This window comes from uncultured Kordia sp., assembly GCF_947489565.1.
GTDB lineage: Bacteria > Bacteroidota > Bacteroidia > Flavobacteriales > Flavobacteriaceae > Kordia.
This window is the reverse complement of sequence record NZ_CANLEA010000024.1, coordinates 1-57,371: the sequence shown is the minus strand read 5'-3', so window position 1 is coordinate 57,371 and position 57,371 is coordinate 1. Positions and strand designations below refer to the sequence as shown.

Genomic DNA, 57,371 nt, shown 5'->3' with positions numbered 1-57,371 from the left:
TCCATAGTTACTGTACCAGTCTTTGGGTTTGGCATTAATCCTCTTGGCCCTAATATTCTACCTAAAGGCCCTAATTTACCCATTACACTTGGCATAGTGATGATTACATCAACATCTGTCCATCCTCCTTTAATTTTTTGAAGGAATTCATCTAATCCGACAAAGTCAGCTCCTGCTTCTTGAGCTTCTGCTTCTTTATCTGGAGTTACTAATGCTAAAACTTTAACATCTTTTCCTGTTCCGTGTGGTAATGTTACCACTCCTCTTACCATTTGATTCGCTTTACGAGGGTCAACACCTAATCGTACAGCAAGATCTACAGACGCGTCAAATTTTACATTCGTTATTTCTTTCACTAAGCTTGATGCCTCAGCGACAGAATATAATTTATTCTTATCAACTTTAGCTAAAGCTTCTTTTTGCTTTTTTGTTACTCGTGCCATTTGTTCTTACGATTTAAAAAGGTTTATCACCAGATACTGTTAATCCCATAGATCTTGCAGTCCCTGCAACCATACTCATTGCTGACTCAACTGTAAATGCATTTAAATCTTGCATTTTGTCTTCAGCAATTGCTTTTACTTGTTCCCAAGTAACGCTTGCTACCTTTTTTCGGTTAGGTTCTCCTGATCCTTTTTTAATCTTTGCCGCTTCCAAAAGCTGAACTGCCGCTGGCGCTGTTTTCACTACAAAGTCAAAAGACTTGTCTTTGTATACAGAAATAACAACTGGAACTACCTTACCTTGTTTATCTTGTGTTCTTGCATTAAACTGCTTACAGAACTCCATGATATTAACACCGGCAGCACCTAAAGCGGGTCCAACCGGTGGCGACGGATTCGCTGCACCTCCCCTAACTTGTAGCTTAACTACTTTACTTAATTCTTTTGCCATTTTCTTGTTTTTGGTTTCGCAACACTTTTTTGTTTGGAAGCTAAAAAGTGTTACTTATATATATAATGTGTAACAATTATATTTTCTCTACTTGCATGTAACTTAGCTCTAATGGAGTTTTTCTTCCGAAAATTTTCACCATTACTTCCAACTTACGTTTTTCTTCATTAATCTTTTCAACAGTTCCATTGAATCCGTTGAAAGGACCATCAATTACTTTTACAGTCTCACCTAATGTAAATGGAATAGCTACATTATCAGTTTTCACTGCCAACTCATCTACTTTCCCTAACATTCTATTTACTTCAGATTGTCTTAAAGGAACAGGATCTCCTCCTTTTACTTCCCCTAGAAAACCTATTACATTGGTAACTGATTTTATAACGTGTGTAACTTCTCCAGCTAGATTAGCTTTAATCATGATATACCCTGGAAAGTACACTCTTTCTTTATTAATTTTTTTTCCGTTACGGATTTGAATTACTTTTTCCGTTGGAACTAAAACTTCCTCAACATAATCCTCTAAGCCAAGCCTAGTGATTTCACTTTCTATATAAGTTTTAACTTTATTTTCCTGCCCACTGACAGCTCTCACAACATACCATTTCTTCACATTAGAATCGGCCATAATTAACTTTAGTTTTTGAGGTGATTAAATATTTCCTAATACGAGATCATAGATATAACCCAATATCTTTGCAAAGAAAGTATCAACTCCCCAAATAGCTAATGAGAAAATTATAGAAAAAACAGCCACTACAATTGTTAGACGCTGTGCTTCAGCCCAAGGTGTCCATGTAACGTTTGTTCTTAATTCTTCGAAAGATTCTTTTACGTAATTTACTATACCAGCCATATTGCGATTTTATTAGCACGGGTTGAGAGGCTCGAACTCCCGACACCTGGTTTTGGAGACCAGTGCTCTACCAACTGAGCTAAACCCGTATTTCATAAAAAGGCGTCCCGAAAACGGGACACCTCTCATTTTTATATTAATCTAAATGATTATTCAAGAATTTCAGTTACCTGACCTGCACCAACAGTTCTACCACCTTCACGAATCGCGAAACGTAATCCAACGTTCATTGCAATTGCGTTGATAAGATCAACAGTAATTGTTAAGTTATCTCCTGGCATTACCATCTCAACACCTTCTGGTAAGTTGATAGTTCCCGTCACGTCAGTTGTACGTACATAGAACTGAGGACGATAGTTGTTATGGAATGGAGTGTGACGCCCACCTTCTTCTTTTTTCAAAACGTATACCTCAGCTTTGAATTTACTGTGTGGAGTTACAGAACCTGGCTTACAGATTACCATTCCTCTTTTTATCTCAGTTTTCTCAATACCTCTTAATAAGATACCTACGTTATCTCCAGCTTCTCCTCTATCTAAGATTTTACGGAACATCTCAACTCCTGTAATTGTAGAAGTTAATTTTTCAGCACCCATACCAATGATATCTACAGCATCACCTGTGTTAGCTACACCAGTTTCAATACGACCAGTCGCAACAGTACCACGACCTGTAATAGAGAATACATCTTCGATTGGCATTAAGAAGTCTTTTTCAACATCTCTCTTTGGCAATTCAATCCAGTTATCAACAGCTTCCATTAATTCTAAAACTGTATCAACCCATTGCTGCTCACCATTTAAAGCTCCTAAAGCAGATCCTTGGATAACTGGCCCGTTATCACCATCATACTTATAGAAAGAAAGCAAATCTCTTACTTCCATATCAACAAGTTCTAATAATTCCTCATCATCTACCATATCACATTTGTTCAAGAATACTACAATTCTTGGAACTCCAACCTGACGTCCTAATAGGATGTGCTCACGAGTTTGTGGCATTGGCCCATCAGTAGCAGCAACTACCAAGATAGCACCATCCATTTGAGCAGCTCCAGTTACCATGTTCTTTACGTAATCGGCGTGACCTGGACAGTCAACGTGTGCATAGTGACGATTTGCAGTTTGGTATTCTACGTGAGAAGTATTAATTGTAATACCTCTTTCTTTTTCTTCAGGAGCGTTATCGATAGTATCGAAATCTCTTGCTTCAGAAAGACCAGCATCAGCTAATACTTTAGTAATAGCAGCTGTTAAAGTAGTTTTACCGTGATCTACGTGTCCAATAGTACCAATATTTAAGTGCGGTTTGGAACGATCAAAAGTTTCCTTTGCCATGATTTAATAATTTTTTAATCTTAGTTATATATTAGTGTTCAATTTATACATTCTATGAGCCAATGACGGGATTTGAACCCGTGACCTCTTCCTTACCAAGGAAACACTCTACCCCTGAGCTACATCGGCAAGAAATATATAGAGCGAGAGACCGGGTTCGAACCGGCGACATTCAGCTTGGAAGGCTGACGCTCTACCAACTGAGCTACTCTCGCTTTTATTTAGTGGGGAGAGCAGGATTCGAACCTGCGAAGGTAAAAACCAACAGATTTACAGTCTGTCCTCGTTGGCCGCTTGAGTATCTCCCCAATAAATTATCAATATTTCAATGTTCCTTAGCAATTTTACTTGCTTTTTTTGAGCCGATGGAGGGACTCGAACCCACGACCTGCTGATTACAAATCAGCTGCTCTAGCCAGCTGAGCTACATCGGCTTTTGCTCATAAAAAAAGTCCGCTATTTCTAACGGACTGCAAATGTATAGATTATTTTTTTTAATCAAAACTATTTTTAATTTTTTTTTAGTGATCAATGTGCTCGTACTTTTTCTTTTCTTTTTAGTAGTGCTCTTTGTAATGTACTTGTTACTTCATCTATAGCTTCTTCAAAGCTTCTACATTGCTTTTTCACCATTAAATCGTCTCCAGGAATATTCACTCTTACATCGGCGATTTTGTTTTCTTTTGCGCTTGTGTTTTCTACCTTTAAATAGACATCTGCATCTATGATCTTATCATAGTACGTTTCAAGTTTATCCATTTTTCTTTGAATGAAATCTACTAACTTACGATCTACCGTAAAGTTTACGGACTGCATGTTTACTTTCATACGCGGCATTTTTATAGGTTATATTTTAGGTTTGAGCTGCTTGTTTTGAGAATTACTTTTTGTTTCTAGGGTGTGCTTTCGCATATACATTTTTAAGTTCGGCTAAACTATTGTGTGTGTATACTTGTGTTGAAGCGAGGCTAGCGTGACCAAGTAATTCTTTTACAGCATTTAAGTCTGCACCTTGGTTTAGTAAGTGAGTCGCAAAGGTGTGTCTTAGAATATGCGGACTCTTTTTTACTTTAGTAGATGCTATACTAAAATAATCATTTATTAAACGATATACAAGGTTAGAATAGATTTTATTTCCTTTTGATGTTAAAAAAAGTGCTTCTTCTTGATTCACATCTACTTGTTCTCTGTAAGATTGATATTGTTTTAGCTGTATTTCTAATTTTTCTAGCAGCGGAACTATTCGTTCTTTGTTTCTTTTACCTAATATTCGAATTGTTTTAGCGGCATAATCTATGTCTGATTGTTTTATATTGATGAGTTCTGCCCTTCGCATTCCCGTAGCGTAAAACATTTCAATAATAGTTTTGTTACGAATGCCTTCAAAATTGTTTGTAAATTTCATTCCACTTAATACAGTTTCCATTTCTTTTTCAGAGAATGGTACTTGCACTTTTTTAGCCGTTTTTAATGCTTTGTGTTTTGCTAGCGGATTAATTTCGATTTGTTTTGTTTTGAGCAAGAACTTATAATAGGTCTTTAATGAAGATATTTTTCGATTGATCGTTGCATTTTGCAACCCACTTTCTACTAAGGAAACAATCCAATTACGAATTTGCACATAGTGTACATTGATAATATTGTCATCTTCATATTCTTCTTTACAGAAATCAGAAAAGGAATGTAGATCATTTTCATACGCAGTTACTGTATGTACCGAGTAGTTTTTTTCTAATTGTAGATATTCTATGAAAGAAGTGAAGGTCATTTTTTTGGGTTTGGTCGCTTTGCTTTTGTTATTTGTTGATTTGTTTGTTTGTCTTTTTGTTGATTTGTTGCTTACTCTTGCTTTGAGTGTTGTCGGTTGGCCGCTGCGCCCTTGCTATCTATTTTTTGTTGATTTGTCTTTTGTTAATTTGGTTGCTTACTCTTGCTCTTGATTTAACCCTTGTTTGCTGATAGCTATACTCCTGTTCTTTGTTGGTTGTCAATTGTTCGTTAATCACTCTAACTTTTTCTTTTACTGTTGTGCGTTGTTGATTTTTTGTTGATTTATTTTTTTTGCAACTTATTACTTTAAAAACCTAATTTCTGAGGTTTCATAATTTATTAAAGTTAGTGAAGTTGTTTGGGAGATTAAAATTTTGCGCATAAAAAAAGGCTTCCGAAATGGAAACCTTTTTATTTTTTGTTGTGAGCGACCTAGATTTCTTCTTGATCTCTAAGGTGCTGGATATATTGCGCTTTTTGTATTTGCGCTCTACGAGCTACTGATGGCTTTGTGAAATGCTTTCTTGCTCTCAATTGACGCATTCCTCCTGTACGATCAAATTTTCTTTTGAAACGTTTCAGCGCTCTGTCTATATTCTCTCCTTCTTTTACTGGTATAATTAACATAGTACTTAACCTCCTCTCTTTTAGATTTTGTGGCTGCAAATATACAGACATTTTTTTAATTTCAAACTAAGTATGAATTTATTTTTGCATTAGCGACAGCCGCGGCATCCTCACGATTTTCTCGGGAGATATAGCCGAAAGCGCGGCCGCTTTTTTTGCGGTATGCCGTTATTGTCTTTTTGTTGATTTGTTACTTGCTAATTCGTTAATTTGTTGATTTGTTATTTGTTTATTTGGCTGCTTACTCTTGCGGGCTGGTTTGCTTTGTTGTCAGTTGTCTGCTATGGGTTATCTGTTTCTTTGTTAATTCGTCAATTTGTTTTTTTGTTCTTTAGAAACTCACCAATACCTAAAACCAAAGACCCAAGACCTTCTATTTAACAGACCAAACTGTGTAGCTTTTTGGTGGCGCTTGAATTTTAACCCATTTTCCTCCTTGTGTTACAGGTTCCCAACTAGAATGTCCGGTGTAGTCTTTGATTCTAGTATTAGACCAGTTGGTTTCTACCCAACGCTCCTGCCAGTTGTTGGAGTTGTTTATGTATACGACCAATCCATGACCATTGTATCCATTTCTTCTTGCCACATATTCGTCATTGTCCGTATATAGTATGGATGTATTTCCGCTAGCCAAGTTGTTATGAATCCAAATGAGATTGTTCATGCGTTCTTTGTTGAGCCATTCTTCATAATCGCGATAGAAGATTGTTGGATATCCTTCATGCGTTAGAATGTATGCGTATGCTAGTATTTTATTGTTGATGATTTCATCCGTATCATGGTTTGCCACAAATGTTACCGCTTTAGACGCATTGCGTTTCCACAACATATCATCGTTTAATCGGTTTAGATTGTTTCCTTGAAAAGCATCTCGCATTCTGTAGTAGCAAGCAAAGTCAAAAGCACTTACTTCTGCTTGTCCAGACCACCAATCGAGTGTAGCTGCATTTCCGTCCCAATATTCACCAACAGAGAATCCGCCTACTGTGTTTTTCCATTCTTTTACTACCCAAGGAGCAAAACCTTTTACATAATCGAAACGCCAACCGTCAAAACCAACTACATTTTTATAGTATTGTGCGACTGAGTTAGGAGTTCTCCACAACCAATCTTGCACATAAGCTTTTCCATGCGATAAATCGGCAAAACCTCCAAATACACCTTCGTCATTTGCTTGTAGATCATTTGGATGGAAATCATAGTAACTTCTGTTGAATTTACCTGATAACGGCTGATAGTCAGTATATGTATTTGTTCCTTTGAACGGATTGTATTCGCTGTTTCCACCACTGTTGTGATTTAACACGATATCTGCAATGACACTTAATCGATTGTTATGTGCTGTATTGATGAGACTTTGAAGCTCGGCCGTAGAACCGAAACGTGTTTCTACACTTCCCATTTGGTCGTATTCTCCAAAATCGAAGTAGTCAAACGGATCGTATCCCATAGAAAAAGGTCCGTTTTGTGCTTTGGATACTGGCGGAAGCCAAATGGCATCGATTCCTGCATTGCTCCAATCGTCCACTTTTCCTTTTACTACATTCCACCAAGTTCCGCCTGCTGGCACGTCCCAATAGAAGGCTTGCATCATGACTCCAGAACCTATCGGCTTTAAATTGGCTCTGTTTTTTGCGGTGATGGTTTGTTTTGTAGGTTCTTTGCTTTGTTCATTGTCTTGAGTAATTTCATCTGTTGAACAGCTTACAATGAATAGACTAATCAATAAGAAATAAAATATTTGATTTTTTTTCATGGTGTTTTTGGTTTAAAAATTAGTGTTCTTTTTCAATGTAAATATTTATTTCAGTCTGTAATAATTGGTGATATACCGAAAACGTTTTCGTGTTGATAAGTTTGTTATTTATACGGTTTTACCGTAAGAAGAAAGCGTTACTTTAGGGCATAAAAAAAGACCACTTGTACAAGTGGTCTTTTGATGTATAATAGTTTTTTATGTTGTGTTTCGAAGTACTTCTCGATACAACGAATCGTAGATTCGCTACTCGAAGTGACGTTTTATTTTACGTTGCAGGCTTATAATCCTTACCGTCAATAATCATTTTGGCAATGATTTCGCGCAATATCTCCGAAGTTCCACCTCCAATAGGTCCTAAACGACTGTCTCGTAGTAAACGTGCCAATGGATATTCTTCTATGTATCCGTATCCACCTAACATTTGTAAACATTGGTAGATAACATTGTCTGCTACCTTTGTGGATTGTAGTTTAGACATACTTGCCTCTTTTACTACATATTCTTTATTGTTAAGTCTGTATGCAACCGTATAATTGAATGTTTTACAGATTTCTACTTCCGTAGCTAAGTCTGACATTGTATGGCGCAACGCTTGAAATCTATCAATTGTTCTACCAAATGCTTCACGCTCAGACATATATTTAAGCGTGTATTCAATTGCAAATTCAGATCTAGCGTGTGCATTGATTCCCATGATGAGTCTTTCCAATGCAAAATGCTGCATGATGTATGGGAATCCCATATTTTCTTCACCCATTAAGTTTTCTACAGGAATCTCAACATTATCAAAAGCGATTTCTCCCGTATCAGAAGCTCTCCAACCTAGTTTGTCAAGTTTCGTAGCAGAAACGCCTGGCATGTCTCTATCAATGATAAAAATGCTGATTCCTTTGTTTCCTAACTCAGGACTTGTTTTTGCCGCTACCACTAAATAATCACTATATACACCGTTTGTAATAAACGTTTTTGAACCATTGATGATGTACTTATCACCTTTTTTAACAGCTGTTGTGCGCATTCCTGCTACATCCGATCCGCCAAAAGGTTCCGTAATACATAAACATCCAATTTTTTCACCTGTAATACTAGGTGCCAAATAACGTTCTTTAATATCGTGATTTCCTTCTTTATTTACATGTGTCATCGCAAGATATGCATGTGCCCAAATAGCTGCTGCAAAACCTCCAGAGTTGATGCGTTGTAGTTCTTCTAAAAGAATTACTGTATAGAAAAGATCTAAATCCATTCCGCCGTATTCTTCAGGATAGGCTAATCCGAAATATCCCATTTCACCAAATTTCTCCCAAATAAAACGATCAATAGTTCCTGTTTTCTCCCATTTTTCAATGTGCGGAACGACTTCTTTCTTTAAAAAATCTCTCAAACTTTCTCTAAAAAGTTTATGTTCTTCATTAAAGTAAATGCTCTCCATATATAGCAATTTTTAGTTTTTTCTATTCAATATGCAAATATACTTCAATTATCTCTAATTTATCCGATGGAAAGTTTCGAATTTTTGTCAATTCTTCAAAATCTTTAAATCCTTCGCGCAGTGTTCGCTGATTCAAGATTTCATCTGCCAGTTCATAATTTATATATGGAACTTTTTGCAACGCTTCCAAAGTACAGGTATTGAGATTGATTTTTGTGACGATTGGTTTTTCTAGATAGAAACGTTTCCATAGTTTTTGTATGACTTCTGGTTGGAGTCCATATACATCATTCAACTGCGATTCTACCACAAATCCATTGAGTTTTGTTCTATATTTTACGATTCGTGCAGAAAGTTTTTCTCCAATCCCATATACTTTTCTGAGTTCTGCTATTGTTGCTTTATTGATGTCTATCTTTTTAAAAACAATCTCTTCTTTTTTGGAATATTTCTTCTGCTGATAGTTTCGTTTTTTCTTTTTTTTATGTTGAACCCATTCGGGGAATTTGAAATAGGGCTTGATTTCGTTGAGCAGTGAATCTGAAACTTTGGTTATTGTTTGAAATTCCTTTGCTGAATTTACATACTTGTTTTTAGCTCTAAATGTATGCAATCGATCTATTTCTTCTGTAGACATGCCTAATGTAAAGCCTTTGTAATCGGAAATAAAATTCGGATTGAACGGATATCGTTTCGGCTTTGTGTTGAGTGCTAACAGTTTTAAGGAATCAATCTGTTGTTGATAGACTGAAATCTGCGCATTTGAAAATAGATTTGATGTAATTTTTGCGGGATTTGTGTAAAAATAGATTCCTTGCACTATAAAGATTAGGAGTATAATACACAAAATCCCACTACGTTCTGCTTTGAGAAATGTAAAGTGAGATTTGATGTTTTTCATGCTTTCGATGTTTTAATGTATCGTCACATGAATATTTATGTTGGGTGTTTATTATTCTACGATAATCGTGTAGACTATCATTACAAAAATATGAAAAACAATGAATTCATCAAGTTTTCACTCGTCAAATAGACTTTTCAACCGTTTTAGAGATTGTATTTTTGTTTTAATACTTCTATCTGCTCAGGACGACCTAAGACAATTATCTTGGATTCTTTCAGTAATTTTAATTCTGCTCCTGGATTGATAATATATTCTCCATCTGGTGTTTTGTAACCAATTACGGTACATCCCGTTTTTTTTCGCAGGTCTAACTCTTTGAGTGTAATTTCTTTTTCAAAGTTTGTAATGTCTTCCGTTCGGATTTCTTCAACATTGGTCGTGTTTTTTCCACTGATAGAAAGATTATCAATAAATTCTACCAAGTCAGGCACAACGACTAAAGAAGCCATATGTTCGCCGCCAATTTTATCAGGCATAATTACATTATCGGCACCTGCTAATTTTAGTTTTTTATAGGACGATTCTTGCGAAGCTCTGCTAATAATTAGCAGCCTGTCATTTATCTGTCTGGCAGAAAGTACTACATATAAGTTATCTGCATCACTTGGAAGCGCTGTAATTAAACATTTTGCATTATGAATTCCTGCGCGTTCTAATACTTCATCTTCACTGGCATTTCCTTCTACAAACGGAAACTCAGAACTTTCATATCGTTCAATCACAGTTCTGTCTTTTTCAATAATCACAAATTCCTGATTGTGCGTATACAATTTTTCAGCAGCTTGTCTTCCATTGCGTCCAAATCCGCAAATAATGATATGATTTTCCATGCGTCTGATTTTTTTTAAAGTCTTTCGTTGTATGATGTTTCGCATCGTACTTCTGCTCAAAATATATTCGGTTATGACAGAAATCGCATATGCAAATACAAAAACACTTATGATGATTAAGAATACCGTAAATAATTTTCCCTGATCGTCTAAGACTACTACTTCTTTAAAACCTACTGTTGTAATGGTAATGACAGTCATATATATGGAGTCAATCCAATTACTTCCTGATATGGACATAAATCCTACAACACCAATAGTCAAAACTAAGACTAGTAGCGCTAAAGCAATATAAAATTTTGACCGGAAGAATCTAAACATATTTATAAGTCAAATACAGAAGTTCGTTTGGTGTAAATTAAGTCTTTTAATCTTAAAATAAAAGCTAAGGTAAGATATAATGCAAAACTAAAGCCTAGAGTTGCAAAGGTGACATAAATGAAGAACAAACGTACATTTTTGGCGCGCATTCCCAAACGTTCTGCCAATCGAGATAACGCTCCGAAACCATGTTTCTCAAAAAAGTAACGCAATTTAGACATAAACTTTAGCTTCATTTTTCGCTTTTTCTAATAGAACTGCAAGATAACGCTTTTTCGCATAAAAAAAGTCACTAAAACATAGTGACTTTTCATTTTTTGAGCGCTTGTTTTTTTAATAGATTACCTCAAGAGCTGTAATATCGTTTCCGTTGAAATCTATTGCTGGTCCGCATGATTGCATAATTGAAGAAGCGTCTGAACCTGTTGGTGTTCCTGAAATATAGATAGCACCTACTCCTGCACTTCCTTCGTTTACATTTTGCCCACAACTTTCACGTGTTTGATAGTCTGTATGACGCAAACCTATACAGTGTCCTATTTCGTGTGCCATAGTTCCTGCTAATTCACTTACGTTTGGAGCAATTGACAATTCGAACCAACGACTGTTGATTCCAAATCCTCTAGCTGGATCTCCTTTACGTGATGGGAAACCTGCTGCTCTTCCTAATGTAATAAATCCTCCAGATTCTAATTCATAAAACTCGGTTACTTCAATGTCTGCCTTATTTCTTCCTCTTTGTCCAAATGCAACTCTTGTAAAAGTAAGGCGAATTCCTAAATCATTATACATTTGTATGGTTTCATCTAATGCATCTGAACCTAATACTCCTAAGTCTGGATCGACACTAATAGTAATAGCTCTTGGTAATTTGCTAACCAAATTAGAAGTTCGGTAATGTTTTGCTAACGGATCTGCAGGTTCTAGTTCATTAATTTGCTCAAAAGAAAAGAACATGTCTTCAACAGCGACACCATCTTCTCCCATAAAGTTCGTTACAAAGGCAGTTGAAGTATCAAACAAAGCTGCATCTAGCTTCGCTAAAATTTCTGGACTCAGCTTACTTTCTTCTTGTAAAGGTTCCGCTGCTTGATCTGATTGACATGCTGTAAATACCACTGCAAATACAGCAATCATAAGTAGAAGTTTTTTTGTTTTCATAATGAAATTTTTGGTCTTTATTGGGTTAATAATAAACTAAAGCTACCGATAAAATAAGTTTTTTACTACAGAATTATTCACTTTTCGATGAATAAACTATATTTCAAGTTAATGCCAAGAAAAAAAAACAACTGTTACAGATTTTTCTTTCAAATAAAATTAAAAACACCTGATTTGCAAATTACTCGTGTTTTAATATAGCACTTATCATAATAATTTATTTCCAATAGCACATTCCAAACATTGTTGCTTGTCACAATAATTTTTCTTCAATTCTAGCAATGCTTGTGTATGCAATGCGTTTTCAATGGTGATGTTTTTTGTGTTGAATTTTTGAATGATCGAATTGTTTTCTGGTGTGATGGTTCGCAAAAGTGTCAGCAGACTTTCTATATTAGGTTTGCCTAAGTATTTTTCATAACAATATTTAAGCGGCAAAATACTATTGATAAGCAATACGTCAATGAATTTTTTAGAAACTTTTTTAATCCGCTTTGGCGAATGTTTCTCAAAAGTATAATGTGTTTGCCAAAATGTACTTGTTTCTACTTGTAATAAAAGATACAATTCTTCTAGCGAAGTTGTCGCAACTATTTTTGAGAATAAATTACTTTGTTGATGATATAATGTTCCCAATTGAGAAGCGCGAATGGTTGGAAAGTTTGCAGGACGTGTTCGAAAGAATTGCAATGGAATGTGTACTTCTTTTGTGTATTGGAATTTGTGACAGAGATATTTGAATTCTTCTTGCAATTCTTCATAGTATTTTTCTTGAGATGCTTCTTGCGAAAGCAATCCAAAAATTCCAAAGAGAAAAGCTTCCAACGAACCTCTTTTTGAGCTCAATTTCCGAATAACTCCAAAATCAACCGAACAGGCAGCTTCAAAGAATACATCACTATTGAGTTTGAGTCCAAAGCCTTTGGCTAGCAATCTAAATAAAACCGCTTCCCAATCGTAGGCAGTTTTTTCAACTAATTTTGTTATTTCAGCAGCTTTCAATTCCAATCGCTCAATATATACACGTTCCAACCAATTTTCCAATTCAAAATTGTTCAATACTGGAAAATTTGCTTCACAGGAAATCCATTGTTTTGGAGTATCTAATAAGTTTTTATAACGATTTACTAAGGCTGAATCACTATATTTTTTGAGCACTAGTGTAGGAATGACCGAATTGTCTTTGCGATGAATTTCAATATCATGATTCCACACAACATGCAAAATCACATTGTCATAGTTGGCATCATTTTCATGATTGTGGACAAACCAATCTGAGGAATTTACATGCATTTCCACGTTCCCTGCCCAAATTTGATTTGCTATTTTTAATCGCGCATTAAAAAAATCTGGACCTGTATGATGGTTATGTATTCCTAGATTTATAATTTCGATAAGTTCGTCTTTGGCTGTTTGTAATTTTTGTAAATGTAGTTTTCCAAATTTCCACAAATAGTACAAAAAATCTTCTCGTATGGTCATAATTGATAATTATTAAGTTCATAATAATTTCAATGAGAAGGGTGTGGTTTACTATTCCTAACAAGATTAATACTACAAAAATATACTTTTTTACATATTATTTTATAAATTGTCCGACACTAATTAATGGTAAAAGCCATTTTGAGTTGAATATTTTACTAAATGAACTCCCTAAGTAAGTCAATTTTCATTTCTGCATTTCCTGTTTTTGCACTTGTTGCAATGATAGATAGTTTGTGGTATATGTCTCAATCGGGAATCTGCTTGCAACATATGGCTCATTTACTGACGTCCACAAGTATTGTTTTCTTTTTTGTGAGAGTTTTTATAAAACCGCTACCACGTACCGATAGTGTTTTAATAGTGTATACATTTTGTGTGTTTCTAGGTTGTTTGATGAGTTTGTTGGCTGGTTATTTACAGGAAGAAACAAACTCTAGAAGTATTGCGATTGTATACAACCTGATCTTGACAGTTGGCTGGATTTTATATTTGCTTTGGTATTCTTTTTTTCAGAAACGAAATGCTGCAAATAATACCGTTTTGAAAGTAGGTAACACACTTCCATTATTAAAGTTTGAAAATGCTTCGAAAGAAGAAATCACTACAGAAAAATTTGCGGGAACGCCAAGCATTTTTATTTTTTATCGTGGTAATTGGTGTCCGTTTTGCATGGCGCAAATCAAAGAAATGGTTTCCAAACATGAAGAGTTGACCGATAGAAATATCAATACGGTTTTTATTAGTTCGCAACCGCATGGATTCAGTAAGAACTTAACAAAAAAATATCCTTTAGATTTTCAATTCTTGGTAGATGTCGACGGGAAAGTTTCGAAACAGTTAGACATTTTTGCTGAAAACGGTTTGCCGTTTGGCTTCCAGATTTTCGGATTTAAATCGCATACTACCATGCCAACAGTGATTATTACGGATTCTAATGAAAAGATTATCTATACCAATCAAACGGATAATTACCGCATACGTCCTGAACCAACTACCTTATTGAAGATTATAGATCAGCATGTGTGATTTCGACTTCGCTCAATCTACACTGCTATTCCTTTAAAAAGAAAGAAACTACTCTACTTTATACCCTTTGGCTTTCCAGGCATTGATACCACCTTCTACATTGTGGGTTTTTAAATATCCTAACTCTCGTAATTTAATGACTGCTTTTGCACTTCGTGTTCCGCCTTTGCAATACACGTATACATCTTTATCTTTTGGAAGTTGCGCTGTTACTTTTGCAACAAAGTCATTTTCAAAAAAATCTGCTTCCAAAGCATCACTTTTTATTTTTCCTTGTGCTATTTCTTTTGGTGTACGCACATCCAACACAATGACTTCAGGATTGTTTACGACATCGTGAAGCTCTGTGACCGTTACGTTATTCTCCTTTGGGAAATTGTTACATCCAAAAAAAGATAAAATTGAAGACAACATACAAATTACGAGGGTTAGTTTTTTGGTTTTCATACAAACTTAATTTAGTTTGTTTTAGCGCCTTGCCATTCTGAAAATCCGCCCATTAAGTTGTACGTATTTTCAAATCCTACACTATTCATTACAGCGCATGCCTGAGCGCTTCTTCCGCCTGAGCGACAGTATACATAATAGTTTTTAGAAGCATCTAATTTTTTTACCTCATCAATAAAACCTTGCCCTAAAAAGATATCAATATGTTTTGCGTTCGGAATGTGTCCTTCATCCACTTCGTCTTGTGTGCGAACGTCTAGAATTACAGCATTTGCATCGTTTGTAAGTTGCTCTTGCCATTCTTGTTGTGTTAAATCTGCCATAGCTTATTAAATAGTGTTGTTTGTTATTTTATTTCAAAGTTAAACTTTTCAGTAGAAATTATTCAAAAAAAAGCCGAAGTTCTTCACTTCGGCTTTGTGCAGGCAATAGTCATGCCTTTATTTTTTTGTGGTGAATGCTTTTATCTTTTATAGTAAAGTTAGTTAAACATGTCTAACTATCTAAGCAAGTCTAAAAATCTAAGCTAGTCTAAAAGTCTAAGTTGTCTAAAATTAAACTTTAATAGAACAACCAATCGCTTTTGTATTTTTCACCTTTACTTCTTCTCCTGCCAATAATGCATCAACAGCATCTTCAATATAACGCTTTGATACCGCAGAAGCATCTTTGTAGTTATCGTCAATAGCTCCAATGTATTTTACTTGGTGTCCTTTTGGCGTTTTTGCAATTACATACATGTGTGGCGTACGTGTTGCTCCAAATTCTGGATATACTTTTTGTCCAACATCTAACATGTATGGAAATGTAAATCCTTTTTCTTTGGCTCTTACTTGCATTTTTTCAAAACTATCGTCTGGCCTTGCTTCTGGACTGTTTGGATTGATAGCAATTACCGGATAGCCTTTGCTAGCATATTTCTTATCCAATGCAATCAATCTGTCTTCATACGCTACAGAATACGGACACGTATTGCATGTAAACGTAAGAATGAATCCTTTTGCATCTTTAAAATCGCTCATAGAAACCATTTTTCCATCTACGTTTTTCAAAGAAAAGTCTTTGACAATATCACCAACTTTGTAACCATCTGTTACTTCTTTTTTTGGTGTTGAGACATTTTCAGCGATTGCTTTTGTTGACGTTTTTTCTGCTTCTTTCTTTTTCTTTTCAGCACAAGAAACCGTCATGAAAAGTAACGCTAGTACTGCTAATTTTATCGTTTTCATTTTAGTGGGTTTTTAAGTTATAGGTTTATAAAATTTTTTAATTCTTTTTCAAGTTCCGCTTTGGTAAAGGAACGCTCGTAGAATTTTCGTTTTCCTTTTTTATAAATGACCGTTGCCGGAATAGCGCCTGACCATTGTTGAGATACTTTCGGAATCCATGCGTTTTGATCGGGATCGTCTAAAAGTACTTTTTCAGAGTTTAATTCGTGTTTTGCTAAAAATGAATTCAGTTTTTTCAAATTAAAATCTAAACTCACCAACAATACTTTCACGTTTTTATCTTTGTATTCTTCGTTAACAGCTTCAAAGTATGGCAATTCTTTTACACAAGGCGCACACCAAGTTGCCCAAAAGTTGACCACATGAACATTATCATCATCAATATTGAGGTATTTTTCAAACCCTTCAAAATCTAATACTGGAATTTCAGATTCTATAGTAACTTCTGAGCTTACTTCTACTTTTTCCACGTTAGATGCTGTATCAGTAGAAATTTCTGATTTAGTAGATTTTGTTTCGCTTTTACAGGAAATCAACACTGCAAAGCAAAAGATAAATAATACTTTTTTCATGATAGCGTATAATTATCCTTAAAAATACTAAAACTCTATCGGATAGCTTTTTTATTTAACAAATTTTAAGATTTTAAAATCTATAGCTACATTTTAAAATGATTGAAAATACAAATCAAAAATACGGTTTTACCTTACAATTGTTTCAAACTACTTTTCTATATTGTTATGAATTATAAATTTATAAGATCATGAAAAAAATACCTTTAAAGAAAATCAAACTTGTAAAAAATGTAATTTCTAAGTTAGATACAATTAGCGGCGGTTTAGCGGCTGGTGGTTCAGAAATAAGCTATTGTAGTGCTGGAACAAGAATTGAATGTTGCGCTAGAAAGTAAATTAAATTTTAAGTTATGAAAAAAAGAAATATTAAAAATTTTAACCTAAACAAAACATCAATTTCCAATTTGAAAAATACGAAAGGGGGAAAAGAATCTGGTAGAATTGACACATGCATTATATGTTACAATGACACATATGCACCTTCATGTACATGTATTTCTACTTCGCAATCTGGAGAAGTTCCTGTATGCGGAGACATTTAAACAATATTCACGCCAGCAAATGACTTATTAATGACTTTCGAGGCATCTACTTCCAGCCAATTATTTAACACGGACGTATAAATTTCTCGAAAGTCAATATCATATTTTAAATCGCCATTGTTATCTAAATTCGATAAATTTGCCATCGGATTGTAAAAACCCTGCTTTTTCAATTGTTTTCCTATGACAAATACTTGATTCGCTGTTCCATGGTCAGTTCCATTAGCTGCATTTTGTTGCACACGACGTCCAAACTCTGAAAAAGTCAAAATTAATGTATCCTTAAAAGTATCTTGTTGCTTTAAATCTTTGATAAATGCCGCCATTGCTTCATCGTAAATTTTTAACAAACGCTTTTGTTTATTGATTTGATTGGCATGTGTATCAAATCCGCCAAGTGATGTGTAATAAACTTTCGTTTGCAATCCTGAATTGATGAATTGTGCGACTTGCTTTAATTGCTTGGAAAACTCATTCTTCGGATATTCTGTATTTGTAGTATATGTTTTAGATGTTTCATAGATGTATTTTGCAGACGAAGTAGCCGTTACCATGGTTTTATATAAATATCCTAGATTATGTTCGCTCAAATGCGCATCGTCATGATGAGAAACTACATTTTTAAAATAAGGATCGTGTGTGGTTCTGTAAAATAATTGCGGATTCTTCGTAGCAATTCCATCCATAGTTTCACCTTTCATCACTAACGACAAACTATCATCAACTTCAATAGCATCCAAAGATTTGCTTTTGGTCATGTCTAAATAGCGACCGATCCAACCAGATTGTAAATATTCGTTTGCGTCACTTGCCGTATGCCAAATATCTGTAGCGCGAAAATGTGAACGATTCGGATTTGGATATCCAACATTATTAATGACACAGAGTTCTCCGTTATGGTATAAATTGCTATGCGCGATGAGACTTTCGTGGAATCCAATTTCATCTGTAATTCCAATCAAATTTGATTTTTGCTGTGCCAACGAAGGACGTTTTTTATAATAGATATCATTTCTAAAAGGCACGACCGTATTTAAACCGTCATTTCCTCCAGAAAGCTGAATAATCACCAGTTTTTTACCAGTTGCAATTGCGTCATCAATCAGGTTAAATCCTGAAACAAATTTAGGCAAAAACATCGCTGTACTTGCTAAGGAGGCTTGTTTTAAAAAATCTCTTCTTTTCATACAAAAAATTTATTTTTTGTATTCCCGTAAAAGCGGGAATCTCATTTAATTATTCTTATCATTCCTATGAAAACAGGAATCTAACACAATTGATATTCAGGTAACGACATGAGTTGAATGCAATACTGTGGCAAATCTTGATCTGCGAGTTTGTCCAAATATTGTTTTGTGCCGCGATTCAACGGACTCACCAATAAGGTTTCCTGCAATTGTTTATTTGTAATATTCTTATGATTCAATTTGAATGCTTCCCAATCTGGAGTAACTTTCAGTCTTCGCTGACGATTTCGCTTATCATTGAAACGCTGAAAATCATCTTCAAACTCTCCTTTTTCATCTAATGCAATTTCACCTTTTGCCAATAGTACTGAAGGCAATCGCAAACGCAACATCATTGTATTTGGATTGATCCACGTGCGTCCGCCTTTCCAACCTGCAACATTTGGTGGAAACAATAAATGTTGTCCTAAAAGTTTTTGCAAATACACTAATTCGCGTTCTTTTTCAAACTGCATTGGCACGATTCTGTGGATTCCAATTAAGAATTCGACAGGCGATTTTATTTTTGTTCCAATATTTTTTTCATCGTAAAACCAATCTGCTGTCAATACAAAACGCATCAGCTTTCCAATGTCATAATCTTTATAAAACAGTTCGGTCATTTCACTTACGTGCAAAGTATCTATTTGATCATTCACAAAATAACGATAGATTTTTTCACAGATAAATTGCGCACATTGCTTTTCCGCTAAAATGATATCAATAATGGCATCTCCATCAAAATTTCCTGTTTTCCCTAAAAAGGTTTTCTCTCCATAATCGTGTTGACGACGGCGCAAACGAAAATTTCCCATGATATCATGATTCCAACCGGTAAATGCGCGTGCCGCTTCTTTAATATCTTTTTCAGAATATTGATCGCGGCCAAGTGTAAACAATTCCATCAACTCACGAGCAAAATTCTCATTAGGTTTTTGCTTCTTATTTTGTCTTGTATTTAAATACTTCATCATAGAAGCTTCTTTCGAAATAGCAATGACAAATTCTTTGAAATTTCCCAATGCATGTTTGCGAAGTGTATTTTGATAGTCTTGAAAATGAACGATATTTTTATCATTACACACAAAATGATTCGCCCAAAAAAGCGTCATTTTCTCTACTAATAATTGCTCTGTACTTGCAAGTTTGTACAGCCAAGCAATGTTCATTTCGTGGATTTTTTTAGCACTTTCTTTAAAAAGTGCACGGATTTTTTTTCGATCTTTCATCTTTAAACCTTTCAAAGTTGTGATTAACTCTGTAAGTTCAATCGATAAAGGTTCAGCATTACGAGAAGCATCAAACAACTGTGTAACAATTTCTGTTCGTGATTGCTTTTGCAATAATTTGGCTTCAGAAGGTGAAATTCCAAATCCAACTCTATTGTATAAATGCACAATTTCTTGTAAGATCATAATAATCGATTTGTGAGTATGACTGTAAAACGTAGAAAAAGTTTAATTTGGTATTCCTAAAAACAACACTAAGATTTTAGTATTGTAGATTGAATGTCGTTTAAACAAATTCTTGTATTTAAAATGTAACGTATGTAATTTTAAGAGAGAAATTAGCTTATTGTAAAATCATCTCAAATACATTTCAAAGAACAGTATGCACACAAAAGCAATACCAAAAGCGAAGCAATAGCTATTATCTAAAAACATTTAGTGAAACTTTAACAACAGTTCAAGAGTAAAACCATAAAAAGTCAAATTATGTGTCAAATATCACAACAAATCAAATTTTGCAGTTGTTCAGATAAACTAGCAGCAGCAACGAAGCATTTAAAAAGCATTTATTATGTTTGGACTATTGAGCGTGTATCTGGAATTAGTGATTTTGCGATGGACGGACTTGTCATGGACGATCCTACACAACTTGATGAATTATCTGCAGAAAAAATTCTAAAAGAACTCAATTCAAAAAATCTATTTGACTTTGACTACAAACCTAAAGACAATGATAATTTAGAAATCAAACGTGTAAATCCCAAAAAGAGATATGAGAAAAAGAAACTCATAGGCTCCAATCTCAATTTCTATTATCTTTTTGACAAATGGCACTTAGGATATTCGGGGTCTTTTAGCTATGAATATGAACACTATAAAAATGGCTACCTTGAGATTACTGATTTTAAAAGTAATGAGGATTGAGATATTAGAATTGAGACAAGTTCAATTTAAATTTATGCTTTAAACAAACTGATTGTTGCGAATTTCAAGGAAATTCACAACAATATATCGAACATGTCTAAAATCTAAGAGCGAAGCGATCTAATATCTAAGAGCGAAAGCGATCTAAAAGCAAAGCGCGTCTAACCTTCTAAAAACATTTAATGAAATTTTAACACTACTCCGCTTTTTCAATTTCAAAATAGTATTACATTTGTATATACAAATATTGTACATACAATTATGAAGTTAGAAGAAGTATTAAAAAGTAACGCAGCATTGCCATTGGCAAAGAAAATTGCTATTAATTTCTTTATCACTAACAACATATTGTTAAAAGAGTATGCATATCTTTTTAAACAATACGATTTATCATTACAACAGTTTAATGTGTTGCGCATTTTAAAAGGTCAGAAAGGAAAACCTGCCAATTTAGCTACGATTCAAGAGCGAATGGTGCATAAAAATAGCAATACAACACGACTGATTGATAAGCTGATTTTAAAAGGATTGGTAGAACGTACTGTTTGTCCAGAAAATCGTAGAAAAGTGGAAATCATCATCACAAAAAGTGGATTGCATTTATTAGATGAAATCGATACACCTTTAAATGAGCTAGAAGACCAAATGATGCAACCACTTACGATAGAAGAAGCAGAAACTTTAAATACATTATTAGAAAAATTAAGAGGTTCGCAATCCGAATAAAATTGCCCTAAAAACACTATCGACGTACATTAAAAAAACAAAAAAATGAAAACACGTATTTTAACATTAGTAGCATTGTTTGTATTTGCTACCGTTTCAACAGCAGTTGCACAAGACAAGAAAATCAACGTTAAAGAAAGTAAAGTGACTTGGACTGGATACAAAGTATTAGGTCAGCACGAAGGAACTATTGATTTTAAAGATGGAACCTTAGAGTTTAAAGATGGGAAATTAGTGAATGGAACTTTTACTATTGACATGAGCACCATCAATACTACAGATATAAGTGGTGGCGGAAAAGAAAACCTAGATGGACACTTAAAATCTGATGACTTTTTTGGAGTAGCAAAGCATCCTACAGCAACCTTAAGCTTTAGAAAAGTAGTAGAAACTGATGACAATGTATACAGAGTTGCTGCCGATTTAACGATTAAAGGAATTAAATCTCCTGTAGCTTTTAACATTGAATTGGAAAGTAATTCTGCGGAAACAAAATTCAAGGTAGACCGCACAAAATATGGAATTAAGTACGGTTCGGCTTCTTTCTTTGATGGACTAAAAGACAAAGCAATTAATGACGAATTTGACTTACAGGTAGAATTAAAATTTTAAAATATTTTTTATTCTAAAATTCATTTCTATATATTTGTAACAACAAAAACAAAGATGTATAAAAATTTAGTAAATACTTGGTGGTGGAACTTACGAACTTCGGAATCGTGAGCAAAGTCCCTATTTACAAATAATAGATATATAAAAAAGACTTGTCAATCACGACAAGTCTTTTTTTTTGAAACAAACTGAACCATGTACACATTAAAAACTACACATAAAAAAATATTAGCGGACACCATTACGCCAGTAAGTGTATACTTAAAAATTAGGGACAAATTCCCAAATAGCTTACTTCTAGAAAGTAGTGACTACCATGCCAACGACAACAGTTTTTCGTATGTATGTTGCAATCCTATTGCGAGTATAAAGGTGGAAAATGAAACGCTTACGCGCGAATTTCCAGATGGTAAAAAAGATAGCATTCCTATTACTGCAACAACTGATGTTCCTGGGTTGATTCATGAGTTTTCAAAACAGTTTGAAACCGATGAAAACGATTTTAAATTCATCAATAGTGGTTTATTTGGCTATATCGCTTATGATGCTGTTCGCTACTTTGAATCGGTAGAAATCTCTAAAAAAGAGCAATCGCTTGACATTCCAGATATGTACTATGCGATTTACCAAAATATCATTGCATTCAATCACTTTAAGAATGAAGCGTACATCTTTTCGCATTGTTATGAGAAAGAAGACAATATTGCGACTATTGAACACTTATTAAATTCTAAAAACTTCACCACGTATAGCTTTCAAATTGACGGTGAACGCGAATCGAATTTAGATGACGAACAGTTCAAACAAAATGTAGCTTTGGCAAAAAAACATTGCTATCGCGGAGACGTTTTTCAATTGGTACTCTCAAGAAGGTTCATTCAAAAATTTAAAGGAGACGAATTTAATGTGTATCGCGCTTTACGAAGCATTAATCCTTCTCCATACTTATTCTATTTTGATTATGGCGATTTTAAAATCTTCGGTTCTTCACCAGAAGCACAATTAGTTGTCAAAGACAATCATACCGAAATTCACCCAATTGCAGGAACCTTTAAACGTACTGGAAATGACGAAGAAGATGCCGATGCTGCCAAAAGACTCTTTGACGACCCAAAAGAAAATGCAGAACATGTGATGTTAGTTGATTTGGCTCGAAACGACTTAAGCCGAAACGGAAATCAAGTCAAAGTAGAAACGTATAAAGAATTACAGTTTTTCTCGCATGTCATTCACTTAGTATCCAAAGTAACGGCACAAAAACATACGGAAGTTCCAACTATGCAAGTTGTAGCAGATACATTTCCAGCAGGAACACTAAGCGGCGCTCCAAAACACAAAGCCATGCAACTCATTGAAAAGTATGAAACTTCCAACCGTGATTTTTATGGTGGCGCTATTGGGTTTATGGATTTTCACGGAAACTTTAATCATGCCATTATGATTCGAACATTTCTAAGTAAAAATCACAAATTGCATTACCAAGCTGGAGCAGGAATTGTGGCGAAATCATCAGAAGAAAACGAAAATCAAGAAGTATATAACAAATTGAGAGCGTTGAATACAGCGCTAGAAATTGCTGAAACGATTTAGGAATTTTAAATGCTAAATTTTAAATTAATATCAAATGTCAGTTCGAGCATTATCGTAGATACCGAGCGTAGCTCATGAGAACCATTTTGAACCTAAAAGAAAAACCAAATCGTCACTTCGAGTGATTTTCTAAAAGAAAATAGTATCGAGAAGTACTTTGAAAATAAAAAGTAAAAAAGCCAATAGCTAAAGGCTAGAAGCGAAAAGCCAATAAAAAATGAAAAAAATACTAGTCATAGATAATTACGATAGCTTCACTTATAATCTTGTACATTATTTGGAAGATTTAGGTTGTGATGTAACAGTCAAAAGAAACGATCAACTTTCGTTGGAAGAAGTTGATGCATATGAAAAAATCATACTTTCTCCAGGTCCAGGAATTCCTGATGAAGCAGGTTTATTAAAACCAATCATTGCGGAATATGCACCGACGAAAAGTATTCTTGGTGTTTGTTTAGGGCAACAAGCTATTGGTGAAGTTTTTGGTGGCTCACTATCAAATCTTGCAGAAGTATATCATGGTGTTGCCACAAAGGTTGAAGTTTCTGTAGATGACGAATCGTTATTTAAAGATTTACCAAAAAACTTTGAAGTCGGACGTTACCATTCTTGGATTGTTGCCAGTCCATTACCAGACAGTTTAGAAGCTACTTCGTATGATGAAAACGGACAAATCATGTCCCTTCGTCACAAAGAATATGACGTGCGTGGTGTACAATACCATCCAGAATCTGTATTGACGCCACACGGAAAACAAATATTAGAAAACTGGGTGAGAAACTAGTATTGGGTAAAATAGATGTTAATAGTTAGGATTTTTCTCGAAACTCAATACTTCTCTCCCACCTAAATATAAAACTTGAAGCTTTCAATCATTGAATTTTTCAATCTTTTAATAAAAAACAAATGAAAAAATTATTAAATAGACTTATTAATCAGGAAAACATTTCTGAAACAGAAGCCAAACAAGTATTGGTCAATATTTCCAAAGACATGTACAATCCTAGTCAGATTGCTTCGTTCTTAACTGTTTTTATGATGCGAAGCGTAACTTTGGCAGAATTAAAAGGTTTCCGTGATGCGTTATTAGAACTCTGCATTCCGGTAGATTTATCAGCATATAATGCTATTGATTTATGCGGAACCGGCGGCGATGGAAAAGATACGTTCAACATTTCCACATTAGCATCCTTTATCACAGCTGGTGCAGGTGTAAAAGTAGCAAAACATGGAAACTACGGTGTTTCTTCGGTAAGTGGTTCTTCAAACGTGATGGAACATTTAGGTATCAAATTTACCAATGATATTGATTTCTTAGAGAAGTCTATTGACAAAGCTGGAATTTGTGTATTACATGCACCATTATTTCATCCAGCCATGAAAAATGTAGCACCTATTCGTAGAGCATTGGGAATCAAAACATTCTTTAATATGCTAGGACCTATGGTAAATCCGTCCTTCCCAAAAAATCAAATGGTTGGTGTATTCAACTTAGAATTGGCGAGAATGTATGGTTATTTATACCAAAACACCGATAAAAACTACACCATTTTGCATGCGTTAGACGGCTATGATGAAATTTCACTAACAGGACCGACAAAAGCCATCCGAAACAATTCGGAAGAAATGCTAACTCCTGAAGATTTTGGAGTTCCACAACATACGCAAGCTGCCATTTACGGTGGAGATTCTGTGGCTTCTGCTGCCAAAATCTTTACTGATATTTTAGAAGGGAACGGAACGGGTCCGCAAAATAATGTCGTTTGTGCCAATGCCGCAATGGCCATTGCTACGGTACAAGGTTTGGAAGCGAAAGAAGGTTTTGAAATTGCTAAAGAATCTTTGCAATCTGGAAAAGCGTTGCAAGTATTGAAGAAATTACAAGAATTGAGTAAGTAACAAAAGATTACCGCTTTCGCGGCAAATAAATATGACAATTTTAGATAAAATCATAGCAGATAAGTACAAAGAAGTTTCACTGAAAAAAAGTATCGTACCAGTGTCGCATTTGGAGCGTTCGACATTATTCGATCGTGAGACTTCTTCTTTATCTGCGGCATTAAAAGTCAGTAACACAGGTATCATTTCAGAATTTAAAAGACGTTCTCCTTCCAAAGCTGTTATCAATCAAAGTGCAAGCGTGCAAGACGTCGCTACAGGATATGAAAATGCAGGAGTTTGTGGCATGTCGGTATTAACAGATGGAAAGTATTTTGGTGGTTCGCTTGACGATGTATTATTAGCAAGAGCAAGTGCACAATTACCAATTTTACGAAAGGAATTTATCATTGATGAATACCAAATCATTGAAGCAAAATCTTATGGCGCCGATGTCATTTTATTGATCGCAGCCGTATTGACTAGAGATGAAATTAAAAACTTATCAGAAACAGCCAAAAGTTTAGGCTTAGATGTTCTATTGGAAGTGCACAATTTAGAAGAATTGCAAAAATCAATCATGCCATCTTTAGACATGTTAGGTGTAAACAATAGAAACCTAAAAACCTTCGAAGTAAGTACTGATATTAGTAAAGAATTATCGACGCATATTCCTAACGACTTTGTAAAAGTATCGGAAAGCGGCATTAGTTCGGTAGCAGCTATCAAAGATTTACAACCATATGGATATCAAGGTTTTCTAATTGGTGAAAATTTTATGAAAACAGAAAACCCAGGCGACAGTGCTTTGGAGTTTATTAAGGATTTGAAGAAGTAGATTCCGCAACAAATGCAGAATGACAATAAGAATTCAGATTGTCATTCCTGCGTAGGCAGGAATCCATAAGAAAATAAAAAGATTAAAACAGTTTCCCAATTTCTCGGGAATGTAAAAACAAGTTTTAGGATGAAACTCAAAATATGCGGAATGAAATATGAAGACAATATGAAAGCTGTAAGCGCATTACAGCCTGATTATTTGGGTTTTATATTTTACAGAAAATCATCACGTTTTTTTGACACGGTCATTCCTGAAATTCCAAAAGGAATTAAGAAAACTGGTGTTTTTGTCAATGCTTCCATAGAAGATATTTTCAAAAAAATAAGATTACACGATTTACAAGCTGTGCAATTACACGGAAATGAAAGTCCAGAGTTTTGTCAAGAATTAAATAGAATATGTCATTTAGAATTCAGTCATCAAATTGAAATCATCAAAGTATTTTCGATAAAAGACGAATTTGATTTTGCCACTTTGAAGCCATATGAATCTTGCGTTGACTATTTTTTGTTTGATACCAAAGGGAAATTGCCTGGCGGAAATGGTGTTACGTTTGATTGGACTGTATTGGAAAATTATCCATCCACAACACCGTTTTTTCTAAGTGGCGGCATTGGTTTGGAAACAATCACAAAATTGAACGATTTTATGAAAAGTAACGCTTCAACATATTGTTATGCCTTGGATGTAAATAGTAAATTTGAAATCGTTCCCGGATTGAAGAATATTGAAGCATTAAGAGAGTTTAAAGAAAATATTATAACTAAATAAAAAGATTCCCGCTTACGCGAGAACGTTGAAAACATGAAAAAGACCTATCACGTTAACGAAAAAGGATATTACGGCACATTTGGCGGTGCTTACATTCCTGAAATGTTATATCCGAATGTCGAAGAATTACGTCAAAAGTATTTGGAAATCATGTATGAAGATTCTTTTCAAAAAGAATTCAAACAGTTACTAAAAGATTATGTAGGCAGACCTTCTCCACTATTTTTTGCAGAACGTTTGTCTGCGAAATACAATACAAAAATCTATCTAAAAAGAGAAGATTTAAACCATACAGGCGCACACAAAGTAAACAACACGATTGGACAAATTTTGATGGCGAAACGTTTGGGGAAAACCCGAATTATCGCAGAAACAGGTGCAGGACAACATGGTGTAGCCACAGCAACAGTTTGTGCGCTCATGGGCATGGAATGTATTGTATACATGGGGGAAATTGACATTGCACGTCAGGCACCAAATGTAGCACGAATGAAAATGTTAGGCGCTGAGGTTCGTGCAGCAATGTCTGGAAGTAGAACCTTAAAAGATGCCACCAACGAAGCTATTCGCGATTGGATTAGCAATCCTGTAAACACACATTATATTATTGGTTCGGTAGTAGGTCCACATCCGTATCCAGATATGGTAGCTCGTTTTCAAGCGGTGATTTCAGAAGAAATGGAATGGCAATTACAAGAAAAAGAAGGTCGTTCGTATCCAGATCATGTAATTGCATGTGTCGGTGGCGGAAGCAATGCTGCTGGTGCTTTTTATCAGTATTTAGATGATGAACGTGTGAATTTAATTGCAGTAGAAGCCGCCGGAAAAGGAATTCATTCTGGTGAAAGTGCAGCGACTTCTGTTTTAGGTGAAGATGGAATTATTCACGGAAGTAGAACATTGTTGATGCAAACCAAAGACGGACAAATCACAGAACCGTATTCCATTTCGGCTGGTTTAGATTATCCTGGAGTTGGTCCAATGCACGCACATTTATATGCAAGTAAACGTGCTGAATTTATTTCAATCACAGATGATGAAGCTATGACTGCAGGTTTGGAATTATCGCAACTCGAAGGAATTATTCCTGCTATTGAAACGTCACATGCATTAGCCGTTTTTGACACGAGAAAATTCAAAGAAGACGAAATTGTCGTGCTGAATTTATCAGGTCGTGGAGACAAGGACTTAAACACATATATTGATTATTTTAAATTATAGTTGTGAGATATTAGCAATGAGATATGAGACAATATAAAACACACATCTCACTACTAAAAACTCAATACACAATACTATTACCATGAATAGAATTAACCAAAAATTACAAGAAGACAAAAAGTTATTATCTATATATTTTACAGCAGGTTATCCGAGTTTGAATGATACTGTTGGTGTGATTGAAGATTTGGAGAAAAGCGGCGTTGATATGATCGAAATTGGATTGCCGTTTAGCGATCCTTTGGCAGACGGACCAACGATTCAAGCAAGTTCTACACAGGCTTTGGAAAACGGAATGACGAGTGAATTACTCTTTAGTCAACTCACAAATATTCGCGAAACCGTTTCTATTCCTTTGATTATTATGGGATATTTGAATCCGATGATGCAATACGGAATTGAAGCTTTCTGCGCCAAATGTCAAGAAGTTGGTATTGACGGATTGATTATTCCTGATATGCCAGTAAATGTGTATCATGAACAATACCAAGCCATTTTTGAAAAGTACGGTCTCATCAATGTATTTTTAATTACACCGCAAACTTCTGAAGAACGCATCCGATTTATCGATAGTATTTCTGACGGATTTATTTATATGGTAAGTTCGGCAGGAACTACGGGCGCTAAAAATAGTTTTGGAAATACCCAAGAAACCTATTTTGACCGCATTGGAAATATGAACTTGAAAAATCCGCAGATTGTTGGTTTCGGAATTTCCAATCATGAAACGTTTACACAAGCAACCAACAAAGCAAAAGGTGCTATTATTGGAAGCGCTTTTATCAAACATTTGACGAAAAACGGAACAAAAACCATTGATACCTTTGTAAATGGTGTTTTAGGCAACTAATAGAGTACACTAATTTTATATTTTAAAAGACGAATTTAAAATTATGGACGTACTATACACAAGAAACTATTTCTAAACTCAGTATTTAGTAGCTATTCTTAATACTGAGTTTTGGCAGTATGTCTCTTTTCAATTTTGTGACTTATTATGAATTCAACAAATTCTTTGGCTTCTTGTAGTATTTTCTCCTTTGGCAATCTGAGCTTGATTAATTTTTGAGAATAGAACTTTCCTGTCCAATTATAGGAAGTACTGCTAAAGCGTTTTCCTTTAGGCATTTCTAAAACTTTATCCCAGCCAATCTCTTTATGGTACACAGTTATCATATTATGATGATACCCAGAAAACATTAACTCTACTGAAAAACCTTGTATATTTCCATGATATCTATCTCCCTTTTTATGGAATCCGTTTCGCTTGAAATAATTCGAATACTCTTCGCTCATAAATCGTTTCTTTCCAAAAGATGGAATCTTTAGTTTCATCACAAATTGACTGATTTTAATGATCATAAAAGAAATTCCAACTATAATTAAACTTGTCTTTATTGTTAAAGAGTTAAGCAAGTTTTCATAAAAAAACACAAGGAATATAAGTACTGATAACACTAAAGAATATGTAAAATCATTGTATACTATTTTTAATAATTTTCTTTTTCTTTTGTTTCTTTCAAGTCTTTCTGATACTGTTAATAAAGGAGTTTTATTGTCCTTAAGAACTGCCATTCCAGTATTTAATGTATACCGCCATGTGCGTTCGGGTTCAACCTTAAAAACTTCAGTAAAAATAGAATCAATCGTATCAATGAGTTGATTTTGTGAAGAAGCATCCGAATAATTACTATATTTTTCATAATTGATCTTTTCCCATAATTCCTTATATCCGAAATTTAGTAAAGCACTTCTTTGATTTTCATTCAATGGCGCTTGAGGAATGATCAATATATACACCTTGAAGTTTACATATTTAAGCACATATATCTTATTCCCTTTGGTATATATTTTTAAACTCGTGTAAACAGGTTTTTCAAATAAATCATTCAATCTTGTTCGTAATATGTCTTTATTTGAATTGGTCATTTATAGTATGTATCAAATTTGAAGGATGCATTTATATAATTTTATTCTGTTTCCTCTTTCCAATTCGCAGGAGGAGGCGGTGGCGGCGGTGGAATATTAAGCTTTTCATTCAGCCATATTTTTAACACCACATTGTCTGTTAACTTTTCATATTCATGAACCACACTGCGCAATGTTTTTGGGAAGTTTTCCATTTGACCATTGTCATAAGAAATAAAAATCATTAATTTTTCTGGACTAGCGCTCCACGATGGAATTTTACCATTATTCTCAAAGTCTTTTTTCAATACAGTTGCCAAACTATCTAACGGATAATGAAACCTGTCAGATTTACTAATTGTATCATTATGTATTTGAATGGTGTTTTTATGTTTGATTAATATACAACCATAATTTTCCCAACAAGGATTTCTAAAATAAACAGTTTTAATATTTGTAGCTGATTTTAAGATCAGTTTTGGCAAACTATCACTACATGCAATTCTTTCGGTTCGTTCCAGTAAATCTTTCCAATTATCAAATTCGTTCAGTTTTAATTCAACTCCAATACTGTTATTTTCATTTTCGAAAATTCCGTATTCTTTTTCTATGAATTGTATTGATTTCTGTTCTGCATTTTGACAACTAAATACTGTCAAAATCAACATAATTAAAGACAATGTTTTAATGTTAGTTATCATTTTCTTGTATGCGTTACATCCTAGGTATAACAGGAATTTCTATTACTTCTATGATCACTAAACCTAAATGAATTTCGTTTAAAATCAAATGAAAAAGTAATATTTTTAATAAACCGCATCAAACTCAGATGTTTCATCTATGTTAAATACACTTAAAACCTACTTTTGTACTTTAAAAAAATAGTATTTTTAAAAATTATTAAAATCTCAATCAAATGAAAAAATACGCTTTTATTCTTGCCCTAGTATTTTGTATTTCTTGCGGAAGCGATAAGAAAGAAACCATTGTTCCAAAAAGTGAACTATCGTTCGCAGGTGTTTTAGAAGCTTACTATCAGGAAGGCTTAGCGCTCAATCCATTAAATGCTACGTTTGCTGGTGATAATACCTATGATGATCAATTTCCGAATTTACTATCTGAGGAATATCATGAAAAAGCTAAAGCGTATTACACCAAATATAAAGACACCTTGAAAAACTTTGATGAAACAAATTTGAAGGAAGGTGAAGCCATGAGCAAAGAAATTTTGTATTGGGATTGCGACATGAATTTACGAGCATTAAGCTTTAAAAATGCACGTTTGATGCCTATCGATCAAATGTGGTCTGTAAATTTAGTGGTCGGCCAATTGGCAAGCGGATCTTCTGCACAACCATTCAATACGGCTGAAGATTACAATAATTGGCTGAAGCGTTTGGAAGGTTATAATGAATGGCTCAAAACCGCTAAAGAGAATATGAAAGAAGGAATTTCAACGGAGTTTGTATTGCCAAAATCGTTGATCAAAAAGATAATTCCACAGTTTGAAGTATTGGCTTCAACAAATCTTCAAGATCATTTGTTTTATACACCAATTAAAAACTTTCCAGCAGATTTTTCAGATCAAGACAAAGAAGAATTAACAAAAGCATATTCATCATTTTTAACAGAGAAATTAGTGCCATCATTCAATGAAATGCATCAATTTTTAAAAACTGATTATCTCAACGCAGGTAGAGAAAGTAGCGGAATTGATGGAACTCCTTATGGAGATGCGTATTATGAGTATGCTATCAAAAATTATACAACAACGAATATGACTGCGGATGAAATTCATGAACTTGGTTTGAAAGAAGTTGCACGAATTTTATCGGAAATGGAGAAAGTAAAAAAGCAAGTTGGTTATAAAGGCGATTTAAAGTCATTTTTCAATTATGTACGCGAACATAAAGATTTAATGCCGTATACAGAACCGCAACAGATTATTGATAATTTTAATGCGATTCATGATAAAATGAAGCCTCAGATTGAAAAATTATTCGATTTAAAACCAAAAACGGCTTTTGAAGTCCGCCAAACAGAAGCCTTCAGAGAAGCATCTGCAAGTGCAGAATACAATCCAGGTTCTTTAGATGGAACACGTCCAGGTATTTTTTATACGCCAATTCCTGACGCTACAAAATACAATGTCTTTTCGGATGAAGCTTTGTTTTTACACGAAGCCATTCCAGGACATCATTATCAAATTTCATTGACACAAGAAAATACAACATTACCCGATTTTAGAAAAACACTTTGGTATAGTGCCTATGGTGAAGGTTGGGCTTTGTATACCGAATCTTTAGGAAAAGAATTGGGCTTGTATGAAGATCCGTATCAATATTTTGGAATGTTGGGTATGGAAATGCATCGTGCCATTCGTTTGGTAGTTGATACAGGCATGCATGCCAAAGGTTGGACACGTGAGCAAGCTATAGAATATTCATTGAATAACGAAGCAGAGAGTGAAGCGAGCATTATTTCTGAGATTGAGCGTTATATGGCAAATCCTGGGCAAGCATTGTCTTATAAAATAGGTCAATTAAAAATTCGCGAATTACGTGCTAAAGCTACAGAAGCTTTGGGTGACAAATTTGACATTAAAGAATTCCACAATCAAGTATTGAGTACAGGTTGTATTCCGCTGCAATTGTTAGAAGATAAAATCAACGCATGGATTCAAAAAAACAGCAACAGCGTTCAGTAAAGAAATCAAAATTACATCCGTTAAACAAACATCAAGGACGTTACAATTTTAATGCATTGACAAAAGCTTGTCCTGAGTTAAAACCGTTTGTTTCAGTGAACAAGTTTGGCGACGAATCTATTGATTTTTTTGATCCGAAAGCTGTTAAAATGCTCAACAAAGCATTGTTAAAACAGCAGTACGGAATTGAATATTGGGACATTCCTAACAACTATTTGTGTCCGCCCATTCCAGGCAGAGCGGATTATATTCATCATTTGGCAACGTTTCTAGCTACACAGCATCAAGGAAACATTCCGAAAGGAGAAAAAATTACTTGTTTAGATATTGGTACAGGCGCTAATTGCATTTATCCAATTATTGGTACGCAAGAATATGGTTGGTCATTTGTGGCTTCCGATATTGATATTGTTTCTATGGAGAATGCTAAAGAAATCATCCGCAGAAATCATAAGTTAAAAGATCGCATTGAGGTTCGTTTACAAAAAAATCCGAATCAAATCTTTAAGGGAATCATCAAATCAAAAGAGCAAATTACCATGACGCTTTGCAATCCGCCTTTTCATAAATCTGCCAAAGAAGCACAAGCAGGAACACAGCGAAAATTGCAAAATTTACAAGGAAAAAAACCTGTAAAAGCTGCATTGAATTTTGGAGGACAAAGCAATGAATTGTGGTGCAAAGGTGGCGAAAAGAAGTTCATCAAAAACATGATTAAAGAAAGTAAACAGTTCTCAAAACAATGCCAATGGTTTACAACCTTAGTTTCTAAAGAAGTGAATTTACCTGCTATTTATGATGCTTTAAAACGTGTAAATGCTACAACTGCACACACCATTCCGATGGGACAAGGAAACAAAATAAGCCGGATCGTGGTTTGGTCTTTTCAGTAGTTTTCATCAAAGATTGTAACAACTGCGCTGTATTTTCATACTGATATTATAACATTAACTACTATTACACAATCTCACCACATAGATTTCTAATAGTTCTAAAACCATTTTAGTATGAAAAAAATTATCGCATACACACTGCTTTTGGTCAGTTCTCTTTGTATTTTTTCTTGTCAGAAAGAAGACCAACAACGAACAAGTCCAGAATTGACGCAAATTTTTAATGAACAAGAACTCAAAGACATTGAAATGTTGGTATCTGTTGTTGAAGATAAATTATTAAAAAATAGCGACACCAAAGATATTGACAAGGCTTTTCAGTTATTTATAAAAGATAATTTGGAAAACCTACCTAATAAATTTGATCTATTTAATTATGAAGAAGTTGAAAAGCTTTATAACACAATAGACAAAGGTACTTTTAATAACATTTGGTCTTATATCAAAGGGTATAATTTTGTTTTAAAAGATTCTACTAGAGAAATTACCATGGCTTACGAAAGAAAGTTTATGAATTATATTGAATTACTCGGGAACAAAGATCCTAAACTCAAAGAATATATAAATCATATTAAAACTACAGGAACTTCTAGCAACTTTTTATATCCACCATTGCTCACAAATTATAATCAAGAAAAAGAAACACTTGAAGCTCCTACAAAATTTGGAGACTATAATACAAGAGTATACAGAGCAATTGATATTATAACAATTTCGGATATTGTATATCATAGTAGAATAGAGAATAAAAAGATTAGGGAAATTCGTGAGAAAAATGCGGAGAGAGAAAAGTAAACGTTACTTTTATCTCTATGAGTTAAAGATGATAAAAATAAAAACCTCCAAAAGTAAATTTTGGAGGTTTTACATTTTCTATCTTAATTATTTATTGGATTTCCATTTCCGTCAATATTTCCCCATGAAAGAAAGAAGACATTTCCAGCAGTATCTACTGGTCCTACATAATTAAATCTTGCTCCTAAGCCTGTTCTATTATTAAAATTATCAAAGACTTTACAACTACTATCCCAAAGCTGATTGGAATACATCAATTCACTTCTACTTGTATTCGTTCTGACAACTTGATTTTGAGAAACGTACACTTCTGAAGCTGTAGTTGGAATTCCTGTGTTTACATTTAGTGTATGTCTAATCAAACCTAAATAACTTGAAGTTGAAACTCCTTCAACAAAAGTCTCATCAGAAAATATTTTATTACCACGAACAGTTACGTTTTGAAAATCACTTTTTACATTTATGAATGCAGGATGATCTGCTGTTACAGGAGATATATAATATCCAATATTATCTGTAATATAAGTTCTTCCATTATCCCATGAGTCAACAAATACCTGAATACTGGTATTGTGAAATGTATTCCCAACTATTTTTGCATTTCCACAACCATTTTGAAGTTTCACGCCCATATTGTAGAAGTTATTCCCTCTAAGTTCCACTCCATCAGTATAAGCTACTAATAATCTACTTCCTGATCCTATGGTAAGTTTTCCAGAGTTTCGGTATTCACAATTAATCATTTTTCCATACATGTTTCTAAAATCAGGAAAATCATCTGGGTTTTCATTTCTAAAATTCACACCACCAGAAGGTTGTGGAGTATTTCCTTCCATACGATCACTAAGATCTGCTTCATTAGCAGTATCAAACTTACAATTGTAATATTGAATTCCACTTGCAGAGCCTTTTACCAATCTACGCGAAGCATAACGAATCGTACAATTATCAAAAATAAAACGATGTGCGGCATCTGAAATATAATTTTGATCTACAATATGAATGATATCTCCATCGTCTCCATACACCCATTCAAAAACAGAATTTGTCATGGTAACTTTTGTCCTTTCTGGTCCTGTTAAGATATTTGAATAATTAAGATTACAAAACAATGCTCTACCAATACCGACTCCTTCATTGATACTATTATCTTGTCCTCCTCCAATCTCTGAAATTCGTAAATTATCTCCATTTACAACACTACCATCTATAATCTCTAAATGTATTCCTGCTGCTCTAAAGCCTGCTGTAACTGTTAATAAATTTGAAATCGTTACATCAGTAAGTGTTACATTATCTACATTTTCTATTTTAAAAGCAGTTGCAATTTTTTGACGACCATCAATCGTAGCTCCTTTTATCGTCAAAGCATCTAAATTCATAAATTGAAACATCTCAACATTTATATGAGTCGTTGTCGTATTTGTAATTAAGCTTCCATAGCCAAGTAAGGTAAAATCTCCAGTTCTATCTATAAGAATACGTTGATTTGTTGCCATTAAATATTCTTGAGATAATGTCACATGATCAGCATTTTGACATGCTGCATTGATGGCTGCATAATCATCTACAGAAAGATCACCCTTGGCACCATACCATTCTGGATAAAATGTATCGTAGATAATAGTGCCTGATAACGCTATAGAAGTTTCAAAAATTTGAACTAATGGCGCTTCAATTTTAGTGTTATCTCCTCTTAAAGTTCCATTTAACAACATTCCGCCTTCAAAACGAAGTGTTACATTTACCGGCATATTTACTGTAATTCCGCCTAAGTCAAAATCAGAACGAATCACCCATACAATATTTGGTGAAAAAGATGCTGCTTGCGACCAATCGAAGTTCGATGGCAGCACTGCATAATCATTCATTACAGATTCCATTTTCTTTGTTATTGTAGCATTTGCAGACATGCAATTAAAGCATAGTAAACCGAATGCTAACAATAAAATTTTAAGTGTTTTTTTCATCATTTTTATCTTTATTTTTTAACTATTACAAAGATAATTCATCGCTTTCGTGTGATGAAAAATATGGCGCCTTACCTACTGCAACTACAGAACACACAAGGGATCAGCTATTTTTTACAAAATTTCAACAGTCTAAAAAGAAGGCTTGAAAACAAAGGAAATTTTCTTCTTTAAAAAAACTCACGATACTGCAAAACACGAAAGTCAAACGTAGTGAATTTCGGGTTTTCTTTTTTGAGTTTTTTGTATAATGGAATGCTTCCAATAGCACGATTGGCAGCTCCAGAAGATGAGGTCAAGGAAACGGTTTTTATCCATCTCGACTGCGCTCGATGTGACAATGTATTTTCTGATGCCGAATCAGTTTCAGCATGACGATTTTGATTCTTCGCTAAACTCAAATCAAATTGATGAATTCTGGGAACTGTATTCGAAACGACTTCTAGTTTTAGATGATAAGGTTTGATATGCTTTCGAAAGAAATATTCTGGACCATTTTTAGAGTTTCCTCCCGTGAAGAGAATGGTATGAATGCTTGGAAATTTTTGCAAATACCCAATCACGTCGCGTAATTGTATGTTTTGCATGCCCAAATCGGAAGCATCAATTTTTTGGCGTTCGCAACTGTCTACAATATCGCAAACGCCAATTTTATGTTGTATAAAGAATTCTTTTCGCTGATCGATCGCTTCTTGAGAGTTGTCGTATCGCAATTTCAGATTGTATATTTCATCAATAAACAACCATAAAGAGTTATAGTAACTTCCATAACAGAAATTGACATCTTTTTCGAGTAATTCTCCTGTGGAAAATCGCGGTGGCGGTAATGTGCCGACAATCAGTTTTTCAGTATCCGACTGAATAAAAGGTTGGTATGGATGTTTGTGAAAGAACATAGAATTAGCGCGTAAACACTAATTCGTTGTCGCTAGACATTTCTTCACTAAAACCATAACCTTCATAGTTAAATCCTTTTAAATCGTCAATCGTTTTAGCATCAGTATCAATAATATAACGTGTCATATAACCTCTTGCCAATTTTGCAAAGGTCATGATGGTTTTATATTGACCATTTTTAAAATCTTTGAAAACTGGTGTAATTACTGGAACTTTTAATGCTTTTGCATCTACAGCTTTGTAATATTCATTGCTGGCTAAGTTTACAAACAATTCACCTTCTTCCAATTCAGCATTTAATTGTGTCGTGATTTTCTTTTTCCAGAATTCGTACAAGTTTTTATTTTTCCCAACCGGAAGTTTTGTCCCCATTTCCAAACGATAGGGTTGCATTAAATCCAATGGTTTTAGCAAACCGTATTGTCCTGAAAGAATTCGCAAACTACTTTGTAACGTATCAATTTTATCTTCTGGAAGTGTAAACGCACTTAATCCTTGAAAAACAGCGCCACTAAATGTATAAATACTTGGTCGCGAATTTTCTGGAGTAAATGGTAATCCCCATTCTTGATTTCGTTGGTAATTTAAATCTGCCAAAGCATCCGAAATATGCATTAATTTCGATAGACTTTTTCGAGACTTTTTCTTTAAAACTTTACTCAATCGTTCTGCTTCTTTTAAAAAACAAGCTTCTGTATATTTTTCTGTTGGAATACTTCTTTCTAAGTCTAGTGACTTTGCTGGTGAGATAACAATCTTCATTTTATCTTTTTCGTTTTTTAGGATGTTAAATTTACACTTTTTCTGTGACTATTGTTCCGTTTAGAAAGGCAAAATTATAGTCACCTTTGATATGAAAATCAGCTGGATATGCTTCTTCTAATGTTGGATACCATTTTTTCTTTGTATTATTTACCAAAATGAACAAACCTTCGGCATTTCCTAGTGCGCAAAATCGTTCAAAATTTCCGTCATAAACTTCTATTGGACGCATGGCATTTAGCTGCTCATAGATTGCTTTGTTATCTGTAGAAACAATTCCAATTTCGCTGATGCTTACTAAATCAGATGCCGAAAAAGGATGTGTATTGATGACATCTAAATCTTTTCTTGCAATAAATTCGACAATGTTTCCATCTTTATCATAAAAATATAATGCTTCTGCATTCCAATTTGAAAAATCAGCAATAGCTTCTCCTTCACACAATAAAACAGCTACACGCTTTTGAATCCATTGCAACGCTTGTTGAATTTTATACGAAGAAATATTGATCGCAAAATGTGCAGGATTTGCACGTTCCGATTTCACAAAAGTTAAAGAAGAAACACCAATTTTTACCGTGAAATTTTCCGTATCGGCAGCAACCAAAGGCAGTTCTAACACTTGCGTATAGAAATGCTGCTGTGCTTCCAAATTCGTCGTAAAAAGAGTTAATTCGCTAATTTGCATAGTTTAAAATTACGGCTTTTCACCGTGATTTAGTAGCGTTCTAAAAAGTTATATTTTATATTGAAATAAGATTTGTTTATACGTGCTTAACTCATTAAAAACGAAGGTTTACTCATTGCTTATTTTACAATAATTCATTCCCTACTATATTTATCTTTTAAAGTGAAATATGAGAACCAAGCTAAACTGTATTATTGTAGTATTGACAATGTGTTTAAGCGCTTATGCACAACAGACGTATACACTCAAACTGATTGATTGTGATTTAGAAGATAACCTTCTCTCTTCAAGACAAAGCGTCGATATTCTTTCGGAACATGAAATTATTGAAAAATTTCCTGATGAAATTATTTTTAAAACGGCTACAAATCAAATAAAAGTGCGCTATCAAAATTTATACGATCAACAACTAGATACAGTTTTCATTCTAAAAGATAAAAACACTACTACTTTCCGTTTGTGCTTAGATCGTTTTAAAGATGATTTAGAAGAAACTTGTATCGAGCATGCTATCAAGAAAAAAGCACGTTGGAAATTGAATCTGGAAACCGTAGGTTGTAGTGGTCGGCACACTTCTAAAATTGTAATTTTCCCTAAAAAAGACAGCTTTGTTGCCAAATATGTGTTTTCAAAATATGTTTCTCAAAAGAAAAAGTATGAGCGCGTTGTAAAGTATCGAGTTTTAAATTCAGCACACTTGAATGACATCATACGATTTGAGAAAAAATTACGACTTCATGGAGCTGCCGTAAAAGCAACATATGGAGATACGATTGGCGGAATTTATTTGTATACGTATAAAATTCAATCGGGAAACATCAAAAAAGAAATCAAAAGTTCTTTAAGTTTACAAACAATCGACAAGCGTTATTTATTAAAAAAGTTAGGTTTTGAATCCTGATTTTTCAATAGTGATTGTGTAACAAACTTTCACTTTAATACTCTAATTTGGTATATGAAAATCAAATCCAATGCAGCGCCACACGAGGTAACATCACCTTTTTATATAAAACATAAAAACTTCTGTCAAGAGTTTGAACATTTCATGGCAACTAAAAATGGTTTTATTAAAGGAACGTTTAATGCATGGAGTTACGCTATTTATGGAAAAATTGAAGCTCCTAAAACATGGGATTTACAATATAAACGCACAGTATATTCTGGTACAATTAGTGTTTGATTTTCATCAAAATCTCAAAACTTTTTAGCGTTAGCAAAATGGACAGTCAGCGATGTAGCATTTAAGAATACGAGTTTCTTAATTCGAAGAAAAAAACTATTGGATTTCATGAGACCATCTTTTGTAACATTAGAAAATCATTCTGCATACGTTATGAAAACTGATGGATCACATTTAAAATTCTTTATGCAGTTATTAGCCATTTTACAACCACTTTTTATGGTAAAAGAAATTTATACGATTGAAGTAAAAAATGGCAAATTGATCATTGAATTAAGAAGTGAAAAATTACATTTTGATATTTTTGAAAAGCTATTGAATATGTAATTACGAGTTGTTATTCAGAGATTTAAAATAAACCACCAAACTTATAAACTCATACACTTCTCAACTTCATAAAAAATACTATCTTGCGCGCTTAAAATAGAAACCGATGAAACTATTCAAATCCGTTGATAAAGTATTGGCTCGTATGGGAAGTTCTAAAGCTACAGAACGTGCTTATAATGAACCTTTGACTGTCGAAAAAACAAAACAGATTCCTGGTGAACAAATCGCAGCTTCTGAAGCTGGTGGAATTTGGGCTGGAATTCAAGAATTGAATGGTTATGTGTTTATGGAATTGGTTATTTTAGATACTACAAAGATTAAAACGTTTAAAGGTATTTCGCTAAAGTTTTTGGGTGATAATCAATTAACCTTAGATTCTGACACGAAAGAAGTAAACTCTGAATTTTCAGATCTTTTCAATCGTTGGTTGACACAAGTTAGTTTTGAAATTTCTAAGAAAGAACTCAACTTCATTAAACGAAAAAAATATACGCAGGTTCAACTTGATTTTAAGAATAAATCGTTGATGTTTGAGGTGAAGAAGTGATTTTGATTTCAACTTCGCTCAATCTAGATTGTTAGACTTGTTAGACTTGTTAGACTTGTTAGACTTGTTAGACTTGTTAGAAACTACATTTTTTTGATGATTGAAACGTCAGTTCGAGTGAAATTTCAAAAGAAATTTTGTATCGAGAACTACTCCAATTTCAAACATTCTGAAAAATTATTCAATTCAATTTGAAGTGATTTTTTTGCCTTCTAACATTCACATTCGTAACGTTTTCGTTGTTTTTGATACTAACTCAACAACTAAAACAACTGAATCTATGAAATCAAAGTATATTTTATTAGTAATCGGGATATTGTCCATTGCCGCTTCTGTTCACATGATAATTAAAGGCGAAGAGTTGACCAATAAGCTGTTAGGACTTATTTGCGGAACGAGTTTAATTTATGGATATTACGAGTTACATCAACAAGAGAAAAAGTGATTTTTTAGACTTACTTAGATTGTTAGACTTCTTAGATTTTTAGACTTGTAGGTTCTTGCTTATGTCTCAAAACTAAAAACACCAAAAACCTAAGACCCAAAACCTAACACCTAACACCTACATACTACATATCCACATGTTTCGCATAGTTACGCCATTTTTCAACACAATCAGTGATATCACTAGGAACTTCTGAATTGAAACTCATCTTTTCTCCAGTGGTTGGATGAATGAATCCAAGTGTTTTGGCATGTAATGCTTGTCGCGGTAAAATTTTGAAACAGTTTTCTACAAATTGTTTGTATTTGGTAAAGGTAGTTCCTTTTAAAATGCGCTCGCCACCATAACGTTCATCATTGAATAAAGTATGACCAATGTGCTTCATGTGTACGCGAATTTGGTGTGTACGACCAGTTTCTAGTTGACAAGAAACTAAGGTTACATATCCAAAACGTTCAATGACTTTGTAATGCGTCACTGCTGGCTTTCCTTTATCGGCATCATCGCCAAAAAATACCGTATTTTGCAATCTGTTTTTAGGATGACGGCCAATATTACCTTCTACAGTACCTTCTTCTTCTTCCACATTTCCCCAAACAAGTGCGTAATATATGCGCTCAGAAGTTTTATTAAAGAATTGTTTTGCCAAATGTGTCATGGCTTCTTCCGTTTTGGCTACCACTAATAATCCGCTGGTATCTTTATCAATTCTGTGTACCAAACCTGGACGTTCATTGGAGTTTTTTGGAAGATTGTCAAAATGATAAATCAATGCATTTATTAATGTCCCTGAGTAGTTTCCGTGTCCCGGATGCACTACCATTCCTGCTGGTTTATTGACTACCAACAAATCATCATCTTCATACACAACATCAATCGGAATATTTTCTCCAATCAATAAATTCTCGTACGGCGGATATGCAAATAATACCTTGATAACGTCGTTTCCTTTTACTTTGTAATTGGATTTTACGGGTTTATCATTCACATAAATATTACCATCTTTTGCTGCTTGCTGAATTTTATTTCGAGTGGCACCTTCAATAAAATTCATTAAATATTTATCTATACGTAATGGTTGCTGTCCTTTTTCGGCAGTAAATGAATAGTGCTCGTATAAATCGTCAGATTCTTCTTGTGGTTGTGGAAAATTATTCTCCTGCATTGTTTTCGTTTTCGTCAGTATTGCTTGCGCCTGGACGCTTTCCGTTTCCTAAAATCAATTCTATTTTTGACATTTTTGGAAGTCTGTCATTCGGTTTGATCGACTTGCCTTTGTATTTTAATCCTAAGACCATATCTTTTCCAATATTGTCTTTGTAAGTAACTTTCTCTACCGTAAATCCAACTGCATTCAACGTAGATTCTGCGGTTCTTCTGGTAATTTGAATTACATGCGGAATAGATACTTCTCTATATTTAGACGGATTGATTTTTAGGTATATTTTTCGTCCTTCTTTTACTTTTTTTCCCGCAACAGGATGTTGTTCAATAATAGAAAATGCTGGAAAATCAGGATTATAGTTTATCGTATCTTGAATAAAATAGTTCAGTTCATTTTCTTCCAATTTGACTTTGGCATCTTCAAAAGAAAGTTTTGCCAAATCTGGTACCGTTTTAAACTCTCCGTGATTCGTTGAAAAATCAAGCCATTTGGTAATTAAAAAAACCAAGACAATCACAATTACAATGGCAATTCCTGCTTGCTTTGAAATTACTTTTAATAATGGAAATCGGTTAAAAAAGCCTTTAACCTTACCTAAAAAATTAGAAAAACTCATCTCTGTTACGTTTTTATGGGACAAATATACATACTATTATTACTATTATTCTACTTTGATTTGTCCTCAAATACATTTACTTTCGTTTTTATAACGTTTATTTGAGTTATTTCTTATAAAAATGAAGAAAAATGTAGCCATCATAATGGGCGGTTATTCCAGTGAATACGCCATTTCATTGAAAACTGGAGAAGTTGTATACAAACATTTAGACAAAGCATTATACAACGCATTTAAAATACATATTTTTAGAGATAAGTGGGTTTGTGTAACTACCGACAACAAAGAGTTTCCCATAGATAAAAATGATTTTTCTGTAACTATTGACGATCTCAAAATTACTTTTGATTGTGTTTTTAATGCCATTCACGGAACGCCTGGCGAAGATGGTTATATTCAAGGATATTTGGAACTTTTAGGAATTCCGCATACAAGTTGTGGCATGTATCAAGCTGCCTTGACGTTTAATAAACGTGATTTATTATCTACTTTGAAACCGTATGGAATTAAGTGTGCCACTTCGTATTATTTGAATGCAGGTGACGTTATTGATGAAACTGCGATTGTTGAAAAAGTAGGATTACCATGTTTTGTTAAAGCAAACAAAGCTGGAAGTAGTTTTGGAGTTTCTAAAGTTCATAAAATAGAGGAAATACAAAATGCCGTTGCCGTTGCTCTGAAGGAAGATGACGAAGTGATTATTGAATCGTTTTTGGATGGTGTCGAAGTTTCGGTTGGCGTAATTAATTATAAAGGAAAAGTTACAGTATTGCCAATTACTGAAATTGTTTCGGAAAATGATTTCTTTGATTACGAAGCGAAGTATTTAGGGCAATCACAGGAAATTACACCTGCACGAATTTCTCCTGAACTCACTGAAAAAGTAGCAAAAGTGGCCAAAAGTATTTATGAAATTCTAAAAATGGAAGGCTTTTCGCGAAGTGAATTTATTTTTAAAGATGATGAACCTTATTTGTTAGAAGTGAATACCGTTCCCGGAATGACCGAAGAAAGTATTTTACCGCAGCAAGCAAAAGAAGCGGGTATTTCTCTTGAAGCATTATTTGGGAATGCAGTTGCCTTAGCTTTGGACAAAAAGTAGTACCTTGTCCTAGTTTTTACACACAATTATATACCATGAAACGAGCTATTTTTCCAGGATCTTTTGATCCTATTACCTTAGGACATTACGATATTATTAAACGCGGAATCAAATTGTTTGATGAGGTTATTGTGGCAATTGGTGTAAATTCTGCAAAGAAATACATGTTTAGTTTGGAGCAACGAAAGCAATTTATTGAAGATTCTTTTAAGGATGAACCGAATGTAACTGTAGTAACTTATGAAGGTTTGACTGTAGATTTTTGTCAAAAGCACAATGTAGATTTTATTTTACGCGGATTGCGAAATCCTGCCGATTTTGAGTTCGAAAAAGCCATTGCGCATACCAATCGCGATTTAGCACCTGTAGAAACCATCTTTTTACTAACGGCTGCAAGTACTTCGTATATTTCCTCTTCTATTGTTCGTGAAGTTATCAGACATCATGGAGATTATACTTTGTTGGTTCCAGATTCCGTTCGCGTGTAATTGTAATTTATTTTGAAGCTAGTTCCGATATTTTCTTATAGAATTCTTCTGTAACAAATGGTTTAGAAATATAATCGTTCATTCCAGCAGATTTTATCTTTTCCGCAGTGTCTTCTAATTTACTTGCTGTCAGAGCTATAATTGGCACTTTTGGATTGAATTTTCGAATTTCTCGAGTAGTTGCATATCCATCTAATTCGGGCATATGAATGTCCATAAGAATTGCATCAAATTCTTCTTCTTGTAACTTTTTAATCGCATCAAAACCATTGTTTGTAATGCAGCAAATCACTTCTTTTTTCGTGAGTATTTTTTGGGTTAACAACTGATTGATTTTATTATCATCAACAATTAATATTCTCAAACCTTTTAACACCTCATGATTTTCTTCTTTTTCAACTTCTGGTGCAGAAAAATCTTTTTCTAAAGTCAGCTGAAAGTGAAAAATAGAACCTTTGCCTTCTTCACTTTCTATTAGGATATCACTTCCTAACACATTTAGTAACTTTTTCACAATTGCCAATCCAAGTCCAGTCCCGCCATATTTACGATTCACTTTCATGGATTCTTGCGAGAAATCATCAAAAATTAGTTGTTGTTTTTCTTTAGAAACTCCTATTCCATCATCGATTATTTTAAAAAACAATCCTACAGTCGTGTCTTTTTCTTCTAATGTTTCTATTGCTATGATGATTTCTCCATTTTTTGTAAATTTTATAGCATTTCCGATAAGGTTAATCAATATTTGAGAAATTTTTAGTGAATCGCCTTTTACTCTTTTAGGAATTCTTTCATCTAGGTCGATTTTTATGGTATTTCCGTTATTATTAGTGGAAATTCGTAAAGAATCAACAATATCACCAATCAAGGTTCTTAAATCAAAGGAAATAGATTCTACTTCTATTTTTTCTGCATCAATTTTATTGATTTGCAACACGTTATTAATTAAGGCTAATAAATGTTTTCCTGAAAAATTTAAGGAAGTCAAATATTCTTCTTGATCTTCTCTTGGGCTTTCTTTCAATAATATGTCGGACAAACCAATTACTGCATATAATGGTGTTCGTAATTCATGCGTTATTACAGAGAAAAAGTTTGCTTTGATCTGCGAAGCTTGTTCCGATTTTTGCTTCGCCAACGCAAGTTCGTTTTTCTTTTTGTGCAATTGATATACAATGATCAGCAGCGACATTAGTAGTACAATAATTACCAGCGTCAGTATTTTAAATTTTTGAATGGTTCGTGCTTGTTGTTCTTTTTCATTTTCAACAATGGCCATTCTCTCTTCTCCTTCTTGTATTTGGTAGACTAATTTTAAACGCTCGGCAGTGGTTGTTTTTTCTATATCATAACTTTTCTTTACATAAAATACATGTTGAGAAAGCGCTTCATTTGCTTTTGTGAGTTCATTTTGCTCCTTGTAAATGTTGTAATATATTTCATAAGACATTGCGTTTAAATCGTAATATTCTCCTTCATCATTTATTTTAATTGCTTTCCCTAAGGATTCAATCGCTTCTTCATATCGTTTTTGTCGGTATAATGCTTCTCCTAATAATAAATGACTGTATGCCAAATTACGCTTACGCCGTGGTATTTGTTTGCTTATTTCAATACTTTTATTGAAGTACAGAATGGCTTCCTCTAGATTATTTTGATCTAAATAAACCCTGCCCGAATTGAATAATGGATCTGCTGAAGCAGTAATATCTTCCTTCAAAGTGGCAATGTTCAATGCTCTTCCCAAAAAACCTAAAGCTTTACTGTATTCTTTTTTGTAGTAATGAAGAATTCCCAAGTTATTGAGTGTTCTCGATAATTGAATGGAATCGTTTATTCTAGTTTGAATCTCAGAAGCTTTCAGCATATATTCGTATGCTTTATCTCGTTCAAAGAGTCTGGCATAGGTAACACCAAGTGTATTGTAACCTCTTGCGATTAAGGTATCATTCTGTAATTTTTTGGCTTTTTCTAAGGCAATAAGTGCATAATCTAAAGAAGCAGATAATTGATATTTTTCACCTAATAAAAATGATTTTTCCAGTAATAAAACAGTACTGTCTCGTAACTTTTTTTTATCCGTTTGTGCCGAAGAAACAAGCACAAAGAGTAATACAAAAATCCAAAATATCGACATTTTATTCATGCAATTCCTCTTCATTCAAACCTGATTATTGTAGTATTTACCTATCTTTTTTACTTAGCTTATGTTAAGCTACATATATTTATGGATCAATGCAAATAATTGTGTCGCTTCAAAAGGTTTTATAATCATGTCGTTCATTCCAGAGTTGATAATTTTAGGCAAACTATCGTCTAAAGAAACTGCTGTAAAAGCAATAATCGGCACTTCTTTGTTGAATTTTCGAATGGCTGTAGTTGCCTCATAACCATCCATTTCTGGCATATGTATGTCCATCAAAATCAAATCGTAATGATTGTTTTTTACAATTTCAATGGCTTCTGCGCCACTGGTGACAATATCAGACGTAATTTTTTTGGTCGAAAGAATTTTTTTCGTCAACATCTGATTGATTTTATTATCATCAACCACTAACATTTTTAAATGACTGAAATCTACATCATCAATATGAACTTCGATATTCGGATCAATATTTTCAGTCGCTTTTGGAAAACGAATGTCAAATGTAAATGTGGTTCCTACGTTTTCTTTACTTTCTAACTGAATGTCACTATTGTATACTTCTAGTAATTTTTTTACAATTGACAATCCCAAACCAGAACCTTGATATTCTTCGTTTACTGCATCGTGGTTTTGCGAAAACATTTCAAATACCTTTTCTTGCTTCTCTTTCGGAATTCCAATTCCAGTATCTTGAACACAAAAATGCAATTGCACATCTTCGTCAGTTTCATCAACTTTTTCAACACTTAAGCGAATGGTTCCTTTTTTTGTAAACTTAATGGCATTACTAATAAGGTTGATCAGTATTTGAGAAATTTTCAAACTATCTCCTACTAATAATTCTGGAATTTCAGTATCGTAAGCAATATTGAGTTCATTTTCTCTGTCTTTTATCAACAGATCAAACGATTTAATGATATTGTCAATATTCGCTTTTAAATTAAACGTCGAAGCTCCAATCGTAATGGTATTATCTTCCAGCTTATTGGCTTGCAGAATATTATTCACTAATGACAATAAATGATCGCCCGAAAATTTCAACGATTTTAAATATTGCTTTTGTGAAGTTCTCGGATTTTCCTCTAAGAGCAAATGCGTAATTCCAGTCACTGCATACAAAGGTGTCCGCAATTCATGACTCATCATGGAGAAGAAGTTCGATTTCGTTTTTGAAGTCATTTCAGCCTTCAATTTTGCTTCTTCTAGTTTGTTATATTTTATTCGTAAAAGCTTATTACTTTTTATCTTTTTATAGATTGCTTTGATGATTAATGCGCCTAAAAAAATACAACCCAACAACAACAAAACAATAATAGCAAGAACGACTTTGAATCGGTTAACAATAATGCTTTTTTGATAGTTTTTCTCTTCTAAAACATCGAGTTTCATTTGATCTTTGGTCAAACTATAATTTGCCAATAATTCTTCTTGCAAGCTAGAACGATCTTTGTCTAATCCTTTTTTTAGATTTTCTTGATACTTAAGTATGGCTTCTTTTTCTTTATCAATTTCACCTTTCGATTTATAGATTTCGGCTAATTGTTTATAGGAAGTCGCCAAATCATTGACATGTACATATTCGTTGTTGATATGTTTCTCTAAGAACGTTTGTGCATTTTCAAAATCGTCCAAATTATAATAAGCATCACCTTTTGTAAACTCTAAATAGTTCATTCGAGCTACAAAAAAGATTTTTTCATCTGTAGATAATTTGACACGTTCTTCTACTTCTGAAACAAGTTTCAACACACTTTTATAGCGTTTTTCAGCTTGCAGCAAAGCTATCTTTCCCCAATCTAAAATCAGTACATCTTCTACTTTTCGTGTACTTTTTGCAATGGCATATCCAGTTTTGAGATAATCATGTGCTTCTCTATAGTTCTCTTGATTCATCATCATTCGAACCAAATCATGATATATAAATACAACCTGGCGTTTATTACCTAATTCTTTGTGAATTTTGAGGGATTTTTCATAGTACTTTTTTGCCTTATCTACATATTGCATTCGCTTGTAGGTAAAAGCTAATGTGTAATAAGAATATGCTAGTGCGCCATCGTCTTCATTGTTGGTCGCATGCTGAATAGCGATATAACTATAGGATAATGCTTTTCCAAAACTAAAACTTCTTGCAAGTCCAAACGCTTCATCATTGAGTGTATTGATACTATCGGTTGATACTTCTTGCGCATTTAATTGTGCAAAAGCAAACAAACAAAGGATGATATGTACGATATATCTATTCTTCATTTGATTGATGTATTACGTAGTCAATTTTATCATATAATAGTTCAGGCTCAAAAGGTTTGCTAATGACACCACTAATTTTTGTATCTACAACTTTCGAATACGCATCCGAAATTTCCATGGCCGTCAATAAAATAATCGGAATATTATTATTGTTTTCTCTAATTTTCTGAATGGTTTCCAAACCGTTTAATTTTGGCATAAACATGTCCATTAGAATAAGGTCGAAATCTTGCTTTTCTATAATATCAAGTGCAGAAAAACCACTCAGCACTACTTTGGTGTCTATTTGTTGGCGTTCCAAAATTTTCTGTGTCAACAGTCCGTTCACGGCGTTGTCATCTACAATCAAAATGCTTAAACCTTCAAAATTATAGGTTTTATTTTCATATTCAATCTCATCTTCTACTTCAGTTCCAACAATTTTTCGCAATTCCAATTCAAAGTAAAATTCTGTTCCTCTGTTTAATACACTTCGTAAATGGAGTTTTGATTTTAATACTTTTAATAGATTGTTTACTGTTGTCAATCCTAAACCTAAGTCAAGATATCCGTTGTTTTCGTTTAATACAATTCCTTTGGCGAGGTTTTCAAAAACGACATGTTTTTTCTGTTGTGGAATGCCTAAACCGTTGTCTTTTACTGAAAATTTTAATCGAATCGTTTCATTGGTTTCTCCTATTTGACCAATTCTTAATCGTATATTCGATTCCATATTATACCGAACCGCATTGTCCAATAGATTGAAAAGAATTTGCGAAATCTTTAGACTGTCGCCCAACAATTGAGTTGGAATTTTTTGATCGATCTTTACATCAATATTATTGCGATTTTCCTTCACGAGAAAATTCACGGAAGTAATTACATTTTTTACGTTTTTACGCAGATCAATATTTTCTTCAATGGCTTCCATTTTGCTAGCTTCCACCTTATTCATTTGAAGAATATTGTTAATGATTGCTAATAAATGTTCGCCCGAAAATTTTAATGATTTTAAGTACCGTTCTTGGAATTTTTCGGGTTTTTCCAACAGTAATAAATTAGTCATTCCGATAATTGCATACAAAGGTGTACGCAACTCATGACTGATTAACGAGAAGAAATTTGTGCGGATTTTAGATACGTTTTCAATTTGCTTTTTTGCTTCAATCAATTGCTTATTTTGTCCACTCAACAATGCATTGGTACGAACTCTTGCACGTTGATTTAGATAAAAAACACCAGTTAACAAGACCAAAACCACTAAAATAATAACAAAAATTGTAGTCAGTTTTTTATAATTGGAAATATACAATTCTTTGTCTTCTTGATCTTTTTCAATAGTTTCCAATCGATCTTCGTATTCATCAATTCCGTATTTCAAGACAATCTCAGAAAGCAATTCTTCTTTTTTATGCAAATTGTAGGATTCATAAGACTCAATATGCTTGGCAAGTGCTTCTAACTCTAATCGTTTTTTTCCTTGTTGCGCATAAATTGCCGCTAAGTCTTTGTGAGCAAAAGCTAATAATTCCAAATGTTCTTTATGAGAATCATCACACATGGAAATTGCATCTTTATAATGTGCTTCTGCTTCGTCTATTTTTCCTTGTAAGAGCGCCGATTTTCCGCTGTAATAATATGCACCTTGTAACATATCTGCATTTGGCGGATAATCTGGACTGTTAACACAAAAATTAATTACCTTTTCAAAGCATTCTTTTGCTTTCTCGTAAGCACCTTTAATTACGTGCAATTGTCCAATATGATATTTTGGTTTTATGGAATTGATATCATCCGCAAACTTTTTTGAAAGCTCCAAACTTAACTGCAAGTGTGATTCTGCAGCTACCAATTCTTCATTTTTAAACAAATAATACCCAATATCACTATGAATTTGCATTAAGCGCTTTTCATTATTTTTTTTCGTGAAGTATACAATGGCTTTGTTGTAATTTTCTATGGCGCGTTCCTTATAGCGCATATGAACATATACAATACCTAGTGTACAATAACTTTCTGCGATAAGACTATCGTTTGTTGCAAGTGTCGCTTGTTTTAATGCGCGTTCGCTGTATCGAATTGCTTTGCTAAATTTTCGTTTTGAAGAAAGCTTTTTTGCAGCTACCTGAAGCTTGATTATGCTATCTTTAGTGATCGTACGATCTGTTTGTCCATGCAATGTTGATGCATAGACAATAAGCAATAAAAACACTCGTAAGGCAGTCATGTGTAGTAAGTAGGCTATAATCAGGGCAAAAGATACAAAAATTAGTGCATCTTTTTAATTTTTAACATCACTTACGTAGATTATTTTTGTAGATCCATCATGACATAGTATCGAGGATCATCTACAGCATCTTCGATAACATTTGCCAATTTAGGAGAAGCTTTAATCATTAAGGCTTTACAATCTTCGCTTAAATGTTTGATTCGCAATTGCTTTCCTACTGCTTCGTATTTTTGTGTTAAGTTAAAAATAGCTTCCAATGCAGAATGGTCTGAAACTCTTGATTCCATAAAATCTACCACGACTATTTCTGGATCATTTTTTACATCAAATTTACTATTGAAAGCTTGAATGCTTCCAAAGAATAAAGGTCCAAAAATTTCGTATACTTTAGTTCCATTTTCCAATACTTTTTTGCGTGCACGAATGCGTTTTGCATTTTCCCATGAAAATACCAAGGCTGAAATAATTACACCTGCAATTACTGCAACAGCTAAATCTTTCCATACCGTAATTAAAGAAACTGCAATTAATACAATGGCATCACTAATTGGTATTTTGTTTAAAATTCTAAAACTACTCCAAGCAAAGGTTCCAATTACTACCATAAACATTACACCAACTAACGCTGCAATTGGTACTTGTTCTATCAATCCAGAAGCAAAAAGAATAAAACATAATAATGCAACCGCTGCAACAACTCCAGAAAGTCTTCCGCGTCCGCCACCTTTTATGTTAATGATTGATTGTCCAATCATAGCGCAACCTCCCATTCCACCGAAAAGTCCGTTTAAAATATTCGCGCCACCTTGAGCCAAACATTCACGGTTTCCGTTTCCACGAGTTTCTGTCAATTCGTCCACTAAATTCAAAGTCATTAATGATTCTATCAATCCAATGGCTGCTAAAATAAATGCATATGGTGCCATGACTAACAGGTTTTTCAAACTCCACAATTCAGCAGAAAATATACCTGTTTGAAATTGTGGCAAACCACCTTTTAAACCTGTGCTTTCTCCATTACTACCTTCTACAATAAATGATTTTACGGTAGCAACATCATCAAAATTTCCTAAAATAACAATCGCAGAAACCACAATAATAGCAATCAAAGCTTCCGGTAATTTCTTCGTTATTTTTGGCAATCCCCACATAATCAACATCGTCAATCCTACCAAACCAAGCATCAGTAAGAATCTTGTATTATTGAATAGCGAAGTAAACCATTCGCCCATATTTGACCAAAAAGATATTCCTTCTGGAGCTATTTGAGGGAACATTTCTAACTGCGACATAAAAATCACAATTGCCAAACCATTTACAAATCCCATCATCACAGGATGCGGAATCAATCGAACAAATTTTCCAAGTTTAAAAGCTCCAGCCATTGCTTGAATAACACCAACCATCAACAACGTAATAAACAAAAATTGCAAGCCTTGCTCGCCCATGCCAGCATCAATTCCAAACGCATTTCCTTTAGCAACTAAAGCTACCATTACAACTGCCATGGCGCCTGTTGCACCTGAAATCATTCCTGGACGTCCACCAAAAATGGCAGTGATAATTCCCATCATAAACGCTCCGTACAAACCAACCATTGGCGGAATACCTGCTACAAAGGCAAAGGCAACCGCTTCTGGCACTAATGCCAACGCGACTGTTAATCCACTTAAAATATCATTCTTGGCATTTGCCGTACGTTTTCTAATAAACTCAGTCATAATTCTTTGCTCTTGTAATTCTTAAAAATAAGAAGCGGCAAAAATACAGTTATTATTTCTTTTGGCAAGTTTTAGGAATACGAAATAAGTCATAACAACCATTTCATAACAATTGAGCTCATTATTGGTAAAATTGTATTGCTTTTTTACTTTAGAAACGATGAATAATCACACACTCCTATTTTTTCTATTTTTTTACCTAAGTTTGAAAAGCCAAAAATCATTTTCATGAAAAAACTTCTATTCATTTTCTTTATTTCTATTTTTATTTCCTGTACTTCTGAAAAGAAAGAAACGAAAACTACCTACGATTTTACAACTACATTTGAAACATCTAAAGGAACGCAAACACCAACGTATCCAGAAGTCATTACTTTTTATGAGAATTTAGCCGAGCAATATGATGAAATTCATTTGGAAACTATTGGAAATACAGATGCTGGCAAACCGTTACATTTGGTCACTTTTAATCCTGACGGGAAGTTTGATTTTGATGCTATTCGAAAAGAAAAAACAATTCTGCTCGTAAATAATGGAATTCATCCTGGCGAAAGCGATGGAATTGATGCCACCATGATGCTTGTGCGCGATTTAGCAAACGGACAAAAAGAAGCACCTAAAAATGTTGTTATTGCAGCAATTCCTGTGTATAATGTTGGTGGAAGTTTGAACCGAAATTCAGGCACAAGAGCCAATCAAAATGGTCCAGAAGCATATGGTTTTCGTGGAAATGCACAGAATTATGACTTGAATCGTGATTTTATAAAGTCAGATACCCGAAATGCAAAAGCCTTTGCCGAAATATTTCACAAAGTACAGCCCGATGTTTTTGTAGACAATCATGTGAGTAATGGTGCCGATTATCAATATACATTGACACATTTATTTACACAACATAACAAATTAGGTCATGAAGCGGGAGATTTTCTACACAATACCATGATGCCTGATTTAGAAGCGACTTTACTAAAAAATAATTGGGACATTACGCCGTATGTAAATGTTTTTGGGCGTACGCCGGATAGTGGATTTTCTCAATTTATGGATTCGCCGCGCTACTCTACAGGATACACCACTTTGTTTAATACTTTAGGTTTAATGGTAGAAACACACATGCTAAAACCGTATAAACAACGTGTAGAAGGAACCTATGCTTTAATGGAAGCTTTGATTGAAAATATTGAAACCAAACATCATTCAGATATCAAATCGATTCGTAAAAAAACACATGCATCTTTTGTAAATGCTAAAACGTATCCTGTACAATGGAAATTGGATAGAGAACAAGAAACCAAACTAAATTTTAAAGGATATGAAGGCACTTTTGTAGATAGCGATTTGACAGGTCAGAAACGTTTAAAATATGATGTTAGCAAGCCGTTTACCAAAGAAGTGAGTTATTATAATTATTTCAAAGCAACAAAAGAAGTTTCTGTGCCAAAAGCATACATTATTCCGCAAGGTTGGCATCATATAATTGATTTATTAAAATTGAATCATGTGGAAATGAAGCTTATTGAAAATGACACTATCATTGACGTAGAAGTCTATCATATCAAAGATTTTAAAACCTATACAAATCCGTTTGAAGGCCATTATACACATTACAATACAGAAGTTACCAAAAGCTTGCAAAAAATAGGTTTCAAACAAGGTGATTTTATTGTAAATACAAATCAAACTGCTTTTCGCTATTTGCTAGAAACACTCGAACCTGAAGCTGTTGACTCGTTCTTTAATTGGAATTTCTTTGATACCATTTTACAACAAAAAGAAGGTTTTTCTCCGTACGTTTTTGAAGATGAAGCAAAAGAATTATTGGCTAAAAATCCTGCGTGGAAAGCTGAGTTTGACGAAATGAAAGCCAACAATAAAGAATTTGCAGAAAGTGCTTCTCAACAATTACGTTGGATTTACAAAAAATCTAATCATTACGAAAAAGCACATTTACGCTATCCGATTTTTAGAATTGTTGATTAGTTAGATTGTTAGATCAAAATTAAAAAGTCTAATCATCTAAAAATCTAATAAGTCTTATAGTCTAGATTAAAACAGTAACTTTATATTTTCATAAGAATTTTGCAATGCGATTTTGGCAGCTGCATCATTTTTCCAAACGACTTCCATAATATCTTCTTCTATTTGCGGAAGCAACTCGCCATCGTATGTAGTTTCCATCTTATACCAATGCGTTAATTTCAATCGATACTCTCCATTTCGTTTAAAAATATGATAGGTCTGCATTAAAAATTCAGTAATTGTCAAATTTTTTACGCCGGTTTCTTCTTCGACTTCTCTGACAGCAGTTTCCTCTATATTTTCGCCTTTTTCGGTCTTTCCTTTCGGCAGATCCCACTTTCCATTTCTAAAAATAAACAAGGTTTCATCTTTGTCATTTTTCACCAAACCGCCCGCCGCTTCTACCAAAGGCAGCTTTGTATACAGTAAAGGCAGTAATTCTTCCCCGTTATCGTGATAAAGTATCGCTTTATCTATTTTCCCATTATTCAATTTTCCTATAAGCCACTCTAAATCAACATCTTTCAACAAAAAAGTGTCGGAAATTTCACTCTTTTGAACTTCATTTGATAGAATAATAAGCTTCTCATTGATAAAAACTTTATACATTTGCACTATGATTTTTGATAAGAATACAGCTAAAAAGACTGCCGAATTGTTGTTGCAAATTAACGCAATTAAATTACAACCACAAGAACCTTTTACATGGGCATCTGGTTGGAAATCGCCAATATACTGTGATAACCGAATTACGCTATCGTTTCCACCGATACGAAATTACCTAAGAGAGCAGTTTGCAAAACACATTGATAAAGAATACGGAAAGCCCGATGTTATTGCTGGTGTAGCTACTGGCGCTATTGGAATTGGAATTTTAGTAGCCGAATATATGGGAGTTCCTTTTGTATATGTTAGACCTGAAGCTAAAAAGCACGGACGACAAAACCAAATTGAAGGATTTATTCAAAAAGGACAAAATGTAGTCGTTGTTGAAGATTTGATTAGCACAGGAAAAAGTAGTTTAAATGCCGTAAAAGCATTAGATGCTGCCGAAGTTAATGTAAAAGGAATGGTTGCCATTTTTTCGTATAATTTTGATATTTCTAAGGAAAATTTTGAAAATGCAGGTGTCAATCTACACACCTTAAGCAACTATGAAAATCTTTTAGAACAAGCACTAGACACCAATTATATTACTACTGCAGAATTAGAAACTTTACAAAATTGGAGAAAAGATCCTGCAAATTGGAATGCTAATTGATTAATTACTGAAAAATAACAATAAATGAACATAGAAAGCCCGAAAGTAAGCGTAAATAAGTCTCCCCAAGAACTTTACGATTTTTTGACGAATGTTGAAAATTTTGAAAAATTAATGCCTGAAAATATTAGTAAATTTGAGGTATTGGCAGAAGGGAAATTTCTTTTTGCATTAAAAGGAATGCCAGAAATTGTATTAAAATTAAAAGAAAGCACACCGCCAAATCAAGTTGTTTTAGGTGCTGCTTCCGACAAATTACCTTTTACACTTACAGGTAATATTGAAGATGCTGGAGAAGGAAAAAGTGACGCACAGTTAGTGTTTGAAGGAAAATTTAATCCAATGATGTCTATGATGATCAAAGGACCTATTGGAAAATTTGTAAACACACTTGCTGAAAATATGAGCAAATTATAATATAAAAACACATACTTTTATAAAAGCTGAATGAAGTGATCTTTGTTCGGCTTTTTTGTTTTTAGTTACTTTCAGAGCGAGTAAAAAAGTTCAGTTTCAAAGTACTTCTCGATACAATTTTTCTTCATGCTATTACGAAAAATCACTCGAAGTGACGCTTTGAAAAATGTTGAATGTTGAAAGAAATCACACAAAACAATAGCGTGTCTAACAATCTAAAAAGTTTAAGTGTTTATAAGTTTAGCAGTTTAAGTATTCAAACCAACATAGAAAAACAAATTAGCCAGCTACTAAAAGGCAAAGCCGCGTCTAAGAGCGAAGTGATACCAAAGCGCAAGCGTGTCTAAAAGGCGAAGCAATACTAACAATCTAAAAAGTTTAAGTGTTTATAAGTTTAGCAGTTTAGATATTCAAACCAACATAGAAAAACAAATTAGCCAGCTACTAAAATACTAAAAGGCAAAGCCGCGTCTAAGAGCGAAGCGATACCAAAGCGCAAGCGTGTCTAACAATCTAAAAAGTTTAAGTGTTTATAAGTTTAGCAGTTTAGATATTCAAACCAACGTAGAAAAACAAATTAGCCAGCTACTAAAATACTAAAAGGCAAAGCCGCGTCTAAGAGCGAAGCGATACCAAAGCGCA

Annotated in this window: 59 protein-coding genes and 5 tRNA genes (1 of these 64 running past the window's edge); 25 read left to right on the top strand and 39 right to left on the bottom strand. The window is 33.9% G+C overall.

Going from position 1 to position 57,371, the window contains the following annotated elements:
* The 20 genes from rplA to Q0845_RS24005 all read right to left on the bottom strand — a co-directional run.
* Nucleotides 1-443 carry the 5' portion of a 50S ribosomal protein L1 gene (gene rplA / locus Q0845_RS24100; protein WP_298519315.1) on the bottom strand. It extends 247 nt beyond the left edge of the window, so only the first 443 of its 690 coding nucleotides appear in the window; it begins with the start codon at nt 441-443; its stop codon lies beyond the left edge, outside the window.
* Nucleotides 444-456: 13 nt separating this feature from the next.
* Entirely contained in the window at nt 457-894 is a 438-nt protein-coding gene (gene rplK / locus Q0845_RS24095; protein WP_298519311.1) for a 50S ribosomal protein L11, read from the bottom strand.
* Nucleotides 895-970: 76 nt separating this feature from the next.
* A complete protein-coding gene (gene nusG / locus Q0845_RS24090) occupies nt 971-1,522 on the bottom strand; it encodes a transcription termination/antitermination protein NusG (RefSeq protein ID WP_298519307.1) in 552 nt (183 codons plus the stop codon).
* A 24-nt stretch (nt 1,523-1,546) separates the two neighbouring features.
* Complete coding sequence (gene secE, locus Q0845_RS24085) at nt 1,547-1,750, bottom strand: preprotein translocase subunit SecE (RefSeq protein WP_298519304.1); 204 nt, start codon at nt 1,748-1,750, stop codon at nt 1,547-1,549.
* 16 nt (nt 1,751-1,766) lie between these two features.
* A tRNA-Trp gene (locus Q0845_RS24080) sits at nt 1,767-1,839 on the bottom strand.
* 60 nt (nt 1,840-1,899) lie between these two features.
* Nucleotides 1,900-3,087: an elongation factor Tu gene (tuf, locus tag Q0845_RS24075; RefSeq protein ID WP_298519300.1), complete on the bottom strand. Its 1,188-nt coding sequence runs from the start codon at nt 3,085-3,087 to the stop codon at nt 1,900-1,902.
* A 57-nt stretch (nt 3,088-3,144) separates the two neighbouring features.
* Nucleotides 3,145-3,216, bottom strand: a tRNA-Thr gene (locus Q0845_RS24070).
* A 13-nt stretch (nt 3,217-3,229) separates the two neighbouring features.
* A tRNA-Gly gene (locus tag Q0845_RS24065) sits at nt 3,230-3,302 on the bottom strand.
* Between the two features lie 10 nt (nt 3,303-3,312).
* Nucleotides 3,313-3,395, bottom strand: a tRNA-Tyr gene (locus tag Q0845_RS24060).
* 52 nt (nt 3,396-3,447) lie between these two features.
* Nucleotides 3,448-3,521: transfer RNA gene (locus tag Q0845_RS24055), tRNA-Thr, on the bottom strand.
* A 94-nt stretch (nt 3,522-3,615) separates the two neighbouring features.
* Nucleotides 3,616-3,915, bottom strand: a complete 300-nt coding sequence (raiA, locus tag Q0845_RS24050; RefSeq protein ID WP_298519297.1) for a ribosome-associated translation inhibitor RaiA — start codon at nt 3,913-3,915, stop codon at nt 3,616-3,618.
* Between the two features lie 52 nt (nt 3,916-3,967).
* Nucleotides 3,968-4,855, bottom strand: a complete 888-nt coding sequence (locus tag Q0845_RS24045) for a tyrosine-type recombinase/integrase (protein ID WP_298519295.1) — start codon at nt 4,853-4,855, stop codon at nt 3,968-3,970.
* A 434-nt stretch (nt 4,856-5,289) separates the two neighbouring features.
* On the bottom strand, nt 5,290-5,484 hold the full coding sequence (rpsU, locus tag Q0845_RS24040) for a 30S ribosomal protein S21 (protein ID WP_046758270.1): 195 nt from the start codon (nt 5,482-5,484) through the stop codon (nt 5,290-5,292).
* A 373-nt stretch (nt 5,485-5,857) separates the two neighbouring features.
* A complete protein-coding gene (locus Q0845_RS24035; protein ID WP_298519292.1) occupies nt 5,858-7,240 on the bottom strand; it encodes an alpha-amylase in 1,383 nt (460 codons plus the stop codon).
* Nucleotides 7,241-7,508: 268 nt separating this feature from the next.
* The gene (locus Q0845_RS24030; RefSeq protein ID WP_298519289.1) at nt 7,509-8,675 is read right to left on the bottom strand and encodes an acyl-CoA dehydrogenase family protein; all 1,167 of its coding nucleotides are present in this window, start codon (nt 8,673-8,675) and stop codon (nt 7,509-7,511) included.
* A gap of 22 nt (nt 8,676-8,697) precedes the next feature.
* Nucleotides 8,698-9,576, bottom strand: coding sequence for a helix-hairpin-helix domain-containing protein (locus Q0845_RS24025; protein WP_298519286.1), 879 nt, complete (start codon nt 9,574-9,576; stop codon nt 8,698-8,700).
* A 146-nt stretch (nt 9,577-9,722) separates the two neighbouring features.
* Nucleotides 9,723-10,730 (bottom strand): TrkA family potassium uptake protein, encoded by a 1,008-nt coding sequence (locus tag Q0845_RS24020; protein WP_298519283.1) that lies wholly within the window; start codon nt 10,728-10,730, stop codon nt 9,723-9,725.
* Between the two features lie 2 nt (nt 10,731-10,732).
* Nucleotides 10,733-10,966: a PspC domain-containing protein gene (locus tag Q0845_RS24015; protein WP_298519278.1), complete on the bottom strand. Its 234-nt coding sequence runs from the start codon at nt 10,964-10,966 to the stop codon at nt 10,733-10,735.
* 97 nt (nt 10,967-11,063) lie between these two features.
* Nucleotides 11,064-11,891, bottom strand: coding sequence for a M57 family metalloprotease (locus Q0845_RS24010; RefSeq protein WP_298519275.1), 828 nt, complete (start codon nt 11,889-11,891; stop codon nt 11,064-11,066).
* A gap of 207 nt (nt 11,892-12,098) precedes the next feature.
* Nucleotides 12,099-13,373, bottom strand: a complete 1,275-nt coding sequence (locus tag Q0845_RS24005; protein WP_298519271.1) for a DUF2851 family protein — start codon at nt 13,371-13,373, stop codon at nt 12,099-12,101.
* 162 nt (nt 13,374-13,535) lie between these two features.
* Between Q0845_RS24005 and Q0845_RS24000 the strand changes: the two genes are divergently transcribed.
* Nucleotides 13,536-14,402 (top strand): peroxiredoxin, encoded by an 867-nt coding sequence (locus tag Q0845_RS24000; protein WP_298519268.1) that lies wholly within the window; start codon nt 13,536-13,538, stop codon nt 14,400-14,402.
* Between the two features lie 48 nt (nt 14,403-14,450).
* On the opposite strand, the gene Q0845_RS23995 is transcribed toward Q0845_RS24000, so the two are convergent.
* The 4 genes from Q0845_RS23995 to Q0845_RS23980 all read right to left on the bottom strand — a co-directional run bounded on the left by Q0845_RS23995 (nt 14,451) and on the right by Q0845_RS23980 (nt 16,650).
* Nucleotides 14,451-14,849 (bottom strand): rhodanese-like domain-containing protein, encoded by a 399-nt coding sequence (locus Q0845_RS23995; protein WP_298519265.1) that lies wholly within the window; start codon nt 14,847-14,849, stop codon nt 14,451-14,453.
* 11 nt (nt 14,850-14,860) lie between these two features.
* Nucleotides 14,861-15,172 carry a rhodanese-like domain-containing protein gene (locus Q0845_RS23990; protein WP_298519260.1) on the bottom strand — a complete coding sequence of 104 codons (312 nt, stop codon included), beginning with the start codon at nt 15,170-15,172 and terminating at the stop codon, nt 14,861-14,863.
* Nucleotides 15,173-15,403: 231 nt separating this feature from the next.
* Nucleotides 15,404-16,078, bottom strand: a complete 675-nt coding sequence (locus Q0845_RS23985; protein WP_298519257.1) for a thioredoxin family protein — start codon at nt 16,076-16,078, stop codon at nt 15,404-15,406.
* Nucleotides 16,079-16,095: 17 nt separating this feature from the next.
* The gene (locus Q0845_RS23980; protein ID WP_298519253.1) at nt 16,096-16,650 is read right to left on the bottom strand and encodes a TlpA disulfide reductase family protein; all 555 of its coding nucleotides are present in this window, start codon (nt 16,648-16,650) and stop codon (nt 16,096-16,098) included.
* A 191-nt stretch (nt 16,651-16,841) separates the two neighbouring features.
* Between Q0845_RS23980 and Q0845_RS23975 the strand changes: the two genes are divergently transcribed.
* Together Q0845_RS23975 and Q0845_RS23970 are read left to right on the top strand one after the other, a co-directional pair.
* On the top strand, nt 16,842-16,988 hold the full coding sequence (locus Q0845_RS23975; RefSeq protein ID WP_298519250.1) for a hypothetical protein: 147 nt from the start codon (nt 16,842-16,844) through the stop codon (nt 16,986-16,988).
* 15 nt (nt 16,989-17,003) lie between these two features.
* The gene (locus Q0845_RS23970) at nt 17,004-17,195 is read left to right on the top strand and encodes a hypothetical protein (protein WP_298519247.1); all 192 of its coding nucleotides are present in this window, start codon (nt 17,004-17,006) and stop codon (nt 17,193-17,195) included.
* Here the strand turns inward: Q0845_RS23970 and Q0845_RS23965 are convergent.
* Together Q0845_RS23965 and Q0845_RS23960 are read right to left on the bottom strand one after the other, a co-directional pair.
* Nucleotides 17,192-18,382: a DUF1501 domain-containing protein gene (locus Q0845_RS23965; RefSeq protein WP_298519244.1), complete on the bottom strand. Its 1,191-nt coding sequence runs from the start codon at nt 18,380-18,382 to the stop codon at nt 17,192-17,194. The genes Q0845_RS23970 and Q0845_RS23965 overlap by 4 nt on opposite strands.
* 80 nt (nt 18,383-18,462) lie before the next feature.
* Nucleotides 18,463-19,836, bottom strand: coding sequence for a DUF1800 domain-containing protein (locus tag Q0845_RS23960; protein WP_298519241.1), 1,374 nt, complete (start codon nt 19,834-19,836; stop codon nt 18,463-18,465).
* Between the two features lie 300 nt (nt 19,837-20,136).
* Between Q0845_RS23960 and Q0845_RS23955 the strand changes: the two genes are divergently transcribed.
* The 10 genes from Q0845_RS23955 to trpA all read left to right on the top strand — a co-directional run bounded on the left by Q0845_RS23955 (nt 20,137) and on the right by trpA (nt 29,063).
* Nucleotides 20,137-20,574, top strand: coding sequence for a hypothetical protein (locus Q0845_RS23955; protein WP_298519238.1), 438 nt, complete (start codon nt 20,137-20,139; stop codon nt 20,572-20,574).
* Between the two features lie 261 nt (nt 20,575-20,835).
* Nucleotides 20,836-21,300, top strand: a complete 465-nt coding sequence (locus Q0845_RS23950; protein ID WP_298519235.1) for a MarR family winged helix-turn-helix transcriptional regulator — start codon at nt 20,836-20,838, stop codon at nt 21,298-21,300.
* A 45-nt stretch (nt 21,301-21,345) separates the two neighbouring features.
* On the top strand, nt 21,346-21,912 hold the full coding sequence (locus tag Q0845_RS23945) for a YceI family protein (RefSeq protein WP_298519232.1): 567 nt from the start codon (nt 21,346-21,348) through the stop codon (nt 21,910-21,912).
* 195 nt (nt 21,913-22,107) lie between these two features.
* On the top strand, nt 22,108-23,502 hold the full coding sequence (locus Q0845_RS23940; protein WP_298519229.1) for an anthranilate synthase component I family protein: 1,395 nt from the start codon (nt 22,108-22,110) through the stop codon (nt 23,500-23,502).
* Between the two features lie 217 nt (nt 23,503-23,719).
* Nucleotides 23,720-24,286, top strand: coding sequence for an aminodeoxychorismate/anthranilate synthase component II (locus Q0845_RS23935; RefSeq protein ID WP_298519226.1), 567 nt, complete (start codon nt 23,720-23,722; stop codon nt 24,284-24,286).
* A gap of 122 nt (nt 24,287-24,408) precedes the next feature.
* Complete coding sequence (gene trpD / locus Q0845_RS23930) at nt 24,409-25,401, top strand: anthranilate phosphoribosyltransferase (protein WP_298519223.1); 993 nt, start codon at nt 24,409-24,411, stop codon at nt 25,399-25,401.
* Nucleotides 25,402-25,432: 31 nt separating this feature from the next.
* Nucleotides 25,433-26,218: an indole-3-glycerol phosphate synthase TrpC gene (gene trpC, locus Q0845_RS23925; protein ID WP_298519220.1), complete on the top strand. Its 786-nt coding sequence runs from the start codon at nt 25,433-25,435 to the stop codon at nt 26,216-26,218.
* A 129-nt stretch (nt 26,219-26,347) separates the two neighbouring features.
* Nucleotides 26,348-26,992, top strand: a complete 645-nt coding sequence (locus Q0845_RS23920) for a phosphoribosylanthranilate isomerase (RefSeq protein WP_298519218.1) — start codon at nt 26,348-26,350, stop codon at nt 26,990-26,992.
* A gap of 33 nt (nt 26,993-27,025) precedes the next feature.
* On the top strand, nt 27,026-28,213 hold the full coding sequence (gene trpB / locus Q0845_RS23915) for a tryptophan synthase subunit beta (protein WP_298519214.1): 1,188 nt from the start codon (nt 27,026-27,028) through the stop codon (nt 28,211-28,213).
* An 82-nt stretch (nt 28,214-28,295) separates the two neighbouring features.
* A complete protein-coding gene (trpA, locus tag Q0845_RS23910) occupies nt 28,296-29,063 on the top strand; it encodes a tryptophan synthase subunit alpha (RefSeq protein ID WP_298519211.1) in 768 nt (255 codons plus the stop codon).
* A 98-nt stretch (nt 29,064-29,161) separates the two neighbouring features.
* On the opposite strand, the gene Q0845_RS23905 is transcribed toward trpA, so the two are convergent.
* Nucleotides 29,162-30,142 carry a hypothetical protein gene (locus Q0845_RS23905; RefSeq protein WP_298519208.1) on the bottom strand — a complete coding sequence of 327 codons (981 nt, stop codon included), beginning with the start codon at nt 30,140-30,142 and terminating at the stop codon, nt 29,162-29,164.
* A gap of 41 nt (nt 30,143-30,183) precedes the next feature.
* Nucleotides 30,184-30,822 carry a hypothetical protein gene (locus tag Q0845_RS23900; protein WP_298519204.1) on the bottom strand — a complete coding sequence of 213 codons (639 nt, stop codon included), beginning with the start codon at nt 30,820-30,822 and terminating at the stop codon, nt 30,184-30,186.
* Between the two features lie 215 nt (nt 30,823-31,037).
* On the opposite strand from Q0845_RS23900, the gene Q0845_RS23895 reads away from it, so the two are divergent.
* The 3 genes from Q0845_RS23895 (at nt 31,038) to Q0845_RS23885 (ending at nt 34,516) form a co-directional block, all read left to right on the top strand.
* Nucleotides 31,038-32,828 carry a DUF885 family protein gene (locus Q0845_RS23895; protein WP_298519201.1) on the top strand — a complete coding sequence of 597 codons (1,791 nt, stop codon included), beginning with the start codon at nt 31,038-31,040 and terminating at the stop codon, nt 32,826-32,828.
* A complete protein-coding gene (rlmF, locus tag Q0845_RS23890; RefSeq protein WP_298519199.1) occupies nt 32,795-33,721 on the top strand; it encodes a 23S rRNA (adenine(1618)-N(6))-methyltransferase RlmF in 927 nt (308 codons plus the stop codon). Before Q0845_RS23895 ends, rlmF begins: the two co-directional genes overlap by 34 nt.
* 114 nt (nt 33,722-33,835) lie before the next feature.
* Nucleotides 33,836-34,516: a hypothetical protein gene (locus Q0845_RS23885; RefSeq protein WP_298519196.1), complete on the top strand. Its 681-nt coding sequence runs from the start codon at nt 33,836-33,838 to the stop codon at nt 34,514-34,516.
* A gap of 83 nt (nt 34,517-34,599) precedes the next feature.
* Here Q0845_RS23885 and Q0845_RS23880 read toward each other — a convergent pair whose 3' ends face one another.
* From Q0845_RS23880 to Q0845_RS23865, 4 genes are all read right to left on the bottom strand, one after another.
* The gene (locus Q0845_RS23880) at nt 34,600-36,489 is read right to left on the bottom strand and encodes a hypothetical protein (protein ID WP_298519194.1); all 1,890 of its coding nucleotides are present in this window, start codon (nt 36,487-36,489) and stop codon (nt 34,600-34,602) included.
* Between the two features lie 167 nt (nt 36,490-36,656).
* Nucleotides 36,657-37,382, bottom strand: a complete 726-nt coding sequence (locus Q0845_RS23875; protein WP_298519191.1) for a uracil-DNA glycosylase family protein — start codon at nt 37,380-37,382, stop codon at nt 36,657-36,659.
* 4 nt (nt 37,383-37,386) lie between these two features.
* A complete protein-coding gene (gene yaaA, locus Q0845_RS23870) occupies nt 37,387-38,145 on the bottom strand; it encodes a peroxide stress protein YaaA (protein WP_298519187.1) in 759 nt (252 codons plus the stop codon).
* Between the two features lie 31 nt (nt 38,146-38,176).
* Complete coding sequence (locus Q0845_RS23865) at nt 38,177-38,833, bottom strand: VOC family protein (RefSeq protein WP_298519184.1); 657 nt, start codon at nt 38,831-38,833, stop codon at nt 38,177-38,179.
* A 169-nt stretch (nt 38,834-39,002) separates the two neighbouring features.
* On the opposite strand from Q0845_RS23865, the gene Q0845_RS23860 reads away from it, so the two are divergent.
* From Q0845_RS23860 to Q0845_RS23845, 4 genes are all read left to right on the top strand, one after another.
* A complete protein-coding gene (locus Q0845_RS23860) occupies nt 39,003-39,734 on the top strand; it encodes a hypothetical protein (RefSeq protein ID WP_298519182.1) in 732 nt (243 codons plus the stop codon).
* A gap of 54 nt (nt 39,735-39,788) precedes the next feature.
* Nucleotides 39,789-40,013: a hypothetical protein gene (locus Q0845_RS23855; protein ID WP_298519179.1), complete on the top strand. Its 225-nt coding sequence runs from the start codon at nt 39,789-39,791 to the stop codon at nt 40,011-40,013.
* Nucleotides 40,014-40,121: 108 nt separating this feature from the next.
* Nucleotides 40,122-40,340, top strand: coding sequence for a hypothetical protein (locus Q0845_RS23850; protein WP_298519177.1), 219 nt, complete (start codon nt 40,122-40,124; stop codon nt 40,338-40,340).
* Between the two features lie 106 nt (nt 40,341-40,446).
* Complete coding sequence (locus tag Q0845_RS23845; RefSeq protein ID WP_298519174.1) at nt 40,447-40,890, top strand: hypothetical protein; 444 nt, start codon at nt 40,447-40,449, stop codon at nt 40,888-40,890.
* 569 nt (nt 40,891-41,459) lie between these two features.
* Here Q0845_RS23845 and Q0845_RS23840 read toward each other — a convergent pair.
* Complete coding sequence (locus tag Q0845_RS23840) at nt 41,460-42,500, bottom strand: RluA family pseudouridine synthase (protein WP_298519171.1); 1,041 nt, start codon at nt 42,498-42,500, stop codon at nt 41,460-41,462.
* Nucleotides 42,487-43,116, bottom strand: coding sequence for a PASTA domain-containing protein (locus Q0845_RS23835; protein WP_298519168.1), 630 nt, complete (start codon nt 43,114-43,116; stop codon nt 42,487-42,489). The genes Q0845_RS23840 and Q0845_RS23835 overlap by 14 nt, the downstream gene beginning before the upstream one ends.
* 121 nt (nt 43,117-43,237) lie before the next feature.
* Here Q0845_RS23835 and Q0845_RS23830 point away from each other — a divergent pair, with 121 nt between their 5' ends.
* Entirely contained in the window at nt 43,238-44,218 is a 981-nt protein-coding gene (locus Q0845_RS23830; protein ID WP_298519166.1) for a D-alanine--D-alanine ligase, read from the top strand.
* Nucleotides 44,219-44,253: 35 nt separating this feature from the next.
* Nucleotides 44,254-44,706, top strand: a complete 453-nt coding sequence (gene coaD, locus Q0845_RS23825; RefSeq protein WP_298519163.1) for a pantetheine-phosphate adenylyltransferase — start codon at nt 44,254-44,256, stop codon at nt 44,704-44,706.
* Between the two features lie 7 nt (nt 44,707-44,713).
* On the opposite strand, the gene Q0845_RS23820 is transcribed toward coaD, so the two are convergent.
* The 4 genes from Q0845_RS23820 to Q0845_RS23805 all read right to left on the bottom strand — a co-directional run bounded on the left by Q0845_RS23820 (nt 44,714) and on the right by Q0845_RS23805 (nt 53,032).
* Nucleotides 44,714-46,852: a response regulator gene (locus Q0845_RS23820; protein WP_298519161.1), complete on the bottom strand. Its 2,139-nt coding sequence runs from the start codon at nt 46,850-46,852 to the stop codon at nt 44,714-44,716.
* 69 nt (nt 46,853-46,921) lie between these two features.
* Entirely contained in the window at nt 46,922-49,102 is a 2,181-nt protein-coding gene (locus Q0845_RS23815; RefSeq protein ID WP_298519158.1) for an ATP-binding protein, read from the bottom strand.
* On the bottom strand, nt 49,092-51,308 hold the full coding sequence (locus tag Q0845_RS23810) for a response regulator (protein WP_298519155.1): 2,217 nt from the start codon (nt 51,306-51,308) through the stop codon (nt 49,092-49,094). The genes Q0845_RS23815 and Q0845_RS23810 overlap by 11 nt, the downstream gene beginning before the upstream one ends.
* 80 nt (nt 51,309-51,388) lie before the next feature.
* Nucleotides 51,389-53,032 (bottom strand): SulP family inorganic anion transporter, encoded by a 1,644-nt coding sequence (locus tag Q0845_RS23805; protein WP_298519152.1) that lies wholly within the window; start codon nt 53,030-53,032, stop codon nt 51,389-51,391.
* 228 nt (nt 53,033-53,260) lie between these two features.
* Here Q0845_RS23805 and Q0845_RS23800 point away from each other — a divergent pair, with 228 nt between their 5' ends.
* Nucleotides 53,261-55,012 carry a M14 family metallopeptidase gene (locus Q0845_RS23800; RefSeq protein WP_298519149.1) on the top strand — a complete coding sequence of 584 codons (1,752 nt, stop codon included), beginning with the start codon at nt 53,261-53,263 and terminating at the stop codon, nt 55,010-55,012.
* 66 nt (nt 55,013-55,078) lie between these two features.
* Here Q0845_RS23800 and Q0845_RS23795 read toward each other — a convergent pair whose 3' ends face one another.
* Entirely contained in the window at nt 55,079-55,660 is a 582-nt protein-coding gene (locus Q0845_RS23795; RefSeq protein ID WP_298519146.1) for an NUDIX domain-containing protein, read from the bottom strand.
* Nucleotides 55,661-55,667: 7 nt separating this feature from the next.
* Between Q0845_RS23795 and pyrE the strand changes: the two genes are divergently transcribed.
* Nucleotides 55,668-56,312: an orotate phosphoribosyltransferase gene (pyrE, locus tag Q0845_RS23790; RefSeq protein ID WP_298519143.1), complete on the top strand. Its 645-nt coding sequence runs from the start codon at nt 55,668-55,670 to the stop codon at nt 56,310-56,312.
* A 24-nt stretch (nt 56,313-56,336) separates the two neighbouring features.
* Entirely contained in the window at nt 56,337-56,729 is a 393-nt protein-coding gene (locus Q0845_RS23785; protein ID WP_298519141.1) for an SRPBCC family protein, read from the top strand.
* Nucleotides 56,730-57,371 lie beyond the last annotated feature (642 nt).

Excerpts from the sequence above, each read along its gene's own strand:
- Q0845_RS23865 (WP_298519184.1), bottom strand. The coding sequence starts at position 38,833 with ATGCAAATTAGCGAATTAACTCTTTTTACGACGAATTTGGAAGCACAG.
- Q0845_RS23820 (WP_298519161.1), bottom strand. The coding sequence starts at position 46,852 with ATGAATAAAATGTCGATATTTTGGATTTTTGTATTACTCTTTGTGCTT.
- Q0845_RS24010 (WP_298519275.1), bottom strand. The coding sequence starts at position 11,891 with ATGAAAACAAAAAAACTTCTACTTATGATTGCTGTATTTGCAGTGGTA.
- Q0845_RS24025 (WP_298519286.1), bottom strand. The coding sequence starts at position 9,576 with ATGAAAAACATCAAATCTCACTTTACATTTCTCAAAGCAGAACGTAGT.
- Q0845_RS23880 (WP_298519194.1), bottom strand. The coding sequence starts at position 36,489 with ATGATGAAAAAAACACTTAAAATTTTATTGTTAGCATTCGGTTTACTA.
- tuf (WP_298519300.1), bottom strand. The coding sequence starts at position 3,087 with ATGGCAAAGGAAACTTTTGATCGTTCCAAACCGCACTTAAATATTGGT.
- Q0845_RS23895 (WP_298519201.1), top strand. The coding sequence starts at position 31,038 with ATGAAAAAATACGCTTTTATTCTTGCCCTAGTATTTTGTATTTCTTGC.
- trpC (WP_298519220.1), top strand. The coding sequence starts at position 25,433 with ATGACAATTTTAGATAAAATCATAGCAGATAAGTACAAAGAAGTTTCA.
- Q0845_RS24035 (WP_298519292.1), bottom strand. The coding sequence starts at position 7,240 with ATGAAAAAAAATCAAATATTTTATTTCTTATTGATTAGTCTATTCATT.
- Q0845_RS23935 (WP_298519226.1), top strand. The coding sequence starts at position 23,720 with ATGAAAAAAATACTAGTCATAGATAATTACGATAGCTTCACTTATAAT.
- Q0845_RS24000 (WP_298519268.1), top strand. The coding sequence starts at position 13,536 with ATGAACTCCCTAAGTAAGTCAATTTTCATTTCTGCATTTCCTGTTTTT.
- Q0845_RS23785 (WP_298519141.1), top strand. The coding sequence starts at position 56,337 with ATGAACATAGAAAGCCCGAAAGTAAGCGTAAATAAGTCTCCCCAAGAA.
- Q0845_RS23855 (WP_298519179.1), top strand. The coding sequence starts at position 39,789 with ATGAAAATCAAATCCAATGCAGCGCCACACGAGGTAACATCACCTTTT.
- Q0845_RS23970 (WP_298519247.1), top strand. The coding sequence starts at position 17,004 with ATGAAAAAAAGAAATATTAAAAATTTTAACCTAAACAAAACATCAATT.
- Q0845_RS23965 (WP_298519244.1), bottom strand. The coding sequence starts at position 18,382 with ATGAAAAGAAGAGATTTTTTAAAACAAGCCTCCTTAGCAAGTACAGCG.
- Q0845_RS24005 (WP_298519271.1), bottom strand. The coding sequence starts at position 13,373 with ATGACCATACGAGAAGATTTTTTGTACTATTTGTGGAAATTTGGAAAA.
- Q0845_RS23850 (WP_298519177.1), top strand. The coding sequence starts at position 40,122 with ATGAGACCATCTTTTGTAACATTAGAAAATCATTCTGCATACGTTATG.
- pyrE (WP_298519143.1), top strand. The coding sequence starts at position 55,668 with ATGATTTTTGATAAGAATACAGCTAAAAAGACTGCCGAATTGTTGTTG.
- Q0845_RS24030 (WP_298519289.1), bottom strand. The coding sequence starts at position 8,675 with ATGGAGAGCATTTACTTTAATGAAGAACATAAACTTTTTAGAGAAAGT.
- trpB (WP_298519214.1), top strand. The coding sequence starts at position 27,026 with ATGAAAAAGACCTATCACGTTAACGAAAAAGGATATTACGGCACATTT.
- Q0845_RS23950 (WP_298519235.1), top strand. The coding sequence starts at position 20,836 with ATGAAGTTAGAAGAAGTATTAAAAAGTAACGCAGCATTGCCATTGGCA.
- Q0845_RS23985 (WP_298519257.1), bottom strand. The coding sequence starts at position 16,078 with ATGAAAACGATAAAATTAGCAGTACTAGCGTTACTTTTCATGACGGTT.
- Q0845_RS23810 (WP_298519155.1), bottom strand. The coding sequence starts at position 51,308 with ATGACTGCCTTACGAGTGTTTTTATTGCTTATTGTCTATGCATCAACA.
- Q0845_RS23995 (WP_298519265.1), bottom strand. The coding sequence starts at position 14,849 with ATGAAAACCAAAAAACTAACCCTCGTAATTTGTATGTTGTCTTCAATT.
- Q0845_RS23945 (WP_298519232.1), top strand. The coding sequence starts at position 21,346 with ATGAAAACACGTATTTTAACATTAGTAGCATTGTTTGTATTTGCTACC.
- Q0845_RS23800 (WP_298519149.1), top strand. The coding sequence starts at position 53,261 with ATGAAAAAACTTCTATTCATTTTCTTTATTTCTATTTTTATTTCCTGT.
- coaD (WP_298519163.1), top strand. The coding sequence starts at position 44,254 with ATGAAACGAGCTATTTTTCCAGGATCTTTTGATCCTATTACCTTAGGA.
- trpD (WP_298519223.1), top strand. The coding sequence starts at position 24,409 with ATGAAAAAATTATTAAATAGACTTATTAATCAGGAAAACATTTCTGAA.
- Q0845_RS23795 (WP_298519146.1), bottom strand. The coding sequence starts at position 55,660 with ATGTATAAAGTTTTTATCAATGAGAAGCTTATTATTCTATCAAATGAA.
- rlmF (WP_298519199.1), top strand. The coding sequence starts at position 32,795 with ATGGATTCAAAAAAACAGCAACAGCGTTCAGTAAAGAAATCAAAATTA.
- rpsU (WP_046758270.1), bottom strand. The coding sequence starts at position 5,484 with ATGTTAATTATACCAGTAAAAGAAGGAGAGAATATAGACAGAGCGCTG.
- Q0845_RS23975 (WP_298519250.1), top strand. The coding sequence starts at position 16,842 with ATGAAAAAAATACCTTTAAAGAAAATCAAACTTGTAAAAAATGTAATT.
- Q0845_RS23900 (WP_298519204.1), bottom strand. The coding sequence starts at position 30,822 with ATGATAACTAACATTAAAACATTGTCTTTAATTATGTTGATTTTGACA.
- Q0845_RS23960 (WP_298519241.1), bottom strand. The coding sequence starts at position 19,836 with ATGATCTTACAAGAAATTGTGCATTTATACAATAGAGTTGGATTTGGA.
- Q0845_RS23875 (WP_298519191.1), bottom strand. The coding sequence starts at position 37,382 with ATGTTCTTTCACAAACATCCATACCAACCTTTTATTCAGTCGGATACT.
- Q0845_RS24020 (WP_298519283.1), bottom strand. The coding sequence starts at position 10,730 with ATGTTTAGATTCTTCCGGTCAAAATTTTATATTGCTTTAGCGCTACTA.
- raiA (WP_298519297.1), bottom strand. The coding sequence starts at position 3,915 with ATGAAAGTAAACATGCAGTCCGTAAACTTTACGGTAGATCGTAAGTTA.
- Q0845_RS23885 (WP_298519196.1), top strand. The coding sequence starts at position 33,836 with ATGAAAAAAATTATCGCATACACACTGCTTTTGGTCAGTTCTCTTTGT.
- Q0845_RS23920 (WP_298519218.1), top strand. The coding sequence starts at position 26,348 with ATGAAACTCAAAATATGCGGAATGAAATATGAAGACAATATGAAAGCT.
- Q0845_RS23940 (WP_298519229.1), top strand. The coding sequence starts at position 22,108 with ATGTACACATTAAAAACTACACATAAAAAAATATTAGCGGACACCATT.
- Q0845_RS23990 (WP_298519260.1), bottom strand. The coding sequence starts at position 15,172 with ATGGCAGATTTAACACAACAAGAATGGCAAGAGCAACTTACAAACGAT.
- Q0845_RS23845 (WP_298519174.1), top strand. The coding sequence starts at position 40,447 with ATGAAACTATTCAAATCCGTTGATAAAGTATTGGCTCGTATGGGAAGT.
- yaaA (WP_298519187.1), bottom strand. The coding sequence starts at position 38,145 with ATGAAGATTGTTATCTCACCAGCAAAGTCACTAGACTTAGAAAGAAGT.
- Q0845_RS23835 (WP_298519168.1), bottom strand. The coding sequence starts at position 43,116 with ATGAGTTTTTCTAATTTTTTAGGTAAGGTTAAAGGCTTTTTTAACCGA.
- Q0845_RS23905 (WP_298519208.1), bottom strand. The coding sequence starts at position 30,142 with ATGACCAATTCAAATAAAGACATATTACGAACAAGATTGAATGATTTA.
- Q0845_RS23840 (WP_298519171.1), bottom strand. The coding sequence starts at position 42,500 with ATGCAGGAGAATAATTTTCCACAACCACAAGAAGAATCTGACGATTTA.
- Q0845_RS23805 (WP_298519152.1), bottom strand. The coding sequence starts at position 53,032 with ATGACTGAGTTTATTAGAAAACGTACGGCAAATGCCAAGAATGATATT.
- Q0845_RS23860 (WP_298519182.1), top strand. The coding sequence starts at position 39,003 with ATGAGAACCAAGCTAAACTGTATTATTGTAGTATTGACAATGTGTTTA.
- Q0845_RS23980 (WP_298519253.1), bottom strand. The coding sequence starts at position 16,650 with ATGAAAAAAGTATTATTTATCTTTTGCTTTGCAGTGTTGATTTCCTGT.
- secE (WP_298519304.1), bottom strand. The coding sequence starts at position 1,750 with ATGGCTGGTATAGTAAATTACGTAAAAGAATCTTTCGAAGAATTAAGA.
- Q0845_RS23815 (WP_298519158.1), bottom strand. The coding sequence starts at position 49,102 with ATGAAGAATAGATATATCGTACATATCATCCTTTGTTTGTTTGCTTTT.
- Q0845_RS24015 (WP_298519278.1), bottom strand. The coding sequence starts at position 10,966 with ATGAAGCTAAAGTTTATGTCTAAATTGCGTTACTTTTTTGAGAAACAT.
- Q0845_RS23830 (WP_298519166.1), top strand. The coding sequence starts at position 43,238 with ATGAAGAAAAATGTAGCCATCATAATGGGCGGTTATTCCAGTGAATAC.
- nusG (WP_298519307.1), bottom strand. The coding sequence starts at position 1,522 with ATGGCCGATTCTAATGTGAAGAAATGGTATGTTGTGAGAGCTGTCAGT.
- Q0845_RS23955 (WP_298519238.1), top strand. The coding sequence starts at position 20,137 with ATGTGTCAAATATCACAACAAATCAAATTTTGCAGTTGTTCAGATAAA.
- trpA (WP_298519211.1), top strand. The coding sequence starts at position 28,296 with ATGAATAGAATTAACCAAAAATTACAAGAAGACAAAAAGTTATTATCT.
- Q0845_RS24045 (WP_298519295.1), bottom strand. The coding sequence starts at position 4,855 with ATGACCTTCACTTCTTTCATAGAATATCTACAATTAGAAAAAAACTAC.
- rplK (WP_298519311.1), bottom strand. The coding sequence starts at position 894 with ATGGCAAAAGAATTAAGTAAAGTAGTTAAGCTACAAGTTAGGGGAGGT.